Origin of the sequence: Pseudomonas putida (assembly GCF_001976065.1) — a bacterium.
Classification (GTDB): Bacteria; Pseudomonadota; Gammaproteobacteria; order Pseudomonadales; family Pseudomonadaceae; genus Aquipseudomonas; species Aquipseudomonas serbica.
In genome coordinates this window covers 1-56360 of the sequence record NZ_MNAH01000006.1, presented here as the reverse complement: position 1 = coordinate 56360, position 56360 = coordinate 1, and the positions used below count along the sequence as shown (strand labels likewise).

Annotated in this window: 52 protein-coding genes, 1 rRNA gene and 1 pseudogene (1 of these 54 running past the window's edge); 22 read left to right on the top strand and 32 right to left on the bottom strand. The window is 61.5% G+C overall.

From position 1 onward, the window contains the following. Together BKX96_RS20575 and BKX96_RS20570 are read left to right on the top strand one after the other, a co-directional pair. Nucleotides 1-1185, top strand: partial view of a type VI secretion system Vgr family protein gene (locus tag BKX96_RS20575; RefSeq protein WP_077185336.1) — the 3' portion only. 150 nt of this gene lie to the left of the window's left edge; only the last 1185 of its 1335 coding nucleotides appear in the window; its start codon lies beyond the left edge, outside the window; the stop codon is at nucleotides 1183-1185. Beyond that, nucleotides 1182-1979, top strand: a complete 798-nt coding sequence (locus tag BKX96_RS20570) for a DUF4123 domain-containing protein (protein ID WP_077185335.1) — start codon at nucleotides 1182-1184, stop codon at nucleotides 1977-1979. The genes BKX96_RS20575 and BKX96_RS20570 overlap by 4 nt, the downstream gene beginning before the upstream one ends. Nucleotides 1980-2005: 26 nt before the next feature. Here BKX96_RS20570 and BKX96_RS20565 read toward each other — a convergent pair whose 3' ends face one another. After that, nucleotides 2006-3352 (bottom strand): MATE family efflux transporter, encoded by a 1347-nt coding sequence (locus BKX96_RS20565; protein WP_077185334.1) that lies wholly within the window; start codon nucleotides 3350-3352, stop codon nucleotides 2006-2008. A gap of 69 nt (nucleotides 3353-3421) precedes the next feature. Further along, the gene (locus BKX96_RS20560; protein WP_046819947.1) at nucleotides 3422-3715 is read right to left on the bottom strand and encodes a hypothetical protein; all 294 of its coding nucleotides are present in this window, start codon (nucleotides 3713-3715) and stop codon (nucleotides 3422-3424) included. Between the two features lie 175 nt (nucleotides 3716-3890). Here BKX96_RS20560 and BKX96_RS20555 point away from each other — a divergent pair, with 175 nt between their 5' ends. From BKX96_RS20555 to BKX96_RS20535, 5 genes are all read left to right on the top strand, one after another. After that, a complete protein-coding gene (locus BKX96_RS20555; RefSeq protein ID WP_077185333.1) occupies nucleotides 3891-4193 on the top strand; it encodes a MazG-like family protein in 303 nt (100 codons plus the stop codon). Further along, nucleotides 4193-4942: a methyltransferase domain-containing protein gene (locus BKX96_RS20550; RefSeq protein WP_046819686.1), complete on the top strand. Its 750-nt coding sequence runs from the start codon at nucleotides 4193-4195 to the stop codon at nucleotides 4940-4942. Before BKX96_RS20555 ends, BKX96_RS20550 begins: the two co-directional genes overlap by 1 nt. A gap of 12 nt (nucleotides 4943-4954) precedes the next feature. Next, nucleotides 4955-5572 (top strand): DUF4136 domain-containing protein, encoded by a 618-nt coding sequence (locus BKX96_RS20545; RefSeq protein WP_077185332.1) that lies wholly within the window; start codon nucleotides 4955-4957, stop codon nucleotides 5570-5572. A 55-nt stretch (nucleotides 5573-5627) separates the two neighbouring features. Continuing rightward, a complete protein-coding gene (locus tag BKX96_RS20540) occupies nucleotides 5628-6188 on the top strand; it encodes a DUF4136 domain-containing protein (protein ID WP_046819684.1) in 561 nt (186 codons plus the stop codon). A gap of 217 nt (nucleotides 6189-6405) precedes the next feature. Next, a complete protein-coding gene (locus BKX96_RS20535) occupies nucleotides 6406-8373 on the top strand; it encodes a pilus assembly protein TadG-related protein (protein WP_077185330.1) in 1968 nt (655 codons plus the stop codon). On the opposite strand, the gene BKX96_RS20530 is transcribed toward BKX96_RS20535, so the two are convergent. Beyond that, complete coding sequence (locus tag BKX96_RS20530) at nucleotides 8343-11111, bottom strand: ATP-binding protein (protein ID WP_077185329.1); 2769 nt, start codon at nucleotides 11109-11111, stop codon at nucleotides 8343-8345. The two genes, BKX96_RS20535 and BKX96_RS20530, sit on opposite strands and share 31 nt — an antisense overlap. After that, nucleotides 11108-11548: a TadE/TadG family type IV pilus assembly protein gene (locus tag BKX96_RS20525; RefSeq protein ID WP_046819681.1), complete on the bottom strand. Its 441-nt coding sequence runs from the start codon at nucleotides 11546-11548 to the stop codon at nucleotides 11108-11110. Before BKX96_RS20525 ends, BKX96_RS20530 begins: the two co-directional genes overlap by 4 nt. 74 nt (nucleotides 11549-11622) lie before the next feature. On the opposite strand from BKX96_RS20525, the gene BKX96_RS20520 reads away from it, so the two are divergent. Together BKX96_RS20520 and BKX96_RS20515 are read left to right on the top strand one after the other, a co-directional pair. Beyond that, nucleotides 11623-12093 (top strand): prepilin peptidase, encoded by a 471-nt coding sequence (locus BKX96_RS20520; protein ID WP_077185327.1) that lies wholly within the window; start codon nucleotides 11623-11625, stop codon nucleotides 12091-12093. A 112-nt stretch (nucleotides 12094-12205) separates the two neighbouring features. Beyond that, nucleotides 12206-12988 carry a response regulator transcription factor gene (locus tag BKX96_RS20515; RefSeq protein WP_046819679.1) on the top strand — a complete coding sequence of 261 codons (783 nt, stop codon included), beginning with the start codon at nucleotides 12206-12208 and terminating at the stop codon, nucleotides 12986-12988. A 252-nt stretch (nucleotides 12989-13240) separates the two neighbouring features. On the opposite strand, the gene BKX96_RS20510 is transcribed toward BKX96_RS20515, so the two are convergent. The 8 genes from BKX96_RS20510 to cpaB are packed head-to-tail and all read right to left on the bottom strand — an operon-like array spanning nucleotide 13241 to nucleotide 20711. Next, the gene (locus BKX96_RS20510) at nucleotides 13241-13516 is read right to left on the bottom strand and encodes a DUF3613 domain-containing protein (protein ID WP_077185326.1); all 276 of its coding nucleotides are present in this window, start codon (nucleotides 13514-13516) and stop codon (nucleotides 13241-13243) included. An 11-nt stretch (nucleotides 13517-13527) separates the two neighbouring features. Continuing rightward, a complete protein-coding gene (locus BKX96_RS20505; protein ID WP_077185324.1) occupies nucleotides 13528-14226 on the bottom strand; it encodes a tetratricopeptide repeat protein in 699 nt (232 codons plus the stop codon). Nucleotides 14227-14236: 10 nt separating this feature from the next. Next, on the bottom strand, nucleotides 14237-15115 hold the full coding sequence (locus tag BKX96_RS20500; protein WP_410454540.1) for a type II secretion system F family protein: 879 nt from the start codon (nucleotides 15113-15115) through the stop codon (nucleotides 14237-14239). 8 nt (nucleotides 15116-15123) lie between these two features. Beyond that, nucleotides 15124-16008: a type II secretion system F family protein gene (locus BKX96_RS20495; protein WP_077185322.1), complete on the bottom strand. Its 885-nt coding sequence runs from the start codon at nucleotides 16006-16008 to the stop codon at nucleotides 15124-15126. Nucleotides 16009-16018: 10 nt separating this feature from the next. Then, nucleotides 16019-17299 carry a TadA family conjugal transfer-associated ATPase gene (locus BKX96_RS20490; RefSeq protein ID WP_046819674.1) on the bottom strand — a complete coding sequence of 427 codons (1281 nt, stop codon included), beginning with the start codon at nucleotides 17297-17299 and terminating at the stop codon, nucleotides 16019-16021. Beyond that, on the bottom strand, nucleotides 17296-18483 hold the full coding sequence (locus BKX96_RS20485; protein ID WP_046819673.1) for a CpaE/TadZ family protein: 1188 nt from the start codon (nucleotides 18481-18483) through the stop codon (nucleotides 17296-17298). The genes BKX96_RS20490 and BKX96_RS20485 overlap by 4 nt, the downstream gene beginning before the upstream one ends. Then, complete coding sequence (locus tag BKX96_RS20480; protein WP_046819672.1) at nucleotides 18480-19742, bottom strand: type II and III secretion system protein family protein; 1263 nt, start codon at nucleotides 19740-19742, stop codon at nucleotides 18480-18482. Before BKX96_RS20480 ends, BKX96_RS20485 begins: the two co-directional genes overlap by 4 nt. Nucleotides 19743-19763: 21 nt before the next feature. Next, nucleotides 19764-20711: a Flp pilus assembly protein CpaB gene (gene cpaB, locus BKX96_RS20475; protein ID WP_077185321.1), complete on the bottom strand. Its 948-nt coding sequence runs from the start codon at nucleotides 20709-20711 to the stop codon at nucleotides 19764-19766. Between the two features lie 336 nt (nucleotides 20712-21047). On the opposite strand from cpaB, the gene BKX96_RS20470 reads away from it, so the two are divergent. Then, nucleotides 21048-21245 (top strand): Flp family type IVb pilin, encoded by a 198-nt coding sequence (locus tag BKX96_RS20470; RefSeq protein WP_046819670.1) that lies wholly within the window; start codon nucleotides 21048-21050, stop codon nucleotides 21243-21245. An 85-nt stretch (nucleotides 21246-21330) separates the two neighbouring features. Further along, entirely contained in the window at nucleotides 21331-21744 is a 414-nt protein-coding gene (locus BKX96_RS20465; protein WP_077185320.1) for a response regulator, read from the top strand. A gap of 129 nt (nucleotides 21745-21873) precedes the next feature. On the opposite strand, the gene BKX96_RS20460 is transcribed toward BKX96_RS20465, so the two are convergent. Beyond that, nucleotides 21874-22728: a MaoC family dehydratase gene (locus tag BKX96_RS20460; RefSeq protein WP_077185319.1), complete on the bottom strand. Its 855-nt coding sequence runs from the start codon at nucleotides 22726-22728 to the stop codon at nucleotides 21874-21876. A 2-nt stretch (nucleotides 22729-22730) separates the two neighbouring features. Beyond that, nucleotides 22731-24083 (bottom strand): 3-oxoacyl-ACP reductase, encoded by a 1353-nt coding sequence (locus tag BKX96_RS20455; protein WP_046819667.1) that lies wholly within the window; start codon nucleotides 24081-24083, stop codon nucleotides 22731-22733. Between the two features lie 119 nt (nucleotides 24084-24202). Between BKX96_RS20455 and BKX96_RS20450 the strand changes: the two genes are divergently transcribed. Then, complete coding sequence (locus BKX96_RS20450; RefSeq protein WP_077185318.1) at nucleotides 24203-25480, top strand: acetyl-CoA C-acetyltransferase; 1278 nt, start codon at nucleotides 24203-24205, stop codon at nucleotides 25478-25480. Nucleotides 25481-25654: 174 nt separating this feature from the next. Next, the gene (locus tag BKX96_RS20445; protein ID WP_046819665.1) at nucleotides 25655-26446 is read left to right on the top strand and encodes an AraC family transcriptional regulator; all 792 of its coding nucleotides are present in this window, start codon (nucleotides 25655-25657) and stop codon (nucleotides 26444-26446) included. Nucleotides 26447-26575: 129 nt separating this feature from the next. Here the strand turns inward: BKX96_RS20445 and BKX96_RS33580 are convergent, their stop codons facing one another. After that, nucleotides 26576-27304: a methyl-accepting chemotaxis protein gene (locus BKX96_RS33580; protein WP_370628334.1), complete on the bottom strand. Its 729-nt coding sequence runs from the start codon at nucleotides 27302-27304 to the stop codon at nucleotides 26576-26578. A 129-nt stretch (nucleotides 27305-27433) separates the two neighbouring features. Further along, nucleotides 27434-28366: pseudogene (locus tag BKX96_RS33575) on the bottom strand (cache domain-containing protein); the annotation flags it as partial. Between the two features lie 599 nt (nucleotides 28367-28965). Here BKX96_RS33575 and BKX96_RS20435 point away from each other — a divergent pair. Next, nucleotides 28966-29859: a PA4780 family RIO1-like protein kinase gene (locus BKX96_RS20435; RefSeq protein ID WP_046819663.1), complete on the top strand. Its 894-nt coding sequence runs from the start codon at nucleotides 28966-28968 to the stop codon at nucleotides 29857-29859. Nucleotides 29860-29919: 60 nt separating this feature from the next. On the opposite strand, the gene cueR is transcribed toward BKX96_RS20435, so the two are convergent. The 3 genes from cueR to BKX96_RS20420 all read right to left on the bottom strand — a co-directional run bounded on the left by cueR (nucleotide 29920) and on the right by BKX96_RS20420 (nucleotide 33258). Then, nucleotides 29920-30333, bottom strand: coding sequence for a Cu(I)-responsive transcriptional regulator (gene cueR, locus BKX96_RS20430; protein ID WP_077185317.1), 414 nt, complete (start codon nucleotides 30331-30333; stop codon nucleotides 29920-29922). Further along, on the bottom strand, nucleotides 30330-32723 hold the full coding sequence (locus tag BKX96_RS20425; RefSeq protein WP_077185316.1) for a heavy metal translocating P-type ATPase: 2394 nt from the start codon (nucleotides 32721-32723) through the stop codon (nucleotides 30330-30332). Before BKX96_RS20425 ends, cueR begins: the two co-directional genes overlap by 4 nt. Before the next feature lie 151 nt (nucleotides 32724-32874). Further along, nucleotides 32875-33258 (bottom strand): hypothetical protein, encoded by a 384-nt coding sequence (locus tag BKX96_RS20420; RefSeq protein ID WP_046819660.1) that lies wholly within the window; start codon nucleotides 33256-33258, stop codon nucleotides 32875-32877. A gap of 159 nt (nucleotides 33259-33417) precedes the next feature. Between BKX96_RS20420 and BKX96_RS20415 the strand changes: the two genes are divergently transcribed. Both BKX96_RS20415 and BKX96_RS20410 read left to right on the top strand, forming a co-directional pair. After that, nucleotides 33418-33615 carry a cation transporter gene (locus tag BKX96_RS20415; protein WP_046819659.1) on the top strand — a complete coding sequence of 66 codons (198 nt, stop codon included), beginning with the start codon at nucleotides 33418-33420 and terminating at the stop codon, nucleotides 33613-33615. Between the two features lie 91 nt (nucleotides 33616-33706). Further along, nucleotides 33707-34909: a multidrug effflux MFS transporter gene (locus BKX96_RS20410; protein ID WP_077185315.1), complete on the top strand. Its 1203-nt coding sequence runs from the start codon at nucleotides 33707-33709 to the stop codon at nucleotides 34907-34909. A 1-nt stretch (nucleotide 34910) separates the two neighbouring features. Here the strand turns inward: BKX96_RS20410 and BKX96_RS32900 are convergent, their stop codons facing one another. Both BKX96_RS32900 and BKX96_RS20405 read right to left on the bottom strand, forming a co-directional pair. After that, the gene (locus BKX96_RS32900) at nucleotides 34911-35081 is read right to left on the bottom strand and encodes a hypothetical protein (RefSeq protein ID WP_162837847.1); all 171 of its coding nucleotides are present in this window, start codon (nucleotides 35079-35081) and stop codon (nucleotides 34911-34913) included. A gap of 145 nt (nucleotides 35082-35226) precedes the next feature. After that, nucleotides 35227-36240 (bottom strand): zinc-binding alcohol dehydrogenase family protein, encoded by a 1014-nt coding sequence (locus BKX96_RS20405; protein WP_077185314.1) that lies wholly within the window; start codon nucleotides 36238-36240, stop codon nucleotides 35227-35229. 127 nt (nucleotides 36241-36367) lie between these two features. Between BKX96_RS20405 and vimR the strand changes: the two genes are divergently transcribed. Both vimR and BKX96_RS20395 read left to right on the top strand, forming a co-directional pair. Beyond that, nucleotides 36368-37297 (top strand): transcription regulator VimR, encoded by a 930-nt coding sequence (gene vimR / locus BKX96_RS20400; protein ID WP_046819656.1) that lies wholly within the window; start codon nucleotides 36368-36370, stop codon nucleotides 37295-37297. A gap of 225 nt (nucleotides 37298-37522) precedes the next feature. Next, complete coding sequence (locus tag BKX96_RS20395; RefSeq protein ID WP_046819655.1) at nucleotides 37523-38257, top strand: ArsR/SmtB family transcription factor; 735 nt, start codon at nucleotides 37523-37525, stop codon at nucleotides 38255-38257. A 102-nt stretch (nucleotides 38258-38359) separates the two neighbouring features. Here BKX96_RS20395 and BKX96_RS20390 read toward each other — a convergent pair whose 3' ends face one another. From BKX96_RS20390 to BKX96_RS20380, 3 genes are all read right to left on the bottom strand, one after another. Next, complete coding sequence (locus BKX96_RS20390; protein ID WP_077185313.1) at nucleotides 38360-39313, bottom strand: adenosine deaminase; 954 nt, start codon at nucleotides 39311-39313, stop codon at nucleotides 38360-38362. A 78-nt stretch (nucleotides 39314-39391) separates the two neighbouring features. Further along, nucleotides 39392-40360: a 2-oxoglutarate and iron-dependent oxygenase domain-containing protein gene (locus BKX96_RS20385; RefSeq protein ID WP_077185312.1), complete on the bottom strand. Its 969-nt coding sequence runs from the start codon at nucleotides 40358-40360 to the stop codon at nucleotides 39392-39394. A gap of 136 nt (nucleotides 40361-40496) precedes the next feature. Next, on the bottom strand, nucleotides 40497-41570 hold the full coding sequence (locus BKX96_RS20380) for a BMP family ABC transporter substrate-binding protein (protein ID WP_077185467.1): 1074 nt from the start codon (nucleotides 41568-41570) through the stop codon (nucleotides 40497-40499). A gap of 284 nt (nucleotides 41571-41854) precedes the next feature. Here BKX96_RS20380 and BKX96_RS20375 point away from each other — a divergent pair, with 284 nt between their 5' ends. After that, nucleotides 41855-42946, top strand: a complete 1092-nt coding sequence (locus BKX96_RS20375) for a calcium:cation antiporter (protein ID WP_077185311.1) — start codon at nucleotides 41855-41857, stop codon at nucleotides 42944-42946. 125 nt (nucleotides 42947-43071) lie between these two features. On the opposite strand, the gene BKX96_RS20370 is transcribed toward BKX96_RS20375, so the two are convergent. The 8 genes from BKX96_RS20370 to BKX96_RS20335 form a co-directional block, all read right to left on the bottom strand. Continuing rightward, nucleotides 43072-44430, bottom strand: a complete 1359-nt coding sequence (locus BKX96_RS20370) for an 8-oxoguanine deaminase (RefSeq protein ID WP_046816449.1) — start codon at nucleotides 44428-44430, stop codon at nucleotides 43072-43074. Nucleotides 44431-44622: 192 nt separating this feature from the next. Further along, on the bottom strand, nucleotides 44623-45306 hold the full coding sequence (locus BKX96_RS20365; RefSeq protein ID WP_077185310.1) for an SDR family oxidoreductase: 684 nt from the start codon (nucleotides 45304-45306) through the stop codon (nucleotides 44623-44625). Nucleotides 45307-45518: 212 nt separating this feature from the next. Continuing rightward, nucleotides 45519-46445 (bottom strand): ABC transporter permease, encoded by a 927-nt coding sequence (locus tag BKX96_RS20360; RefSeq protein WP_046816447.1) that lies wholly within the window; start codon nucleotides 46443-46445, stop codon nucleotides 45519-45521. Then, on the bottom strand, nucleotides 46445-47551 hold the full coding sequence (locus BKX96_RS20355; RefSeq protein ID WP_046816446.1) for an ABC transporter permease: 1107 nt from the start codon (nucleotides 47549-47551) through the stop codon (nucleotides 46445-46447). The genes BKX96_RS20360 and BKX96_RS20355 overlap by 1 nt, the downstream gene beginning before the upstream one ends. An 11-nt stretch (nucleotides 47552-47562) precedes the next feature. After that, nucleotides 47563-49116 carry an ABC transporter ATP-binding protein gene (locus tag BKX96_RS20350; protein ID WP_046816445.1) on the bottom strand — a complete coding sequence of 518 codons (1554 nt, stop codon included), beginning with the start codon at nucleotides 49114-49116 and terminating at the stop codon, nucleotides 47563-47565. Nucleotides 49117-49657: 541 nt separating this feature from the next. After that, on the bottom strand, nucleotides 49658-50239 hold the full coding sequence (locus tag BKX96_RS20345) for an IMPACT family protein (RefSeq protein ID WP_077185309.1): 582 nt from the start codon (nucleotides 50237-50239) through the stop codon (nucleotides 49658-49660). 7 nt (nucleotides 50240-50246) lie between these two features. Then, nucleotides 50247-50897, bottom strand: a complete 651-nt coding sequence (locus BKX96_RS20340) for a TetR/AcrR family transcriptional regulator (protein WP_077185307.1) — start codon at nucleotides 50895-50897, stop codon at nucleotides 50247-50249. Nucleotides 50898-50988: 91 nt separating this feature from the next. Further along, nucleotides 50989-51909: a LysR family transcriptional regulator gene (locus BKX96_RS20335; RefSeq protein WP_046816443.1), complete on the bottom strand. Its 921-nt coding sequence runs from the start codon at nucleotides 51907-51909 to the stop codon at nucleotides 50989-50991. Nucleotides 51910-52048: 139 nt separating this feature from the next. Here BKX96_RS20335 and aptA point away from each other — a divergent pair, with 139 nt between their 5' ends. The 3 genes from aptA to BKX96_RS20315 form a co-directional block, all read left to right on the top strand. Continuing rightward, nucleotides 52049-53398, top strand: a complete 1350-nt coding sequence (gene aptA, locus BKX96_RS20330; RefSeq protein WP_046816442.1) for an omega-aminotransferase AptA — start codon at nucleotides 52049-52051, stop codon at nucleotides 53396-53398. 73 nt (nucleotides 53399-53471) lie between these two features. Further along, nucleotides 53472-54965: a CoA-acylating methylmalonate-semialdehyde dehydrogenase gene (locus tag BKX96_RS20325; RefSeq protein WP_046816441.1), complete on the top strand. Its 1494-nt coding sequence runs from the start codon at nucleotides 53472-53474 to the stop codon at nucleotides 54963-54965. 569 nt (nucleotides 54966-55534) lie between these two features. Further along, a 16S ribosomal RNA gene (locus BKX96_RS20315) occupies nucleotides 55535-56360 on the top strand; the annotation flags it as partial.

Below are 56360 nucleotides of genomic sequence, written 5' to 3'. Positions count from 1 at the left end.
CTCGCCAGCTTATTGTACCGTTCGGCATCCTTGCTTTTCGGGCCGGCGGGAAACGCCATTCATGGACAGTTGCATGAACTGGTCCAGCGCGATCACGGCCTGGGAATCAGGCTTTGCCAGGTGCGGCTGGGGCCGAAGTTCGCCTGCCTTGCCCAACGCTTCAGCCAGCGCATTTTCAGCGGCCGCTCAGTGCCGCAAATGCTTGAGCAGGTACTCAGGGAGCATGGCATCGTCGATCAGGATCGGCGTTTTGAACTGGCTGGCGATTACCCGCCCCGTGATTTCTGTACGCAATACCAGGAATCGGACCTGCAGTTTGTTCAGCGCTTGTGTGCCCAGGAGCGGCTGCACTATTACTTTGAACACCAGGCTGGCAGGCATTGCGTGGTGTTCGGCGAGGGCCTGGGGAATTTTCAGATCGCTGAAGCGGCGTTCTTCCGTGCGGCGGGAGGGCAACCGGCCGTGCGTCGATTCGAGTTCAAGCGCAGCACCGACGGCGCGGCGCAACGCGTGGAGTGTGGCACTGACCTGACAACGCTGCGCAGCGGCCAGTGCATGCCGCTGTGCGGACATCCGGTTGCCGAATGGAATCAGCTGTGGCTGTTGACCCATATCGAGCATCAAGGCGCCCAAGGTGCAAGCCAGGTCTACAGCAACAAGGTGCGGGCCGAGCACTGGGTAATGCCCTTTGAAACACCGATCATGGCGGTGAAGCCAAGGATGCACGGCCTGCAGCGGGCGTGGGTGGTAGAGGTTGATGAGCCGCAACCTGATCCATCGAGGCCGGTGGCGGTGCAGTTTGACTGGCTTTATCAGGGGGAAGGCGCAGCGCCCAGCCATTGCTGGTTACCCTTGGCTGCGCCATTGAAGGTTGCAAGCAGCGCGCAGTTGGTTGAAGGCACGGAGGTGGTGGTGAGCTTTACCGAAGGTGATCCGGACCAACCGCTGATCACCGGTGTTCTGCATGGCCTCGCAGCTGTCGAAGCCGTCGAGGCGCCGGATGCGGTGTCCGCCACTTCGGATTTCGAAGATTGCCCGCTTGAAGGCGTGCAACAGTGGCTGGGGTCGGGCGAGCCCCTGATGTTGTTGTGTCTGCTGCCCGGTGGCGGCAGTTTTAATCATTGCGTGCAGACGCCCTGCATCTGCCGCACGGCGACACGCCTTGGCCAGAGCGGTGCGGCATGACTGTGGTACAGGCGTCCGAGGCGAGCCCGCAATGGTTGTTACTGGACATGCCAGGCGCGCCGCAGGCGGGTGTGACCCTGCACGACACGTTTGCCCACGCCCGTCGGTTCCGACTGTTCGAAGACACGGAATGGCAGGCATTGCAGGCGCTGGGGCCGATACTCATTGATCTGCGGACCTGCCCCGCCCTGGTCGATCTGTACCGCGTCGACGGGCAATACTGGCACGGCTTGCTGGTGTTCAGCGAAGCGTCGGCGTCGACCTTGCTGGCGCATCTGCGGCGCATGCTCAGCGTCTCCTTCAACCTGCATCACCGCGCCTTGTTGAGTTACTACAACCCGAACACCGCCAGTTATTTTTTTGATGCCTGCGATGCCGAGGAACTCAGTCGCTGGTTGGGGCCGATCAGCCAGTTGCGCTGGTTCGGTGGGACCTGGGCGGACCGTGCGCTCGGCTGTCAGGGCTGGCAGCAGTTGCTCAACCCGGGGCTTGCCGTGCGCCCTCTGGCAGTCGAGGAAGATCTCAGCCCCCGGCAACGGGAAAAACTGCAGACCTGCCTGCTCGAGCAGCATGCCTGGCGCTGGAGTCAATCCACGGGGACGGATTTCATGCGTGTGTGGGGCCATCTGGAAGAGGGCCTGGGGTTGGGTTTCAGCGAGCGCCCGGTGCTTGATGGCTGGATGTGGCTGCGCTTGCAATACCCCGATGCCTGGCTGGTGCAGCCACTATCGGGGGATACCCAACAGGAACGCCTCGAAAGCCTGCGCCATCTGTGGCAGAACGACGCCCCCTGAGCCGGCGCTTTATACCACCAGGGCTTTCAGTGAGCGCGGGCGAACCAGCCATCATTCTGGCGCAGGCGCCAGGCAATCAGGCCGAGCGTCAGGCTGCGCAGCAACATGAACAGCAGGAAGGTGATCCACAGGCCATGATTGCCATATCCCTGCAACACCCAGGCGAATGGCACCAGCAAGGCCACCGTCAACAGCATGCCGTTACGCATTTCCCTGGCGCGGGTGGCGCCGATGAACAGCCCGTCGAGCAGGTAGCTCCAGACCGCGATCAGCGGCAACACGGCAAGGTAAGGCAGGTACAGGAACGCGGTGTCGCGCACGCTGCTGATGTCGGTCTGCATCTCGATGAACAGGTGCCCGGCAAACAGGAACAAGCCGGCGAAACCCAGGCTCGCCAACAACGACCAGCCGCAGGCCACGACCAGGGAGCGGCGCAGGGCATCCCGGTCGCGCGCGCCGATGGCGTGGCCGCACAGGGCTTCCACGGCATGGGCCAGGCCGTCGAGCGCGTGGGCGGTCAGCAGCAGGCCGTTGAGCAGCAGGGCATTGGCAGCAACGGTCGCATCACCCAGGCGGGCGCCTTGCACGGTGATCAGGAAAAACACCGATTGCAGCGCCAGGCTGCGGATGAAAATGTCGCGGTTGACCGCCAGCAGCGGTCGCCAACTCTGCCAGAGCGCCAGGGCGGCCCAGGCGATATGCCCGGGATAGGCGCGCAGGGCATGACGGGTCAGCAACAGGCCGATCAGCGCACCGGTCCATTCGGCGATCACCGAGGCCCGGGCCGCACCCACCACCCCCCATTCCAGGCCAAGGACAAACCACAGGTTAAGGGCGATGTTGACCAGGTTGGTGCTCAGCAGGATCACCAGCGGCGCCCGAGCGTTCTGCGTGCCCAGGAACCAGCCGACCAGCGCGTAGCTGGCCAGCGCCGCCGGCAGGCCGAACAACCGCGTGTGGAAAAACTCGCGGGTCATCTGGTCCAGTTCCGCCGACGGTTGCATGAAGTGCAGCGTCGCCCCGCTCAGCGGCACGCCCAGCGCACCCAGCACCAGCGCCAGCCCCATGGCGAGCAGCAGGCCCTGCAACAGGATCTGCCGCAGTGCCGCGCCATCTCCGCGCCCCGCGGCCTGGGCGGCAAAACCGGTGGAGCCCATGCGCAGAAAGCCCATGGCCCAGGCGAGGAAGGTATAGAGACTGGCCCCGACCGCCACGGCTCCCAACTGATGGGCGTGGGGCAAGTGTCCAATGACGGTGCTGTCGACCAGCGCCACCAGCGGTACGGAAATGTTCGAGAGAATCATTGGCGCGGCCAGCGCCCAGACCCGACGATGGGTTGGACGGTCGCGCCAATCGGCGATCAGGTTGGACATGCAGGCTCCTTGGGGAGCAGGCATTGTAGCGAGCCCTGCAGAATCTGCAGCGCTCCATTGCAGGGGGTGTCAGTGCATGATCCAGCTGAGCAGCCACAACCCCAGCATCAACCAGATGATCCCCATGATGATCGAGGCGTTCATGAACGCGCGGATCGCCGACCACAACAGCATCAACCCGAGGATCAGGGTGATGATGCTGATGATCGATGTGTCCATGCCCAGCGCCTCGGACAAGCCTTCGACAAAATGGCTGCTGGCACGACTCACCAGCTGGAACAGACCGCTGAGGGCATCAACGATGAAACGGATGGCTGTCCCCAGGATCTGGCCAAGCCATTCGAAAAAACCTTCTACCTGCATGGAATGAACGTCCTGTCTGTTGGAGCTGCGGTGCGGCGACCCGACTTGCCGCGCATTTTTTTCAGGCGCCATGAAGCACGCCATCGAATGATTATGGAGCAAAGACCGACAACGCTGCCAGGCACTTGCCTTCCCCCGTCATCCCCCCGAAGCTATACGCCTTCAGGAGAGCCCGATGAACCTTGTTGAACTGACCGAACGCCTGCACGCCATCCGTGATCGCAATGACTGGCAGCAATTTCACAGCCCGAAAAACCTGGCCATGGCCGCGAGTGTCGAAATGGCCGAGCTGGTGGAGATTTTCCAGTGGCTGACCGAGGACCAGTCGCGGCAGCTGCCGGCCGAAAAGCTGGCCCATGCCGGGCAGGAAGTTGGCGATATCGTGCTCTATCTGCTGTTGCTGTGCAGCGAATTGGGCCTGGACATGAATGAGGTTGTGCGCAGCAAGCTGGCGGACAGCGAGCGGAGGTTCGGCTGATGAGTGACCGTCATTTCGATCAACTGGCGACACGCTTCGCCGAAAAAATCTACGGCGGTGCCAAAGGCGCGATTCGCCTGGCGGTGCTGCAGGCCGATCTGGCCGAAGCCCTGCCGGATCGCCCGTTGCGGGTCCTGGATATCGGCGCCGGCCTTGGCCACATGTCGTTGTGGCTGGCCCAGCGTGGACACCAGGTGACCCTGGCCGAGCCCGCCGAACCCATGCTCGAAGGCGCCCGCCAGCGCTTTGCCGACGCGGGACAGAGTGCGACCTTTATCCAGGCGCCCTGGCAGGAACTGCTCGGCCAACTCACCGAGCCCTACGACCTGGTGCTGTGTCATGCCGTGCTGGAATGGCTGGCCGAACCGCACGCGATCCTGCCGGTGCTGCATCAGCTGACCAAGGCCGACGGCTGGCTATCCCTGGCCTTCTACAACCGCGATGCGCTGATTTACCGCAACTTGCTCAAGGGCCATTTCCGCAAGATGCGCAAGAACGACATGGCCGGCGAGAAGCAGAGCCTGACCCCGCAACAGCCGCTGGACCCACGGGAACTGGCGGCGCAACTTGAGGGGCTGTGGCAGGTCGAAAGCCAGAGTGGCGTGCGAGTTTTTCACGATTACATGCCGGTGGAGTTCCAGGCCCGCGCCGAACTGTCGGACCTGCTCGAGATGGAGCTGGCCCACCGTCGCCATCCAGCCTTTGCCGGGCTTGGACGTTATTTGCACTGGATGTGTCGGCCGGTCTGATCGGAGTTCGAAATGAAAAGTCGTTCAGGGTTGCTGGTGATCTGCCTGGGCCTGGCTGCCTGCGAGGGCAGCAATCCGTACGTGGCAAGTTCCAGGCCCTTGCCGCCAGCGCCGCCTCAGGCGGCCCACACCTTTGACCGCAGCGCCTACCCGGCGCCACCGCGAGACTACGGGCGTTATCGCAGCTGGGCCTGGCTCAACAGGCAACTCCCGCCGGGCACCACGTGGGCGGATTCGGCGCAGGTCGCCGAAGCGGTCAGCAGTGCGCTGGATCAGCGCGGCCTGCGGCCCCTGCATGACAATCGGCCGGCGGACCTGTTCGTGAGCGCAGACCTGCGTCTGGAAACCCGCTTGCGTCAGGTCCAGGACGATTACGGGTACTACGGCGGTTACGGCGGCTACAACCGCTACGGCTATGGGCCGGGTTACGGCATGTACGGCAGCGCGCCGATCGTGCGCACTTATCAGGAACAGGTGGTGGTGGTTCACGTCGAACTGTACGACGCGCAAAACGGTGAACCAGTCTGGAGTTCCAGCGCCGAAACCAGCAACCGGGGGAGCGGGGGCGAGCAAGTCGATGCCATACGGGAGGCTGTAGAAAAGGCAATGTCGGCGTATCCTCCCAGTTAGCTTCCTGTGGTCAAGAAGCATTTCGCAGGTTCATGTCTTCTACCGGAGAATCATCATGTTCCGCCGTCTCGCTTTACTGGCAGTGGCCGTATTGCTCAGTGCCTGCGCCGCCAACCAGGTCAATCATGACTTCGATGCCAGCCGTGATTTCGCCGCGTATCACAGCTGGAGCTGGAAAGAACCTGCGCTGCAATACCGTCCCGATGACCCCAGGATCAAGAGCGACCTGACCGAACAGCGCGTGCGCGAATCGATGGTCGAACAGCTCGAACAGCGTGGCCTGCGCCAGGCCGGCCCTGGCGCCAAGGGCGACTTGAGTGTGCAGACCTACCTGATTGTCGAGGATCGCCAGCAACAGGTGACAACCAACTACGGCGGCGGTTGGGGTAACCCCTGGTACGGCTACTACGGCGCGCCGATGTACAACGAAACCCGCCTGATCTCCTACAAGGTCGCGACGATCCAGATCGATCTGCTCGACGGCAAGGACGGCAAGCTGGTGTGGCGCGGCAGTGACGAGCAGATACTCAGCCGCACACCCAACCCGGCGGACCGCAGCAATGCGATACACGAGACGGTCACGCGGATTTTGGCCAACTATCCCCCTCTCCGATAAAAATCTGTAACCCCTCCCTGTAGGAGCTGGCTTGCCAGCGAAGACGGCCTCCAGAACACCGTAAATCCTGAGGGCCTCTTCGCTGGCAAGCCAGCTCCTACAGGGGATTTGTTGTTGCGGGGAGTGGCGAGTTGCCAGCAATCGCGCCATCCCTTGTCTACACTGCCTTACACCCACGGAGGCCACGTTCGGCAGTGTGCCGGCAAAGGAGTGCGTGATGTCGCCCCGCATGCAGTTTCGCGGCCCGGCCCGGCAAAGGGGGGCGATTGGCTTGATGGCGGCGGTGACGCTGGCACTGGCGCTGGCGTTCACGCTGCTGGTCATCGACAGCGGTCGTCTGTACCTGGAAAAACGCAACCTGCAGCGCATCGCCGACATGGCCGCACTGGAAGCCGCCACCCGGGGCGGTGATTGTGCCAGCGGTGCCACCGCCACCAGCTATGCCACCGCCAGCGCCCAGCGCAACGGCTTCACCCTGCCTGGCGACGGGCGCGCACTGGCGGTGAGCTGCGGCGGGTTGAGCCTGGATGGCAACAACCTGCGGGTGTTTGCCGTCGACCCTGCGAAAAGCGAAGCCATCCAGGTCATCGCCAGCCATGTCGTGACGCAAAGTCTTGTCGGCGGCATTGGCGCCCTGTTTGGCGGTGCACCGGCGGGCGCGACCCTGACCCTCAAGGCAACGGCGGTCGCCGCGCTGCCGCCGCCGCTGGCCGCACTGACCATCCGCAGCACTGTGCTGACCTTCGATACCAGCAAGGCCGCCATCACCAGCTTGCTGTTCGGCGGCTTGCTGGGCGGCGACGTGATGATCAATGCCGCCGGCTGGAATGGCCTGGTCAACAGCAACATCAGCCTGCTCGCCTACCTCAATCGCCTGAAAGTCGACCTCGGTCTGACCGCCGCGGGTTATGACCAAGTGCTGGGCAACAGCGTCAACGTCAGCCAGTTGATCCAGGGCGCCATCAATGTCCTGGATCCCAATGGCACCCTGAGCGCGAGTGCCACGATCATCGGCCTGCAGGCGCTGAAAGTGGCGGCCGGCACCACCCGCGTGGTGCTGGGCGATTTGTTGCACGTCGAAAGTGGCAGCGACATCTCGGCCCTGGCGGTGAACCTGAAAGTCTTCGACCTGATTGAAGGCGTGGTGCAGTTGGCCAACAAACAAAACGGCCTGGTGGCGACCCTGCCGATCAACCTCGCGGGCCTGGCGCAGATCACCGCGCGGGTGCAGGTCATGCAGCCGCCGCAACTGTCGGCCGTGGGCAATCCGAAAAACGCCGCACTGGCGCCCCTGGGGCCTAACCGCATCTATGTTCGAACGGCCCAGGTCAAGACGTTATTGTCGATCAACCTGCCGGTGCTGGACGCCATCACCCCCCTGGCCAATGCCGTACTGGACCTTGCGACGTCGCTGACCAGCTTCCTCCAGGACCTGTTGGGACTGCGTGTGGACAAGTTGCTGACCTGCGGCTTGGGCGCCCCCTGTGACACGCCGGAAACCAAGCTCTTGCCACCGCCGATACGGCTCGATGTCGCTTTGGAGGCGGGCGGTGCCTGGAGTTATGTCACGGCCTACAGTTGCATCAGCGCGACCAGCAAAAGCCTGACGACCAACACCACGACCACGCTGATCGGATTGAAAATCGGGCAGATCGACCCCGCCGATGTATTTGGCTCCGCCACCGTCCCGCCGACCAATGTCGTGAACCCGCTACAGCTCATCTATGTCGGGGTGCAGACCTGCCAACGTCTGCTGTTTTTACCGGCGGTCTGCTACAACCATCGGCCCACCGGCGGCATCGCCATCCGGGTCAACACCTCGGTGGCGCAAAACCCCAACATGCCCCACGTGTATTCCGCGCCAGCCGCCGCCAACCTGCCGGAAATCAACCAGCCGCCGTTTTTCTATGCCTATACCACCACCAACATCGTCAACAGCCTGAGCACCACCGTCAGCAACCTCGGGGTGAACATGTATGGGACGTCGGGCAGCATCATCGGAGGACTGGGCAGCCTCTTGAACGACGTTACCACCGCGTTGGTGAATGCGATCAACAGCGTGCTCAGCCCGCTGCTGGACACGCTGATCAACACTTTGCTGGCGAGCCTGGGCATCGACTTGAACAAGGTCGAAGTCGGCGCCAACCTCAGCTGTCACGCCGGTCGAGCGTCGCTGGTGATCTGATCGTCGGGCACGATCGGCAGCTCGATGCAAAACCGCGCGCCCTCGGTGGAGTTGCGGGCGCTGAGCTTGCCGCCCATGTTCTGCACGATGCCGTAGCTCACGGACAACCCCAGCCCGGTGCCGACGCCCACCGGCTTGGTGGTGAAGAAGGGTTCGAAGATCCGCTCCAGCAGACGCGGATCGATGCCGCCGCCGTTGTCCTCAACCCACAGGCGCACCGCGTGTTCATCGCGCTCGGCATACAGTGCTATCCACGGCTGGAATTGCCCGTCGGCCTCACGCCTGCCGAGCAGTGCGTCGCGGGCGTTGACCATCAGGTTGATCAGCACCTGTTCCAGCTGATCGACATGCCCGCGCACCTGCACCGTAAACCCGCTTTCGCTGACCCGCAGGTCTACCCCTTTGCCGCGCATGCCCTCGGCCAACAGCGACAACGTGCCTTCGATGGCCAGCGCCGGATTGAACGGCTGCTGTTCGATCTCCGAGCGCCGGCCGAACACACGCATATGGTCCACCACCCGCGCGGCGCGCTGGACCTGGGCGTCGATGCGGTTGAGCTTGTCGGTCAGGTAATCGATCTGCAGGCTGCCATTTTCCAGGCGCTTGAGCACATTGACGATCGCCATGCGCATCACGTTCAGCGGCTGGTTGATTTCATGGGCCAGGCCGGTGGCCATCTCGCCCAGCGTGGCCATTTTCGCGCTTTGGGTCAGTTGTTGCTGGGCGCGTCGAACTTCGGTGTTGTCGCGGCCCACGGCCTGGATTTCCAGCAGGCGGCCTTGGGCATCGAACACCCCGCGATCCGACCAGACCCACCAGGCATGCTCCCGGCCGGGCAACTGCAGGTTGATTTCCGCTGTGCTCACGGGGAACTCCGGGCTCAACTGGCTCAGGCGCTGGAGGAAGGCCTCGCGCTGCTGCGCCGACATCCAGCTGCCCAGGTTCACCCCCGGCAAGCCCTCGGGCGAACATTCCAGGTACGTTGCCAACGGCCGGTTGCCGAAGGTCAGGGTCAGGTCCGGACGGTAGCGGCAGATCATCGCCGGCGAGTCCTCCACCAGCATCCGGTAACGCTCCTCGCTCTGCTTGACGTGCTCGGCCGCCAGCGTCGCTTCGGTCACATCCAGCCACAGGCCCACGGCTTCCACCGGCATTCCCAGGTCATCGCGCAGCAACCTGGCTTCGTCGAGCAACCAGTGGTAATCGCCACGACTGTCGCGCAGCCGATACCGTGCGCGCACCGAACCTTCGCGCAGCAGCAGGCGGGTGCGTTCGAAGTAGCGGTCGCGATCCTCTGGGTGAACACGCTCGACCAGCGCCGCCCCGCCGCAATCGGCGAGCGTCCAGCCCAGCAACGGTTGCAGGCTGTCGCTGAAAAAGGTCGGTTGCAGCGCACCTTCCACATAACGCTGTACGTAAATCACCGCGGGCGAACTGGCGATCAGATTGTCCAGTCGCGCATGGGCGGCAGCGGCCAGTTGCTCCTGGTTCTTGATGTCACTGATGTCGAGCATGAATCCGACTAGACGCTGCTGATTACCCACGCCCAGGGCTTGGCCCTGCACGCGATACCAGACCTCCGGGGCGTTGCTGTCGGCGCGGTGCAGGCGCACGCACAACAGCAAAGGTGTGCCTTCGTGCTGCAAATCCTGCAGGCGGCTGCGCAATTCGTCGCGATCAGCGGGGTGCACTTGCTCGAGCCATTCACTCAGCGGCAATCGCTCTTGCTCAAGATTCAGGGCGCGGGTCAACGAGGGGGCCAATTGCACCTCGGCGCTGTTGCTGAACACCTCCCACCAGCCGGTGCCGAGCAACGCCTGCAAGGAGTCCAGGCGCTCCAACTGCAGATGGTGTCGGTGTTCGCGCAAGCGTTCCAGCAAGGGGCCGGCCAAGGCGGCGGCGAACTGCAACCAGTCGCGCTTGCTGACGTCCGGGGCCTGTTGATGGGCCGGGTAACAGCCACAGAGCAACCAGGCCACCACGCCCTGGGCATCGTGGTAGGGCACGGCGAAACCCTCGGTGCTGGCAAAGGTGTCTTGCAGGCGTGGGTGCTCGGCCAGGTTCAGGTGACACGGCGTGGAGCCGTTCAAGCTGTCCAGGCCGGTGCCCAGGCGCTGTCCGTTGTGCCACAGGCTGGGTGCGTCGAAGCCGCAATAGTGCTGGTGAATCTGCCAGCCCTGCTCCTGCTCATCGAGCAAGGCCAGGGCGATGCAGGGAATGTGCAAGCGTTGGGCCAGCGCTTGCAGTTGGTCGATCAATACGTCGGGCAAGCGCGTCAGGCTGCACAGTCGCAACTGCTCGCCGATCTGTGCCGCAAGCAACTGGCACTGCTCACGCAGGCGCGCTTGCCGGCGTTCAAGCAGCAAATCGCCAATGTCCAGCAATTGCAGCAGCCAGGCGTCAGCCATCGGCTGAACCCAGCCACGCAGGTGCAGGGGCTGGCCGCTGAGGCTGTAGAAATCCAGGTCGAGGAGCTGGCCCTGCCAATCGGCGGGAGCCCCCTCAAGGATGAGGCTGCAGTGGGGCAAGAGAAAATCCAGCAGGTGCGGCAGCTTTGCCGAAGGGACCTGCTGGGCCAACTGATGGCGCAACGGCCCGGTCAGGTGTAACACGCGTCCTTCGACATTCAGTTGCATCTGTAAGCCGACGCCGAGCACGCTCAAAGGCTCCAGGATTTCCTGCTGCGCGGGCGGGTGGCGATTGAGTAAACGCCCGAAGAGTTTATCCCCGGCACTCAAAATTGCAGACTCGAACTGGCGGTGAGCGTCGCCGGTAAACTCGGTACCTGGCCAATCCCTGGCAGGCTCAGAAATGGAATCACCGCGTTCAACTTTTGCGTGGGATAGTGGATGGCGACCTGCAACACGCCGCCCGTGTAGGTGGTGGTCGTGTCGGTGGTGACATCGAAATTCAGCCCGGCGGGAATCCAGGCCAACTGACGGGTCAGCTCCAGTTTCACGACGTTTTTCAGCGCGGCCTCGTAACCGGGTGTGTTCGGGTCCAGGGCCACGCTACGACGCACGGCTTCGGCCGTCGACTGGTTGAACGACTGCATCAACAGCAGCGGCAGGCTGTAAGCGACGATTGCGTAGAACACGGCAAAAAAGATCACGAACACCAAGGCAAATTCGATCGCGACGGCACCTTTTTGCTTGCGTGGGAGGTTGCTTTTCATGAGTGCGTCTACCCTGACATCACGAGGTAATATCAGCATAGAATCATTCAGCCAAAACGGACGTTTTTTACCGGATGCAGAGCTTTGTCCTACTGATCTGGCTGGCGCTGTGCGCAGCGCAGGATGCCCGGGAACGGCACATCGCCAATCACCTGACCCTGGGCGTCGGGGCGCTGGCCCTGGCGTATCTGCTATACAGCGGCACCACCTGGATCGGCGCGTCAGCCGAGCAGGGCGGCTGGGCTGCGTTACTGGCATTGGCTTTTACCTTGCCCGGCTATGCGATGCGTCGCCTGGGCGCCGGGGACGTCAAACTCATGACCGCCTTGGGGCTGGCGACCGATGGTCGGCATGTGCTCGGCGTATTTATTGGCGCCGGCTTGGCCAGTGTGTGTTGGCTGCTGCTGGCGCCAAGAGTCTGGCTTCATATCGGACAAGGGCTTAGAAGTCATCTGGTTTGCCTGGAGCCCGGTCTGTCAAAGAAACAACCCTTTGCGCCCTTCCTGTTGGTGGGGCTGGTGCTGACATTTGCCTGGCTCGGCTAGCCATTCGTTTTTGTACAGCAGCCAAAAGAGCGACTACTTTCATTCAGAGGTTGTACAGCCTCAGGCTGTCGATAAAGGGACGGTCAGTCCTTGGCCTTGCAGGGAGTTGCACGTGAACAAGCGTACTTCGGCAGTAAAAGTCCTTGTGGTCGACGATCAGCCCATGGTCGTTGCAGAACTTTGCGAATTTCTTGAGAACAGCGGCTACCGTTGCGTTCCCTGCGAATCCGGCCAGCAGGCGATCGAACGTTTTCAACAAGACACGGACATCGGCCTGGTGCTCTGCGATTTGCACATGCCTGGCCTGGACGGCATTCAGATGGTCCAGGAGCTGCAGCGCCTGTCCGGCAAACATCGGGCGTTCGAAGCGATCATGCTCACCGGGCAGGCGGACAAGCAGGATGTGATCAAGGCGCTGCGCGCCGGTGTTGCCGATTACTACCAGAAGCCGATCGACCTGACTGAATTGCTCGAAGGCGTGCAACGCCAGGAAGTGGTACTGCAGGAGCGGCACAAGGCGTTGCAGTTGGGGCATCTGAATCAGAAGCTGCAGTACCTGTCCGAATCGCTTGATGATCTGTACGAGGATCTCGACAGGGTGCGACGCACACCGTCTGCACCGGGTGCGGATGACAGCACTGCAAGCGATAAAGAACGGGTCGAGATCCCGGCCATTTTCAGTCAGCTGTCGCCACGTCAGCTCGATGTGGCTCGCTTGGTGGGCAAGGGCCAGACCAATTATCAGATTGCCTGCGAGTTGGGCATTACCGAGAACACGGTGAAGTTGTACGTGTCGCAGGTGCTGCGCTTGACCCATATGCACAACCGCACGCAACTGGCGTTGGCGTTGACGCCGAGTAACTCGGGCGGGCGGCATCGGTTAACTGCGAACTGATCACCGCCAGCCAGCCGACATGAATCTGGCGGATGTACTGGATCCCCTGTAGGAGCGGGCTTGCCCGCGAACGCGGCCTGACAGCCGACCAATCTTGTGCAGGATCCCTCAAGTCTTTGGGAAACATCCGACACGCTTTTCAGGTTGCCTGTCGGAAGCCGGCTTGCTGGCGATGGCGTCGGTGAAATCGGCGCAGGGCTAGAGGGCCAATCGCTGGCAAGCCAGCGCCTACGGGGGCGATGGTGGCGCCACTTATTCCTGCGATCCGCTACTCACCTTCCCCCCCACATCCTGGTCAAAGAACTGCGGAATCTCATGCTGGTAACTTTTCAGCCAGCGCTGCATCGCCAGTTCGCGCTCGGTTGCGCTGGCGGTTTGCTGTTTGGTGGAGGCGGCTGCATTGCTGCTTTGCAGTTGCAGCCAGCCTTCGGTTTCCTGTTGTTGTGGCGAGGCGGGGCCTGCGTCGATGGCGTGGGCGGCAAGGGGCAGGGCCAGCAGGCCGAGGCAGTACAGGGTGGTCGGTTTCATCGGGGTGCTCCCTACTGGACGGCGACGACTTGTGCGGCGACGGTCGGGCCGGATTTACCGGGTGACTTGAGTTTCTCGGCGCGGGCCTGGGCCTGGGTGACTTGTGCCGGGTTCAGGCCAAGACGGCTGACCAGCTCGGCGGCGCGGTTCCAGTCGTCCTGGTAGATCAACAGGGTCACCAGGTTCACGGCGGCCAGTTTGTCGCTTTGCTTGAGCTCGATGGCCGTGAGGAATTCGAACTTGGCGTCCTCAATGCGCAACTGATTGAGGTACACAACGCCCAGGTCGTTGCGGATTTTTTCATCGGTAGGGGCCAGTCGGGCGGCCCGTTGCAGGTGCGCCTGAGCCAGGCCATTGTCGCCCTGGGCGGCGGCGAGTTGGCCCAGGCCGTGTTCGGCTTCGGCGGCCATGCAGCCGCCTAGCAGGCTACGGTACAGCGGCTCGGCTTCACGGCGGTCCAGCAGTCGATAAACCTTGGCCTTGCGCAGGCGCACGTCGGCCTGGTTGTCGGGCAGGCTCTGCAGGTTGGCGAGGCTGGCGTGCAGCTTGCCGTCATTGGCCATGTCATCGGCCAGGTTCAGCGACAGCTGTTGTTCGGCGTTCAACTTGGCGCAACTGGCGGTGTTGGTCAGGGCACTCCAGGGTGCCTGCCCGTTGCTCGCGCAACCCCCCAGCAACAGCAGGCTCAAACCGGCAATCATTGCTTTCATCACGAATCCCCTAAGAAGCAAAAGCCCGGGCGAGGGCGGTGAAACCCGGGCCGGCCAGTACGATCAATAACGCCGGGAAGAGGAACAGCATCATCACGACGGACATTTTTGCGGACATCTTGGAGATGTATTCCTGCAGCCTCGCCAGGCGCTTGTCATCGAGTAACAGTTTGAGCGCCAGCAGGGATTTCATCGCACCGCCGCCCTGATGGAGCAGCTGTTGCAGGATCACGCAGGTGTCAGTGAATTCGTCGACCGCCAGCAAGCGAGTGGCCTTGTTCAGTTCATCGCCCAGTTCCAGGCCTGAATCGACGCGGGCCAGCACCAGGCGCAGCTCGTGGGTCAGCGTGGGCATCAACAACTTGCCTTCATTACTCAATACGCGCAGCGATTGCTCCACGGCCATGCCCGATTCGAACAGGATGCGCAGCAATGGAATGAAGGTAGAGATCTCGACCGCCAGTTTCTTTTGCCGATGGTGCGCTGCGGCGGCCAGCAGGCGCTTGGGCAGCAGATAGCCGATTCCTAAGGCGAAGGCCGGGACCAGCCACGCACGAGTGACCTCGGGGAAAAACAGGCCCTGCACCAGCGCACTCAACGCCAGCGCCAGTACCGGGGTGCCAACCTGGAAGGCGGCGAACAAAGCCCGCTGCCGCGCGGTACGCCAGCCCAGGCAGTTGAGCAGCGTCTGGGTTTCGTTATCGAGCTTGACCGACTGCTGGCCGACTCGGCTGGTACCCAGCGCATGCAGCCATTGGCTGAAGCGGTTTTCGCTTGGCGCTTTGCCGTCCAGGCGCTGCACCACCTGGCGGGCACGCCGACGCATTTGCACGATGACGCCGACAAACAATCCAGATGCCAGCAGGAACAGCAGCGAGCTCAGCAGCATGGACAGGTTCATAGGCTGCGCAACATCCGCCACAGCGCCACGCAGCCGAACACCTGGAGGGCGAGCGCTCCCACCAGCATCGATTGCCCCGAACTGTCGTTCCACATGCCCATCAGGTACTTGGGATTGGACACCAGGATGTAGCCGGCGAGTACCACCGGCATCAACGCCAGGACCACCGCCGTGACCCGGGTTTCGCCGGTCATGGCGCTCAACTGGCGAGCGGCCTGTTCACGTTCGCGGATGATCTTGATCAGGTTCTCCAGCAGTTCACTGGCGTTACCACCGTAGCGATGGTTGACCTTCAAGCCGAGGGCAAACAAGCGCAGTTCGTCCTTGTCATAGAGTTCGGCGAAGTCCGAGGCGGCGTCCGGCAGGCTGATGCCCATGTGCACCTGGCGTTGCACGCGGCCCAAGGCATTTTTCAGCGGGTCTTCAGCGGCGTCGATGGCGCCCAGTACTGCATCGGCCAGGGTGCGTCCGGATTTCAGGCTGCGCACGCTGTGATCCAGCAGCGCTGGCAATTGTTCGATCATGCGCTTGAGCCGGCGCTGGTAACGCCAGTCGACATACAGGCGCAGCAGCAGGGGCGGCAACAGCAACAGAGCGATCAAACCCGGCCAGCCGCCACCGATGAAGCCGAGCAGACTACCCAGGCCCCACAGCGTCAGCCACGCACCCAGGCGTTCCGTGGGGCGGCCGAGACCGGCGCGTAAAAAGGCCCGGTCGAGCCCTGTCCAGGAGGATTTTTGCACCAGCCGTTCCGGTTGCCCCTGACTCAGGCGCTCCAGCACGCGGCGGGTGCCGGGCTCGCGCAAGCCGCGGCTGAGCAAGCGGGCCGACAGCCACAGCAACGCCAGGCAAACGAGGATGAGCAGCAGCGGTTTGAGCATACCGTGGCCTTCAATACACCGAGGGAGAGAGCACCGACTCGCGGCGCAGTTTGTCACCGGCGGGGTTGAGCGCCTCGCGCATGAAACCGAAGCCGCTGCGGCGGTCGAGGCGAAACAGCGTATTGGTGACGTACACGTCTTCGCGGATGCCGATCACCTCCACCACTTCACTCACGCAGCGCCGGCCATCGGGCATGCGCGTCAACTGGATCACCACGTCCAGCGCCGCACAGATCATCTGGCGCAGGGTGCGTTCGGCAATGCTGCGCCCGGTCAGGCCGACCAGGGTTTCCAGGCGCAACAAGGCATCCTGGGCGTTGTTGGCGTGCACGGTGCTCATGGAACCGTCGTGACCGGTGTTCATGGCGGTCAATACGTCGACCACTTCGACGCCCCGGATCTCGCCGAGGATGATCCGGTCCGGGCGCATCCGCAGCGCGTTGCGAATCAGGTCGCTGGCTTTCACCTCGCCATGGCCTTCGGCATTTGGCGGCCGGGTTTCCAGGCGCACCACGTGGGGGTGGCCCAGTTGCAGTTCGGCGACGTCTTCGATGGTCACCAGGCGTTGGTGGGGGTCGATCAACTGGCTGAGGATGTTCAGCAGCGTGGTCTTGCCGGTGCCGGTGCCGCCGCTGATCAGGATATTGCAGCGCTTGCCCACGGCCTCTTGCAGGAACTCGTAGATCGACTGGTCGATGGTTTGCATGGCCATCAGGTCAGTGCTGTTGAGCATGTCCTGGCGGAATTTTCGGATCGACAGGCACGGCCCGTCGAGTGCAATCGGCGGAATGATCGCGTTGACCCGGCTGCCGTCCGGCAGGCGCGCATCGACCATCGGCGAAGACTCATCGAGCCGCCGGCCGAGGGGCGCGAGGATGCGCTGGATGACGCGCTCGACATGGTGCGCATCGATGAACCGCAGGTCGCTCAGGTGCAATACACCATCGCGCTCGATGAACACGCGGTGCGGGCCGTTGACCAGGATTTCGGTGACTGCCGAATCACGCAGCAGCACTTCCAGCGGGCCGAAACCTGTGAGCTCGTCGACGATCTCTTCGGCCAGGCGCTCCATCTCGTAGCGCGAGATCGCCAGGTGCAGGCGCGCGATGTATTCGGCCACTTTATCGATGACGAACTGCGCCAGCACCTGGCGCGAGCCTTCGAGCAGGTTTTTCCCGGACTCTTCGATGGCATCGATGATGTAGCGGTGCAACACCAGTTTCAGGCCTTCGTGGTCGGTATTGCCGGCCACTCCACGGTGTGTCGCGCCGAACAGTTTTTCGCCGCTCATGGCGTACCTCTCAGACGGCTGAACCAGGACTTGGGTTTGGCCAGGCTCTCGGAACGCTTGGCCAGGCATTCGCCGAGATTGCGCAGGCTTTGGGTAAGCACTTCCCGGGGCGCCAGTTCGAACAGGGTCACGCCCTGGTTCTTGGCGTTCAAGCGCACTTCGGGGCTATAGGCGAGGGTGGCGATGACCTCCATGCCGAAGCTTTTGCCCAAGGCCACGGCGTCCGGCGCGACGCTGCGCAGGTAGCGGTCCACCAGCAGCTTGGCGTGATCGAGCTTCATGCCTTTTTCGCGCCACAGATTCAGTACCGCCAGGTTGCGGCGGCAGTCGAGCACATTCTGGTCGGTGTACCACAGCAGCTTGTCGCAATGGCTGACGAAGGTGCGCAGCGCTTCGCTGTCTGGCTGGCCGGTGAGGTTCACCACGATGTGCTGGAAGTGCTGGCGCAGGGCGCTGAGCAGCATGTACAACTCGGCGGCGCTGGTGTGTTCCAGCGGTTCATCCTGAGTGGCGTAGGCGAGAATCCGTAGCCCGGCTTCGCAACGGGTGAAGGCGCTGTCGATCAGCGTGGCGTCGAGGCGGCGCAGGTTGCGCAGTGCATCGCCGAAATGAAACGAACTTTCCAGGCCCAGCAGGGCCAGGCTGTCACCGTGCGGCAGGCCGAGGTCGAGCAGCAGTGTTTGCTGACCGCTCTTTTGCACCACCTGCGCCATGTGGTTGGCCAGCAGCGCGCCGTCGGCATTGCTCTGCACGCCGTACAGCACCGTCAGGCCGCCCAGGTGCGTGTTCGGCACCACAGGGGGCAGGCGTTTGCTTTGGCGCCGCACCAGCCCGGCGACCTCGCTGGAGCGCGAACCGTAGGCGACGAAGTCCCGGGCCCCGGCGCGCATGGCGTTGAGCACGAGTTGATTGTCCATGCCGTCGCCCAGCGCGACGATGGCCAGCCGCGGCTTGGCTTCCAGGGCGCCTTCAATCAGGGCGCACTGGGCCACCACGTGTTCACGGTCCAGACCCACGAACACCAGGCTGGCCAGGGTCACGTCCACCAGCGCCAAGAGTTCGTCGAGGCTGCCGCCGCCGGCGCTGACCACCTGGCCCAAGGGGGCGAGCGCGCCTTGCAGCCATTCCAGGTCCGTGCTGTTGCGGGTGATCGCCAGGAAGGTCTGGCTCAGGTTCTGGCTCATTGCGATAACCCGCTGCGTTTATCGAAGTCGCCGTTTTCGAGGAAGTACAGGCGATACCAATTGGGGTCGTAATTGCGCAGTTTTTCCCCCGGCAGCGACGGCAGTTGTGCATTGGCGGCCAACGGCTGCACCAGGTGCGGCGTGACGATCATCAGCAGTTCGCGCTCTTCGCGATTGATCGAAGAGCTGCGAAAGAACGCGCCGAGGATCGGGATGTCTCCCAGCCCCGGAAACTTGTCCACCTGCGAGGTGTTTTGCGTGCTGATCAGGCCACTGATGACGAAGCTTTCGCCATCGGCCAGGGAGATGCTGGTGTCTGTGCGGCGAATGGTGAACGCCGGCACGGTGGTGCCGCCGATGGTCACGGCGTTGTTGTAATCCAGTTCGCTGACCTCCGGCGCGACCTTGAGGGCGATCTGGTCATTGCTGACCACCGTAGGCGTGAGCGTCAGGCGGATGCCGAATTCCTTGTATTCGATGGAGTAGCTGTTGCTGTTGGCGCTGGGGATCGGGATCGGGATTTCTCCGCCCGCCAGGAAGCTTGCGCTCTGTCCGCTGATTGCCACCAGGCTCGGTCGCGCCAGGGTGTAGGCAAAGCCACTGCTCTCCATGGCATTGATGATGGCCAGGAAGTTGCCGCCGCCGGCGACGATGTTGAACATGTCGTTGGCCAACGGAATGCTCGGCACGGCGATCCGTGGATCAAGGTTGCGCAATGGAAACACCCTGGGCGTCACCGCCGTGTTCGGGACGGTACCGGGGGAACCAAAGAGGAAGTTCGAGTTTTTGCCATAGATCGAGGTACTGGCTTCCTTGAGCTTGGTGCGACTGACTTCGACGAAGCGAATGTCGGTCTGCACTTGTGATGGCAGCAGTTGATCATCGGACGGTGACTGCCTGGCGCTGGTCATGGCCGCCGTCGCGCGGCCCTGGACGAACACCATGCTATGGCGCGGTGCGCTGGAACAGGCGGTCCAGACCATCAGGCTGGTGGCGCCGGCGCCCATTCCGGTGAGCAGGAACGCCTGGTTGCCATTGACGCGCACGTCGGCGATCTTCGGGTCGCCCACCGCGATCCGGGTGATCGCCACCGGCGATTGCACTTCCTGTTGCAGGCCTTCGCCCACTTCCAATACCGCTGGCAAGGGGGCCAGCGTGGCACAACTACCGCTAGCTGCCAGTGCTGCCGCTACCGGCATGCCGTTCAGCAAGGTGGCCCAGATCAAGCCGTTGAACAACGGCGTAATACGTCTGCGCATTCAAGCGTTTCCTTGCACGATTCAGGGGGTCTTTTGCGATTCGTTGCCGCGGATGACTTCCACGCCGGAGCGGCGCGGTGCGCCTGCGCCACTGGCGAGCAGCGGTTTGGGCGGTGGGGTCATGGCCAACTGGTTGAACTGGATCAATTCGCGATTGGCGTTGGCGATGTTCGCCGCAGCATCTTTTTCACCGGCCCAGTAACGCGCCAGGCGCTTTTCCTCGGCGCTGCGCACGGCCAGGCGCAACACGCCGGCCTGGGCGGCGAGCATCAGGCGACTCAATAGTTGTTCGGGGACGGCGAGCAGCACGGTGCGGGCGCTGGCGCGGGTTTGCTCCTGACGGAGTTTTTCATCGTTGCCATGGGGCGGGCTGGAAGGCTGGCCATCGTTGGTCAGGCCCAATTGCTCGCCCACCCCCAGTACGCGCAAGGCCGGGACTACAAGTTGAGCCGAAGGCTGAAGATTGTGGGTGTCCATGCGCAGGAACAGCAGCACATCGACATAGTCGCCCGGGGTCAATTGCCCGCCGGCATTGATCACTTCATCCACGGCCACGGCCAGCGCGCGCTCATCGGGACGAATCATCCGCGCCAGCTTGCCCCCGCCTTCAAAACTCTCGTCGTTGAGCCAGCTGCCAGCGGCCAGGGCGCGCCAGGGTGTGCGGCCAATGGCTTGATCAAGTCGGGTCAGGCTGCCAGCCGGAACGGTGCGCAACTTTTCCAGGGTCACATCGGCGGCGGTGATCTGCACAAACGGTGGGATGTCATGCAACAACACCACGATCGGTTGGCGGGTGTCTTCTTCTGGCTGGGGAACAGGTGCAGGAGTTGTGGATGTCGCCGGTGTTATCTCGGTTTGTGCAACAGGGGCGGCGGCCGGCTGACGGGTCAAGGTGAAGCCCCAGTAACCGGCGATGACAGCGCCCGCGAGGGACAGGCCGGCTAGGCCAAGGATGACACGACTGTTCATGACGGCGCTTCCTTTCCTGATGCATCTTTCCTGCTGCACAAAGAACCCGTTTCCGCAACGAGACAACTTCGCAATCAGGTAGCTATGAACATGGAACTATTTGGCTATTTGAAGGTAGCGCAGCTAGAGCAAAACGCCATTACCACGGGGTAAAAATCCACTAAAAGATAATGGCTCAGGGCAAATGCAAGGTTTTTTGACGTCAAGCAAACGATTAATACTTTCGGGTTAATGCGTTCTTACAGTTGTTTGCCGGTGAAATGCCGACAATGCTGATGCTGGCACAGGGAAATCATGTTGCGTTGGTGCAACACCTGGAGCGCTCAGGAGAACAACATGTCTTTCGCCAAGTTGGTTCAGAAGGTCAAATCCGAAATCGCTTTTTACAAGGGACTGGCCAGGGATACGGAGGGGGCGTCGGGTATCGAGTACGCCATCGTCGCTGCGATGGTCGCGGTGGTGATTGCCGGGCTCAGCGGCGGCATCGGGACAGATCTGACTACGATGTTCACCAGCATCAAAAACGCCTTGTGAGTGACTGTCAGAGGTCGCACCGGCCATTTGCCAATGCAACGAGTGGGCTCTAATGTCAGCGCTTAGTCTATTCCAGGTGTTGCCTATGAACGCTCCAGCACTGCCGCGACAACAACTGCTCCTGGTCGATGACGAGGAAGATGCGTTGCTTGAGTTGGCGGAGTTGCTGGAGGGTGAGGGCTTTAATTGTTTCACCGCGACCTCGGTCAAGCTGGCGCTGCAGCATCTGACACGCCATCCGGATATCGCGCTGGTCATCACCGACCTGCGCATGCCGGAGGAGAGTGGCATGTCGTTGATCAAGCGCTTGCGCGAACACACCGCGCGCCAGCATTTGCCGGTGATCGTGATGTCCGGGCATGCGGAAATGGAGGATGTCAGTGACATGTTGCGGTTGCAGGTGCTGGACCTGTTTCGCAAGCCGATCTATCACGTGCGCTTGCTGGAGACGTTGAACAACCTGTTCCCGCAGCCGTTGGCGGCGTTGGCCAAACGCTGAACCCTGTTCTGCGGCGGACCTTGTAGGAGCCCGGCGTGCCGGCGAAGGCGCCCGAAAGACCGACGCAAGGTTCCAGGACGCCTTCGCCGGCAAGCCGGCTCCTACAAGGTGTATCTCATCCGATTCGCCTCAGGCGATGGGCCGCCAATGGCCCACCATGTGCTCCAGGTCGCCAGCCCCGATCAGTTGCAGATCCCCGCTGGAACCGGCGGCGCTGGCCAGCAATGTCACCTCGCTGGGCAGTCGCACCGGTTTCTTGAATTGCACCGCGATCTCGATGTTCGCCGCCGGCAGGTGCTCGGCCAGTGCCGCCAGTGTGCGTGCCTTGTTCCACAGCCCATGGGCAATCGCCGAGGGAAAACCGAACATTTTCGCGCTGAGCGCACTCAGGTGAATCGGGTTGTAGTCGCCGGAGACCTTGGCGTATCGGCGGCCGATGTCGGCGGGCGCTTTCCACTGGGCGACTTGCGTCAGCGGCAGCGTCGGCGCCAACACTTCCTCAACGGGCTCGCCCTCAAGTTTCATCCCGCGGCACAGCATCTGGCTTTGCGCCTCCCAGAGCGGTCCCAGTTGATCATCCAGAATCGTCACCAGATCGAACGTTGCCCCCTTCGCATGGGGTTGCAGGTTCTCCACGCACACGCTGGCCCGCACCCGATGGACCCCGCCCATGGGGCGCAGCACGCGGATGCGATTGCTCAGGTGAATCAGCCCCAGCAGCGGGAACGGAAAGTCCCGGGCAGTGAGCAGTTGCATCTGTAAGGCGAAGGCGAGGATGTGCGGGTAGGTGGGTGGCAGCAGGCCGTTGTCGGCGAAGCCGCAGACCTGGCGATAGGCCGCCAGGCGCTGTGGGTCGACATCCAGCCAGCAACGCAAACCCGAATGGGGCAGGGTGCTGCCGGTGATTTTGCGCCGCATCGCGGCATGCGTGTATAGCCCCGGCAGGCTGGGTTCGCGATTGAGTGTGTGCCAGTCGATGATCATGACTAAGCCCCCAGAACGCTTTGCCCGCAGACACGCAAGGCCTGGCCGGTGAACGCACCCGTGCCCGGTTGCGCGAGCCAGGCCACCGCTTCGGCGACGTCCTGCGGCAGGCCGCCCTGGCCCAACGAGCTCATGCGGCGCCCGGCTTCGCGCAGGCCGAATGGAATGTGCGCGGTCATCTGGGTTTCGATAAACCCCGGTGCAACGGCATTGATGCTGATGCCGCGCTCATGCAGCAGCGGCGCCCAGGCTTGTGCCAGACCGATCAGGCCAGCCTTGCTCGCCGCGTAGTTGGTTTGCCCGCGATTGCCTGCGATGCCGCTGATCGATGCCAGCAGGATCACCCGGCCATTGTCGCTCAGGGTACCGCTGTCGAGCAGTGCCTTGGTCAGCACTTGTGGGGCGTTGAGGTTGACGGCGAGTACCGCGTCCCAGAATTCCGGGGTCATGTTGGCTAGGGTCTTGTCCCGGGTGATGCCGGCGTTGTGCACCACGATGTCGATGCCGTCGGGCAACTGTTCGACCAGCTCCGTGGCAGCGTTCTCGGCGCAGATGTCGAGGGTGATGCCACGTCCGCCGAGGCGTGCGGCGAGGGCGTCAAGGTCGGTCCTGGCTGGCGGAACGTCGAGCAGGATGACCTCGGCGCCGTCACGGGCCAAGGTCTCGGCGATGGCGGCGCCAATACCGCGCGCAGCGCCGGTGACCAGCGCCTTGCGTCCGGCCAGGGGGCGCGTCCAGTCCGTCACCTGGGTGTCGCAGGCATCCAGGCCAATTACTTGCCCGGACACGAAAGCGCTTTTCGGTGAGAGGAAAAACCGCAGCGGTCCTTCCAGTTGATCCTCGGCACCTTCGCCAACATGGATCAGCTGCAAGGTGCCACCGCTGCGCAGTTCCTTGGCCAGCGAGCGGCTGAAGCCTTCGAGGGCGCGCTGGGTACTGGCGGCAAACGGATCGCTCAAGGTCCGCGGGTCACGGCCCAGAATCACCAGGTGAGCACTGTGGTCGAGATTTTTCATCAATGGCTGGAAGAACTCGCGCAGCTGCTTGAGCTGATCGACCTGCACCAGGTCACTGGCATCGAACACCACGGCCTTGAGTTTCGGCCCGTGCCCGGGTATCCACGCGGTCGCCATCGAGGGCTCGGTGCCGTAGGTGTAGATCGCGTCCGTCAGGCGGTTGGCGAAGGCGTTGACCTTTTCCGCCAGCGGTCCGCCGCCAATCAGCAAAGCGCCTTCCACGGGGCGCAGTCGGCCCGCTTGCCAGCGTTCCAGGCGTACCGGTGAAGGCAGGCCCAAGGCCCCGACCAGACGATGGCCGATGGACGAGTTGGCGAAGTCGATATAGCGGTCGGACATGGAACGCGCTCCAGCAGATGAGGTTCAAAGTGTGGACCATGAATGGCAATCAGTCGTTCGATTTGCCAGATACGGCCTACGCTTGCGGGTAATGGCCTTCACAGAATAGGAAGTTTTTCATGACTCAGCTGCGTCGCGTCGCGATCATCGGTGGTAACCGGATACCCTTCGCCCGCTCCAACGGACCGTATTCCACCGCCAGTAACCAGGCCATGCTCACGGCTGCGCTCGAAGGCCTGATCGAACGCTACAACCTGCATGGACTGCGCCTTGGCGAAGTGGTGACCGGGGCCGTGCTCAAGTTGCCAAGGGACATGGCCCTGACACGCGAGTGTGTGCTCGGCTCCAGACTGGCGCCCGCTACCCCGGCCTACGACATCCAGCAAGCTTGCGGCACCGGGCTGGAAGCGGCGCTGCTGGTAGCAAACAAGATTGCCCTGGGCCAGATCGACTGCGGCATTGCCGGTGGCGTCGATACCACCTCGGATGCGCCGATCAGTGTCAACGAAGGCTTGCGCAAGATTCTGCTGCAGGCTTATCGCGCCAGCACCACCGCAGAAAAACTCAAACCCTTCTTGCAGTTGCGCCCCCGGCACCTGATCCCCGAGTTCCCGCGCAATGGCGAGCCGCGAACCGGTATGTCCATGGGCGAGCATTGCGAATTGATGGCGCAGGCCTGGAACATTCCCCGTGAAGAGCAGGATCAGCTGACGCTGTTGAGCCATCAGAACCTGAACGCGTCCTACGCCGAAGGTTGGCAAAACGATTTGATGACGCCGTTTCTGGGCCTCACCCGCGACAACAATTTGCGCCCGGACCTGACCCTGGAAAAGCTCGCCTCGCTCAAGACCGTTTTCGAAAAAAGCGCGAAAGGCACCCTGACCGCCGGCAACTCCACGCCGCTGACCGATGGCGCATCCTTGGTGCTGCTGGGCACGGAGGCATGGGCGAAGGAACGTGGTCTACCGATTCTCGCCTACTTGCGCGACGGCGAAACCGCCGCGGTGGATTTTGTCCATGGCGCCGAGGGCCTGTTGATGGCTCCGGTGTATGCCGTGCCGCGCCTGCTGGCGCGCAATGGCCTGACCCTGCAGGACTTCGATTACTACGAGATCCATGAAGCCTTCGCCGCTCAGGTGCTCTGTACCCTGAAGGCCTGGGAAGACCCTGAATATTGCAAAAGTCGCCTGGGCCTCGAAGCACCGCTGGGGTCCATCGACCGCAGCAAGCTCAATGTCAAAGGCAGCTCGCTGGCGGCCGGCCACCCGTTTGCGGCCACGGGCGGGCGTATCCTCGCCAATATGGCGAAGTTGCTCGATGCCGCGGGGAAGGGGCGGGGGCTTATCTCGATCTGCGCCGCAGGTGGCCAAGGCGTTACCGCAATCATCGAACGTTAATGATTACTGTAGGAGCTGGCTCGCCAGCGAAAGCGGTGTGTCAGCCAAAGAGATGTTGAATGTGCTGGCCCCTTCGCTGGCAAGCCAGCGCCTACAGATATGTTCGGTGTTGAATAGATCCGAGGCATGGCCTAACGTCGCCTGATCAGCCGTCTCGCAACACAAGGCCAGGTTATGCCGACTAACGGACAGGTTTCCCTCGAGCGCAGCATTCCGCCCCTCATCACGCTGCCGCGTCCGCTGTATGCCCGGGTGGAAAGCCTCAATGCCGGGTCGTGGACGCCGTCCCATCGTCACGACTGGGTGCAATTTTCCTATGCCATCAGCGGTGTACTCGGTGTGCATACCGCCGAGGGCAGTTTTTTCGCGCCACCGCAGTGGGGGATCTGGATTCCGGCGGACCTTGATCACCAGGTCGTGACCTCGATGCGCGCCGAGATGCGCAGCCTGTACGTGCGTCGTGAGGATTGCCAGTGGGCGGACGGGCGTTGCCGGGTGCTGGAAGTGACGCCGCTGGCCAGGGAGCTGATCAAGAGTTTCTGCCTGCTGCCAGTGGAGTATCCCCTGGGCGACAGCCCGCAAGCGCGGCTGGTGAGTGTGTTGCTCGATCAGTTGGCGATCTTGCCGGAAGTCGGGTTTTCCCTGCCGCTGCCCCGTCATGAGCGGTTGCTGGGGTTGTGCAACGAGTTGATCGAAAACCCCGAGTGTAACGTGACCCTGCACGAATGGGCCGAACGCTTGGGCACGTCGGAGAAAACCCTGATGCGTTTGTTCCAGCGTGAAACCGGGTTGAGTTTTCGCGGCTGGCGCCAGCGTATGCGCTTGTTGTCGTCGCTGAGTCTGCTGGAGGAGGGGGACAGCGTGACCAATGCCGCGCTGGCCTGTGGGTATGACTCGACGTCGGCGTTTATTGCGGCGTTCAAGAGCCTGTTCGGGTTTACCCCGGGAGAATTGTTCCGGCAGTGACGGCCTCTTCGCGAGCAGGCTCGTTCCCACATTTGATCTTCAGTGGCCGCAGATTTAGTGCATGCCGAGATCCCTGTGGGAGTGAGCCCGCTCGCGAATGGCCGCGAAGCGGCCACCGGGGATTTTGGATCAGGTACGGAATCGGCGCACCAACCCATCCAGCTCATTCGACAACCCGGCCAGGCTCTGGGAATCCAGGCGCGCCGAGTTCGCCAGTTCGGCCACCAATTGCGCATCGCCATGGATCTGGCTGATGTGCCGGTTGATGTCTTCGGCCACCTGATGCTGTTGTTCCGCTGCCGTGGCAATCTGGGTGTTCATGTCGCGGATCACGTCGACCGACTCGCGGATCTGCCCGAAGCTGTTGCGCGCTTCGCCGATGCGCGTCACCGATTGTTGGGACACCTCCAGGCTCGCATGCATCTGCTGGGTCACCTGGCTGGTGCGCTTGGCCAGGTTGCCCAGCAGCCCGTCGATTTCCGCCGTGGAGTCGGCCGTGCGCTTGGCCAGCGCCCGCACTTCATCGGCCACCACCGCAAAACCACGACCTTGCTCGCCGGCCCGCGCCGCTTCGATGGCGGCGTTCAGCGCCAGCAGGTTGGTCTGTTCGGCGATCGAACGAATGGTCCCCAGGATCGACTGGATATCATTGCTGTCGCGTTCCAGCTGTTGCATCGACTGGGCCGACTGTTCGATCTCCTGGCTCAGGCGATCGACGCTGCTGACCGCCGCGTCAATCTGTTGCTGCCCTTCGCGGGCCTGGCGCTGGCCGCTGTCGGCGGACTCGGCGGCCTGGCTGCAAGAGCGCGCCACTTCGTTGGCGGTAGCAACCATTTCGTGGAATGCCGTGGACACCATGTCCACCGCTTCGCGCTGGCGTCCAGCAGCTTCGGCCATGTCGCTGGAGACCTGGGTCGAGCTCCTGGAGGTGGCCAGGATCTTGGTCGCGGCGCCACCAATGCTCTGGATCAGGTTGCGAATCGCGGTCAGAAACTGGTTGAACCAGTTGGCCAGTTGCGCGGTTTCGTCGCTGCCGCGGATTTGCAGGCTCTTGGTCAGGTCGCCTTCACCCTGGGCGATGCCTTCCAGGCCGTCGGCCACGCTACGAATCGGGCGCACGATGACACTGGCGAAACTGGCGCCGACGATGGCGAAGATCAGCGCCAGTACCGCAGCGATGATCGCGATCAACCAGGTCAGTTGGGTCGCGGTGCTCATCACGTCGCTCTGCTTGATCAGGCCGATGAAGGTCCAGCCCAGTTGCTCGGACGGCCAGACGTTGGCCATGTAGCGTTCGCCGTTCAGTTCGACTTCAACCACGCCTTTGCCGGCCTTGGCCAGTTGCGCATAGCCATCGCCGAGGCTGCTCAGGGCCTTGAAATTGTGCTCGGGCTGCTTTGGGTCGACCAGTACGGTGCCGGTTTTTTCCAGCAGCATCAGGTAGCCGGTTTCGCCAAGCTTGATCTGTTTGACCAGCTCGGTGAGCTGCTTGAGCGACACGTCGATGCTGACCACGCCACCGTTGCTGCCCAGCTTGTTGTCGATGGTGCGTACGGTGCTGACGTAGGACGTATCGTTTTCCGCCCAGTAATAGGCTTCGGTACGGAACGGCTTGCCCGGTTTGGCCTGGGCGGCCTTATACCAGGGGCGCTGGCGTGGGTCGTAGTTGCTCAGCTTGGCGTCATCCGGCCACGACACATAACCACCGGCGGCGGTGCCGAGGATGGCGTACGCATAGGACGGATGGGTGTTGCCCAGGTCCTGCAGGAGGCCAAAGACTTTTTTGTCCATCTCGCCCTGTGGAATGCTGGCGGCGTTGGCGTCCATGTAGGTCTTGAGGCTGTCGTCGGAGTTCTTGATCAGCGGTTGATTGGCCAGGTACTCGACGTTCTGGCTGATGCCGTCGAAGAACAGCTGCATGGCGTTGCTGACCTGACGGATTTCGCGACCACTGCTGTCGACGAATCCCTCCCTGGCTTCACTGCGCAGGTTCAGCACGACGAGGGTGGCGACCAGTACCACCGGCAAGCAGGCGATGATTGCAAACGCCCAGGTCAGTTTCTGTTTGATGTTCATCCGCGCTCCAGATTTTCTTGTAGGCCCACGCAGTGCAGATGACTCGCGGTTTATTGGCAGCCGTAAACGTTGTCGATCAACCCGGGTCCGTGAGTGCGGTATCGTTGTTGTCAGGGAAACGATTGTCGGACAAATCACTTTGTCACTAAGGACTTCGGCTGTTGCCCCCGGAAATTGAGGATTGTTTGGAAAAATCCTGCGAACGGTCGTGCGGGGTGTCGGTTTCTGTCACAAATGCCCATGCAGCCGCAGACAACAAGCGCTTCAGGCTCGACTATGATCCAGAATGGCCGGTGATGGACTGCCGGTTTCCGTGATGAAACCGGCACATTGTGTGCTTCTTCAAGGTTCATAGGTCGGCACCCCCTCCCCCGAATGGGTGGATTGCCGTATAACGAATGACTTTCGCGTGTTTGGTAATAAAGGACCCACAATAAAAGCTGATGAAGACTCCAAAACGCATTGAACCCCTGATCGAGGACGGTCTGGTCGACGAAGTGCTGCGCCCACTCATGAGTGGTAAAGAAGCAGCTGTTTATGTGGTGCGCTGCGGCAACCAGCTACGTTGCGCGAAAGTCTACAAGGAGGCGAATAAACGCAGTTTTCGGCAGGCGGCCGAGTATCAGGAAGGCCGTAAGGTGCGCAACAGCCGACAGGCCCGGGCCATGGCCAAGGGCTCCAAGTTTGGCCGCAAGGAAACCGAAGACGCTTGGCAGAACGCCGAGGTAGCGGCACTGTTCCGCCTGGCCAATGCCGGTGTACGGGTGCCCAAGCCGTTCGACTTCCTCGAAGGCGTACTGCTCATGGAGCTGGTGGCCGACGAGTACGGTGATGCAGCACCGCGTCTGAACGATGTGGTACTGGAACCGGACCAGGCGCGCGAATATCACGCGTTCCTGATTTCGCAGATCGTGCTGATGTTGTGTACCGGCCTGGTGCACGGTGACCTGTCCGAGTTCAACGTGCTGTTGACCCCGACCGGTCCGGTGATCATCGACTTGCCGCAAGCGGTTGACGCGGCGGGCAACAATCACGCGTTCAGCATGCTGGAGCGGGACGTGGGCAACATGGCGTCCTATTTCGGACGCTTTGCCCCAGAGTTGAAAAAGACCCGGTACGCCAAGGAAATGTGGGCCTTGTACGAGGCCGGCACTTTGCACCCGGCCAGCGTCCTGACCGGCGAATTCGACGAGCCGGAAGAGCTGGCCGATGTCGGCGGCATCATGCGCGAGATCGAGGCCGCGCGCCTGGATGAAGAGCGCAAGCAAGCCGCGCGTGCGGCTGACGATGCGCCGGCCAAGCCAGCCGAAGAGCCGCCTCCACCGTGGATGCAGTGATCGGCTAAAGAAAAAACCCGGCTTCGGCCGGGTTTTTTGTGGGTGCCGCCATCAAATGCTTCAGGCAGAAACGGGTTTGGCGCAGCACCCCGATTCAAGATTTTTCAGAATCGGACAATCCGGCCGATCATCCCCCTGACAGTGCTCGACCAGATCCTGCAAGGTATCGCGCAACTGCCCCAGCTCACGGATCTTCTGGTTCAACTCATCGATATGCTGGCGGGCCAACGCTTTCACATCGGCACTGGCGCGCTGGCGATCCTGCCAGAGGGTCAACAGCTTGCCGACTTCCTCCAGGGAAAACCCCAGGTCCCGTGAGCGTTTGATGAACGCCAGCGTGTGCAGGTCGTCATCGCCGTACACCCGATAGCCGCTGTCGGTGCGATGAGCCGCCTTGAGCAAGCCGATGGACTCATAGTAACGGATCATCTTTGCGCTCAGGCCGCTGTGGCGGGCCGCTTGGCCGATGTTCATCGCTTGTCCTCCAGATCCTCGGGTTTCCAGGTTTTCAACAGTAGCGCATTGCTCACCACGCTGACGCTCGACAACGCCATGGCCGCGCCGGCCAGTACCGGATTGAGGAAGCCGAAGGCGGCCAATGGAATGCCGATCAGGTTATAGACAAAGGCCCAGAACAGGTTCTGCCGGATCTTCGCGTAGGTTTTGCGGCAAATCTCCAGCGCCGCCGGCACCCGCCGTGGGTCGCCCTGCATCAACGTGATGCCGGCCGCATGCATGGCCACATCGGTGCCGCCACCCATGGCGATGCCGATGTCGGCCGCGGCCAGTGCAGGCGCATCGTTGATGCCGTCGCCGACCATCGCCACCACGCCGTTTTGCTTCAGCGCGGCGACAGTGGCGGCCTTGTCCGCCGGCAGGACTTCGGCGTGCACATCCTGGATACCCAGCGCCTTGGCGACCACGTTGGCGCTGCCTTGGTTGTCACCGGTCAGCAGGTGACTGCTGATGTTGCGCGCGCTCAGTTGCTGCACCGCTTGCAGCGCTCCAGGCTTGAGCGTGTCACCGAAGGCGAACAGGCCCAGCACCTTCGGCTCGGGGCTTTGCTCGATCAACCAGGACAAGGTCCGGCCTTCGGTTTCCCACGCGCTTGCCGAACTCGCCAGGTCGCCAGCGGCCAGGCCGCTTTCTTCCAGCAGGCGCCGATTGCCCAGCGCCAGGCGCCGCCCCTCAAGAGTTCCGGCAATGCCTCGACCGGTCAGGGATTGACTGTCGGTGACGTCGGCCACGGTTAGGCCGCGCTCGGCGCAGGCATCCAGCACGGCCTTGGCCAGTGGATGCTCGCTGCCCCGTTGCAGGGCGCCGGCCCATTGCAGCAGGCTGGCTTCGTCGCCATCGAGGGCGCTCAGGTGGGCTATACGTGGCGTGCCAGAGGTCAGCGTGCCGGTCTTGTCGAACACCACGGCGTTGACGTCATGGGCTCGCTCCAGCACCTGGGCATCCTTGATCAGAATGCCGTAGCGCGCTGCGACCCCGGTGCCAGCCATGATCGCCGTTGGCGTGGCCAGGCCCAGGGCGCAAGGGCAGGCGATCACCAGCACCGCCACGGCGTTGATCAATGCGGTCTCCAGTGGAGCGCCATACAGCCACCAGCCGATCAAGGTCGCCAACGCCAGCAGCAAGACCACCGGGACGAACACCTGACTGACCCTGTCCACCAGTTTCTGGATCGGCGCTTTCGCCGCCTGGGCGTCCTCCACCAGGCGAATGATCCGCGCCAGCACGGTTTCCGCGCCAAGGGCCTGGGTGCGCACCAGCAACCGGCCTTCGCCATTGATCGCGCCGCCCGTGACCTTGTCCCCGGGCTGCTTGGGCACCGGCAGGCTTTCACCGCTGATCAGGGCTTCGTCGGCATGGCTCTGGCCCTCAACCACTTCACCGTCCACCGGAAAGCGTTCGCCGGGCTTGATCATGACCAGGTCATCGAGACGCAGAGCGCTGATCGCCACTTCCTGCTCGCGACCATCGATCACCTGGATCGCCCGCTCCGGGCGTAGCGCTTCCAGGGCGCGAATGGCGCTGGCGGTCTGGCGTTTGGCGCGGCTTTCCAGGTATTTGCCCAACAGCACCAAAGCAATCACCACGGCCGAGGCTTCGAAGTACAGATGCGGCATGCCCCCGGCGGCGGTCGCCCATTCGTAGAGGCTCAAGCCATAACCGGCGCTGGTGCCCAGCGCGACCAGCAAGTCCATATTGCCGGCGCCGGCACGCACGGCTTTCCAGGCGGCCACATAAAAGCGCGCGCCGAAGATGAACTGCACCGGTGTGGCCAGGGCGAACTGCACCCAGGCCGGGAGCATCCAGTGCACCCCGAACGGTTGCAGCAACATCGGCAAGACCAGCGGCAAGGCGAGGGCAATGGCGGCGATCAAGGCCCAGCGCTCGCGTTGCAATCGGCTTTGTTGAGTGTCGATATGCGGCTGATCGTCTTGCCAGACGCTGGCGGCGTAACCGGCTTTGCTCACGGCCGCGATCAATGTTTGTGGGTCGACCTGCCCGAGCAGCTCCAGATGAGCGCGTTCGTTGGCCAGGTTGACGCTGACGCTCTTGACCCCCGGCACTTTGCTCAGCGCCCGTTCGACCCGGCCCACGCAGGAGGCGCAGGTCATGCCGTCGATGCTCAATTCCAGGCGCTGCTGCGGCACGCTGTAGCCAGCCTTTTCCACCGCATCCATCAAGGCCGGCAGGCTGTCGACCGGTGCCTGGACCCGTGCCTGCTCGGTGGCCAGGTTGACGCTGACGGCACTGGCGCCGATGACTTTGCTCAAGGCGCGCTCGACACGCCCGGCGCAGCTGGCGCAGGTCATGCCGGTAATCGGCAGATCGAAAGTAGTGGATTCGGACATCGGTCACGCTCCCTGTAGAAGATACCTACAGGATCAACCTTGCCATGCTGGCAAGGTCAAGCGCAAAGATCGATGGGTGACCCGGCTCCTACAGAAGGCGATCTTGAGTACGCCTTCGCCGGCAAGCCGGCTCCTACAGGATCGGTGGTAATCAGTAGCCAAGCCCCGCACGCTTGAGATACATCCCATCCTGCGTCATCGCAATCCGGTACTTCACGACGTCCCCGGCCCTCAACTGAATGTCTTGCGAACCCGGCGCCAGCATCCCCGGGTTACACCCAGGCGCCTGGCCCGGCAGCAGCTTGAGGCGCAGGGAGACATTGCCCGGCGGCAGGTTGAACGAGGTGCTTTGCTCCTGGAACAGCCGTGCCGCCAACTGGTCCTGGATGTACACGCCAATCTCGCAGCTGGTCGCGACTTCCAGGCGCTCACGGGAAATGATCAGCACGCCATAATCCTCCCCCGCGGCATTGACCGAGGAGGTGGCGGCGAAAAGGCCAAGCAGGCCAAACAGGCTGAAAGCTGACCAGCGCATGGCTGAATCTCCTGAAGTCAAATCGTAGATGAACGCAGCTTGGCCGAGCGCGCAGCCGATTGCCAGCCCGGCCGTTCACGGCAGAACTTGACCTTGCCATGGTGGCAAGCTCGAGACTGCAGGTCAGCCCATTCAAACGCCACATTAAAGGAGTCATCCATGCAAGTGTTCAACGTTGAAGGCATGTCCTGCGGTCACTGCGTCAAGGCGATCACCCAGGCGGTACAGGCCAGGGATCCGGCGGCGAGTGTGCGCGTCGATCTGGCAGCCCGGGAGGTCGGGGTCGAGAGCACATTGACCACCGATCAAGTGATCGAGCTCATCAGTGAAGAAGGCTACAGCGTCAAGCTGGCCTGAATTTTTAATAGTTAGCGAGCTAACTTAATGTTCAAGGCGTCCATGCCCGGCTAGACTGTCGGGCTGCCGACTTCTGCCCCATGGATGCCTGATGAATTTTCGCACAATCCTGATTCTTGGCGCCTTGAGCGCTTTTGGTCCGCTGGCGATCGATTTCTACCTGCCGGCGTTCCCGGCGATGGCGCTCGCCTTCGGCACGGACGAAAAACACGTCCAGCTGACGTTGGCCGCTTATTTCCTTGGCCTGTCCATCGGCCAGCTGGCCTACGGCCCGGTGGCGGATCGTTTCGGTCGACGCATTCCCCTGTTGATCGGCGTCGGGCTGTTTACCGCCGCTTCATTGGCGTGCGCCTATGCGCCGAACCTGGAGTGGCTGATCGGCGCACGGTTCGTCCAGGCACTGGGCGGTTGCGCGGGAATGGTGATCTCGCGGGCGGTGGTCAGCGATAAATGCGATGCGGTGGGTTCGGCGAAAGTCTTTTCGCAGCTGATGCTGGTGATGGGCCTGGCGCCGATCCTTGCGCCGATGCTTGGCGGATTGCTGGTCAACACGACGGGCTGGCAGTCGATCTTCCTGGCGCTGACCGGTTTCAGCGCGATGGCAGGCTTGGCTGTGGCCCTGGGTTTGCCGGAAAGCATGCCCGCCCATTTGCCACGCCAGCCCCTGGCTGGAGCGTTGCGTCAGTACACACGCCTGCTGAAGGATCCGGTGTACCTCGGCCATGCCATGACCGGCGGTATCGCCATCGCCGGCATGTTCTCCTACATCGCCGGGTCGCCATTCATCTTCATCAAACTCTATGGCGTCCCGGCCGAACACTTTGGCTGGTTCTTCGGTGCCAACGCGGCGGGGTTCATTCTGGTGGCCCAGGTCAACGCGCGGCTGTTGGCCAAGCGTGGCCCGGCATTCCTGCTGACACGCACAGTGTGGATTTACCTCGGTGCCGGCCTGGCGTTGCTCGCCGTCAGTGCACTGCACACCGCACAGCTCTGGCCGTTGCTGATTCCGTTGTTTTTCTGCATCGCCAGCCTGGGCTGCATCCTGCCCAATGCCTCGGCCTGCGCGATGAACGGCCAGGGCGCCCGCGCCGGCAGCGCTTCGGCAATGCTCGGATGCCTGCAATTCAGTGTCGCGGCAGGCGCCGCGGCGCTGGTGGGTGTTTTGCACGACGGCAGCGCCATGCCGATGGCCATGGTCATCAGCCTGTGCGGGATTCTGGTGGTGAGCGCGGCGATGCTCACCCGGCGTCTGCAAAATGCCCGGGCACTGGTGCAGGCCCAGGTCGAGGGCTGACTCAGCCAGCAGTGCGCTGTTGGCGGTCGGGTATCTGGTGAGGGGCGTGCAATCGCGCTTCAAGGGTGTTGGTGAAGGCGCGCGCTTCGGCTTCGCTGCGGAAGGTAACGGCGTGTTGATCCAGGCGGACCTGCCACTGGGACTTTGCCAATTCTTTTATCAGGATCTTCATTACTGACCTCCTCAAGTAAAAGATTGTCTCGCAGAGGCTTCGATTGTAGTCCTGAATAGCATCGCAATTGTGACAACCGCCAACCTTCAGACTGACGGTTTGAAGATCGAAAGATCGCAGATTGCGATCTTTCGATTTCGCTCCCTTAGAACCCTTCCAGCACGATCTTGCCCTTGGACTTGCCGCTCTCCAGCAGTGCATGGGCACGCCGCAGGTTGGTTGCATTGATGCTGCCGAAGTGCTCGCCCACCGTGGTTTTCAGGGTCCCGGCATCGATCAGTTGGGCGACCCGGTTGAGCAGTTTGTGCTGTTCGATCATGTCCGCGGTCTCGAACAGTGAGCGGGTGTACATGAACTCCCAGTGCAGCGACAGGCTCTTGCGCTTGAGCTTGGTCACGTCGAGGCTTTTCGGGTCGTCGATCAGCGCCAGTTTGCCTTGCGGTGCCAACGCCTCGACCAGTTGATCGAGGTGATGGTCGGTCTGGGTCAGGCTGGCGACATGGGTCACCTGATCGATGCCGGCTCGCTTGAGTGCTTCGCTCAACGGCTGGCTGTGGTCGATCACCTGGTCGGCGCCCAGTGCAGTCACCCAGCTTTGGGTTTGCGGGCGCGAAGCGGTACCGATCACGTTCAACCCCGTAAGCTGTTTGGCCAGTTGCGTAAGGATCGAGCCGACGCCACCGGCCGCACCGACGATCAGCAGGCTCTGTCCTTCATCGGTCTTGCCTTCGCGCACTTGCAAGCGCTCGAAGAGCAACTCCCACGCGGTAATGGCCGTCAACGGCAGGGCAGCGGCTTCGGCGAATCCGAGGGTTTTCGGCATATGGCCGACGATTCGCTCATCCACCACGTGCAGCTCGCTATTCCCACCGGCGCGGGCGATGGAGCCCGCATAGAAGACCTTGTCGCCCGCCTTGAACAAGGTCACTTCATTGCCAACCGACTTGACCACGCCGGCCACGTCCCAGCCCAGCACTTTGGCCGCGCCCGCTTCAGGCTGGACGTTTTGGCGGACTTTGGTATCGACCGGATTGACCGAGATGGCTTTGACTTCCACCAGCAAGTCACGGGGGCCAGCGACCGGCTCCGGCAGTTCGATGTCTTGCAGGGCATTTTCATCGCTGATCGGCAACGAGGCGTAATAGGCAACGGCTTTCATGGAAGACTCCCAGGTAGCTATATGAGAAATGGAGTTGATGGGGCGGATGATTGGCTATTTCTCTGGAAGATAAAACCCGCTAAAACAGCAGTCTCTTTCAATATTTTTTTGATAATAAAGGCTTCATATGCTGCGATTCGATGATTTGCAGTTGTTCGTACGGGCGGCGGACCTGGGCAGCCTGTCCGCGGCAGCACGCGGCATGGACATGTCGCCGGCAGTGGCGAGCGCAGCGTTGAAACGCATCGAACAGCAGTTGGGCGCCCGACTGCTCGCACGTTCGACTCGCAGCCTGCGCCTGACCGCCGAAGGCGAAGGTTTTCTCGAGTACGCCCGGGCGGCCTTGAGCCATCTCGACGAAGGCCGGCGGTTGTTGGCCAGCGGCCAGGATCAGGTCAGCGGAGTCTTGCAGCTGTCGGCACCGTCGGACTTCGGTCGCAACCTGTTGCTGCCCTGGCTGGACGAGTTCCAGCGCGAACACCCGAAGCTGACCGTGCGACTACTACTGGGCGATCGCATCGCCGATCTGTTTCGCCAGCCGGTGGACATCGCCCTGCGCTACGGCGAGCCCGAAGATTCCAGCCTGGTGGCGCTGCCCATCGCTCCACACAATCGTCGTGTGTTGTGTGCCGCGCCCGAATACCTCGCCCGGCATGGCGAACCGCGCCAACTGGAACAACTGGCCCAGCACAATTGCCTGCTGTTCATGCTGGGCGGCCGGGTCCACGATCACTGGCGTTTTCATGACGGCAAGCGCGAGGTCGGCTTGACCGTCAGTGGCGATCGCTTCACTGACGATGCCGATGTCGTTCGCCTGTGGGCGGTGGCCGGAGCAGGGATCGCGTACAAATCGTGGCTCGATGTGGCAGCCGATGTGCTCGCCGGGCGCTTGAGAGTGCTGATGCCGGAGCTGCTCTGTGAGCGCGCTCCGCTGAATCTGCTGTGCGCCCATCGCGCACAATTGAGTAAGCCGGTGAACCTTTTGCGGGAAATGCTTGCCAGCCGATGCACCCGTTTGAGCAGTCATTTTCCAGGGGTATCGGGCATCGATCATTAGTCGCAGGCAAAAAGCGAAATTTCCCTCAGGAACTATCACCATCAACGGTTGGCCTGGAGCAGGATCTGGCGCTCAACCCGCCTATACTGACGCTCACCGCGTGTACGCACCGTCGATCGCAATGGCGAACCCGGTTAAGGCAGTTTCCACGTTTGGCCGACGGCCCATGACTGGTCAAGATAGCTCTTTGCAGCAGGACGAAACGATTCAACAGGGAGTGAATACATGGAACATGCACCTTGCATCAGCCAGATAGCCACATTGCTGGCTGACCCCAAGCGCAGCGCAATGATGTGGGCCTTGATGGATGGCTCGGCACGACATACCGAAGAACTGGCATTGATGACCGGCCTGTCACCTTCTTCGGCCAGTGCGCACCTGGGGCGGTTGTCCGCCGGCGGTCTGCTGAAAGTGGAGGCCCGTGGGCGAAAGCGCTTCTTCCGTCTCACGGCTCCCGAAGTCGGTGCCGCGATCGAAGCACTGGCCAGCGCCACGCTGGCCAGCGCACCGCAAGATATCCCGGATATTTTCAAACGCACCGCCCCCATGGCCAAACCTCGGCCAAGCGGTTCGTCGCTGTTGCGCGCGCGTCTGTGCGAGGATCATTTGGGCGGCACGCTGGCCGCCGATCTGTACCAGCGCCTGCTGGACGCAGACTGGATCGAACAGTTCGATCAGCGGGTCACGATCACGCTCAAGGGTGCGACGCAGTTGGCGGCGCGCGGTGTCTTCATTCAGGCGTTGGCCCACCGTCACGGCAAGGTCGCCTGTGCGTGCCCCGATTGGAGCGAAAGACGCCCGCACCTGGGCGGCGCCCTGGGTGCGGCGTTGTTGCAGCTGTTCATGCAGTCCGGATGGTTGAGCCTGCCGATGGATTCACGTGCCTTGCAGCTCACCGCCGCCGGACAGCGAGAATTTCACCGGTTCGCCAAACAGACCGAGCTGGAAGTGGCCCTGTAGGTGCAAGCTTGCTCGCGATGACGCAGTGTCAGTCAACATCAATGTTGAATGCCAAACCGCTATCGCGAGCAAGCTTGCTCCTACAGAAGAATCCGGTAGATCTCAGGGTTTTACCAACCGGGCATCCAGGCTGTTCTGTGCCAGGCGCTTGGCCTGGTCCTGGGTCATGCCCAGATCGGTATACAGGGCATGGAAGTTTTCGGTGACGTAACCGCCGAAGTACGCCGGGTCATCCGAGTTCACGGTCACTTTCACGCCACGCTCGAGCATCTCGAGAATATTGTGCTGCGACATGTGATCGAACACGCAGAGCTTGGTGTTGGACAGGGGGCACACGGTCAGCGGGATCTGCTCGTCGATGATGCGCTGCATCAGGCGCTCGTCTTCGATGGCGCGTACGCCATGGTCGATACGCTGGATCTTCAGCAGATCGAGGGCTTCCCAGATGTACTCGGGCGGGCCTTCTTCACCGGCGTGAGCGACGGTCAGGAAACCTTCGCCGCGGGCGCGGTCGAACACCCGCTGGAATTTGCTCGGTGGGTGCCCCATTTCGGAGCTGTCCAGGCCCACGGCGACAAACGCATCGCGGAACGGCAGCGCCTGGTCGAGGGTTTTCTGCGCCTGCTCTTCGCTCAAGTGGCGCAGGAAGCTCAGGATCAAGCCGCTGGTGATGCCCAGTTGCTGCTCACCGTCTTTCAACGCGGCGGCGATACCGTTGAGCACCACTTCGAATGGAATGCCGCGGTCAGTGTGGGTCTGCGGGTCGAAGAACGGTTCGGTGTGAATCACGTTCTGCGCCTTGCAGCGCAACAGATAGGCCCAAGTCAGGTCGTAGAAATCCTGGGAGGTACGCAGTACGTCGGCGCCCTGGTAGTACAGGTCGAGGAACTCCTGCAAGTTATTGAAGGCGTAGGCCTTGCGCAGGCTTTCGACATCGCTCCATGGCAGGGCGATCTTGTTGCGTTCGGCCAGGGCAAACAGCAGCTCGGGCTCCAGCGAGCCTTCCAGGTGCAGGTGCAGTTCTGCCTTGGGCAGGGCATTCAGCCAGTCGTACATAATTCTTTTCTCATCAGGTGCAATGGCGCCATTCTACAGATGCCCGCTGCATTAATTGGTAAAACCTGACCAGCCGGTTCATTCCAGCGCCTCCTGTTCCCGTCGATAAGCGTAGGTATCGGCGAAGCGTGAGAGCAGGAATTGGGCGCACGTGGTGGCCGGGTATTTCGCCGCCTGCTGCTCGTCCTGGCACCCGGGCAGGCATTCGATGCGGGTGTCGGGGTGCGGTTCGGCAAAGAATGGCATCGAATAACGATCCACGCCCGACGGGCTGATCACCCGGTGTGGCGTCGACAAGTAACGGTCGTTGCTCCAGCGCGCCATCATGTCCCCGAGGTTGACCACGAACGTCCCTTCGATCGGCGGGGCATCGATCCATTCGCCTTGTACGTTCCTGACTTGCAGGCCACCGGCGGCATCCTGGTAGAGCAGGGTGATGCAGCCGTAATCGGTGTGGGCGCCTGCGCCTTGCTGCTCGACGGAGCTGGCGGTGTGGCGCGGCGGGTAGTGAATCATCCGCAATACGCTGACCGGCTCGACAAAGCGTGTGTCGAAAAAGTCCCGCTCGATGCCGAGCGCCAACGTCATGGCCCGCAAAAGGGTTTGCGCGAGCGCCTGCATGTCGACGTAATGCTGCTCCATCAGCGCTTCCCAGCCCGGCACCGCTGGATGGCGGTTGGGGCCGCGCAACGGTTTCTCCGCCAGGACGTCGGGATGGTCGAGCGGCAGGTGCAGGCCCATGTCGAAGGTTTCTTTCAGGTCGCTGGGTTTGCCCGGGTCCAGTTGCTCGGTGGCGATGGCGCCGTAACCGCGATGGTGGCGGGTCTGGGTGATGTCGATCTTGAGCTTTTCGGCGGTGGGCAGGGCGAAAAATTGCTTGGCGCTGTCGAGCACGGCATCGATGCGTGCCGCGCTGATTGGGTGACCCTTGATGTAGAAGAAGCCCCATTCGCGGCAGGCGAGGTCGATTTGAGTGGCGATGGATTGCCAGGCGAATGAGTCATCACGGTAGAGCGGGGCGATGTCTATGATCGGAAGCTGGTTCATGTCTCTGACCTGTTGAGGACGAAATGCCCTTGTAGGATCTGGCTTGCCAGCGAAGGCGGATTTCCATTCAACAGAGATGTTGGATGTGATTGCCTCTTCGCTGGCAGCCAGCTCCTACAGGGGGGGGGGCGGTGTATTATTTCGGCATGTCGGCCTTCATGCCTTCCACGTAATAATTCATCGACGCCAGCTCCGTATTCGTCGCGCTGACCCCCGCAGGTATTTTCTCGACCCCGGCCTGGTCCTTGATCGGCCCGGTAAACGGCTGCAGCGCGCCGCTCTTGATGTCGGCGATGATCTGCTCGGCTTCGATCTTCACCGGCGCCGGCACCAGGTCGCTGATCGGCAGTTCAACGGTGCCTTCCTTCAGGCCACCCCAGTAATCCTGGGTATTCCAGGTGTGGTCGATCACGCTCTGGGTCGCTTGCAGGTAATGCGGCGCCCAGTCGTTGACGATGGAGGTCAGCACCGCCTTGGGGCCGAAGTGCGCCATGTCCGAAGCGTAGCCCACGGCATACACGCCGCGACGTTCAGCAGCCTGGATCGGCGCCGGGCTGTCGGTGTGCTGGAACACCACATCCACACCCTGGTCGATCAGCGCGTTGGCGGCATCGGCTTCCTTGCCCGGATCGAACCAGGAGTTGACCCACACCACCTTGATCTCGGTGCCAGGGTTGTACTTGTTCAGGGCCAGTTGAATGGCGTTGATGTCGCGGATCACCTCCGGGATGGGGAACGAGGCGACGTAGCCGATCTTTTTGCTCTTGGTCATCTTCGCCGCGAGGAAACCGCCGACGTAGCGACCTTCATAGGTGCGTGCCAGGTAGGTGCCCAGGTTCTTGTCCTGCTTGTAGCCAGTGGCGTGTTCGAAGGTCACGTTGGGAAACTGCTTGGCGACCTTGAGTGTCGGGTTCATGTAGCCGAACGAGGTGGTGAAGATCAGGTCGTACTTGTCCTTGGCCATGTTGCGGATCACTCGCTCGGCGTCGGCGCCTTCGGCAACGTTTTCCACATAGTTGGTGGTGATCCGGTCGCCGAGTTTTTCCGCCAGTGCCTTGCGCCCCTGTTCATGCTGATACGTCCAGCCGTGGTCACCGATCGGGCCGATATAGACGAAGCCGACTTTCAACGGGTCGGCGGCACTGGCGGTCAGGCTGATTCCCAGGCCGATGGCGGCGCACAGCAGCTTATGCAGCGGACGTATTTGCATGAATTCGAACCCCATTTTGTTGTGTGTGGGCAGGGCCAATGCAAATTGCTGACCAACAAGACAACATCGGCGTTAGACCGAAGGGAGGCCTTCGCGGGCAAGCCCGCTCCTACAAGGCTTGCGTAAATCCTGCAGGAGCGGGCTTGCCCGCGCAGAGGCTGGGAAGACCGATAAAAGTGCAGCGCCTGGCACAGCTGCCATCCACTGGTGCGCTAAGGTGAAACGAACGTTAGCGCCGCACCGCAGTCAGTCGCATATTGCTACTCCACGGCAAAAGGCCCGCCATGCTCACGATTCTCAAGCAAGAAACCTTTCTGCTGCTGGCCCTGATCGCCGCCATTGTTGCGTTCTCGCTGGAGCACTGGTTGCTGCACAGCGGCCAGGCGGTGGCGCTATCTGCAGGACTGGTGCTGATCGTGTTTATCGTCGCCGCCTCCATGCGCGTCGCCCATCAGGCCGAACTGCTCGCGGAAAAGGTCGGCGACCCCTACGGCACGATGATCCTGACCCTGGCCGCCGTGCTGGTGGAAGTGGTGATCCTGGCGATCATGATGAGCAACGAAGCCTCGGCCACGCTGGTGCGCGATACGATTTACTCAGCCGTCATGCTCGACATCAACGGCATTCTCGGCCTGGCGGCGTTGATGGGCGGGCTCAAGCATGGCGAACAGTCCTACAACGATGATTCGGCGCGCAGCTACAGCGTGATGATCCTGACTGCCATGGGCGTGTCGATGGTGGTGCCCGAGTTCATTCCCGAAGCCGACTGGAAGCTCTATTCGGCGTTCACCATTGGCGCGATGGTGGTGCTCTACACCCTGTTCTTGCGGATGCAGGTCGGGCCGCACAGTTACTTTTTCAGCTACAGCTACCCGGATAAACGTCGCAAGAAGGAACCGCAGGAACAGGAGCCCGCACCGATCCGCCTGACGTTATCGATCGGCATCCTGGTGTTCGGAGTGGTGGTGATCGGCGCCTTGGCCGAAGTGATGTCCAAGACCCTCGATCTCGGGCTGGAAGGGACGGGCGCACCGCCAGTGATCACGGCGATCCTGGTGGCGGCCATCTCGGCCGCGCCGGAGATTCTGACGGCCTTGCGCGCGGCCTTGGCCAACCGCATGCAGTCGGTGGTCAACATCGCCCTGGGGGCCTCACTGTCGACGGTGATCCTGACGGTGCCCGTGATGGAGGCAATGGCGCTCTACACCGGCCAGCCGTTCCAGATGGCCATGACGCCGGTGCAGACCGTGATGATTTTCATCACCCTGATCGTCAGCGCGATCAACCTCAACGATGGTGAAACCAACGCCATCGAAGGGATGACCCACTTCGTGCTGTTTGCGACGTTTATCATGTTGTCGCTGCTGGGCCTCTAACAACACCACAAAACCATTGTGGGAGCGAGCTTGCTCGCGATGAGGTCGTATCAGTCAACATAGATGTTGAATGTTGGTCCGCCATCGCGAGCAGGCTCGCTCCCACAGTTTTTATCGGTGTTGAATCAGGTGCCCGCGATCAACTGCCGCGCCGCCTGGCTGTGATCGGCAATCAGTCCCTTCAGGTCCAGCCCTTCGACCTGCCCGTCGATCACTCGCCATTTGCCGCCGATCATCACTCGGTCCGCGCGGTCTGCGCCGCACAGCAACAAGGCGGAAACCGGATCATGGCTGCCGGAGAAACGCAGTTCATCAAGCTTGAACAACGCCAGGTCCGCCTGCTTGCCCACCGCGATTTCACCAATGTCGCTGCGACCAAGCAATTGTGCAGAGCCCTTGGTGGCCCAGCCCAATACGCGTTCCGGGGTGATCTTCTCGGCACCGTAGCGCAGGCGCTGGATGTACAACGCCTGGCGTGCTTCGAGGATCATGTTCGAGGCGTCGTTGGAAGCTGAACCGTCCACGCCCAGGCCCAGCGGAGCACCGGCTTCGGTCAACTCGATGCTCGGGCAGATGCCGGACGCCAGCCGCATGTTCGAGCTCGGGCAATGGCAGATGCCGGTGCCGGCCGCGCCGAGGCGGGCAATCTCGTCCGGGTTGAAGTGGATGCCATGGGCCAGCCAGGTACGCGGGCCGAGCCAGCCGACACTGTCCAGGTAATCCACGGTGCGCAGGCCGAAACGCTGCAGGCAGAAATCTTCTTCGTCGAGAGTTTCGGCCAGGTGCGTGTGCAGGCGCACGTCGAGTTTGTTTGCCAGTTCGGCGCTGGCGGACATGATTTGCGGGGTCACGGAGAAGGGCGAGCAGGGCGCCAGGGCAATCTGGATTTGCGCGCCGTCACCGCGTTCGTGGTACTCGGCGATCAAGCGCTGGCTATCAGCCAGGATCACTTCACCTTCCTGTACGGTTTGCTGCGGCGGCAGGCCTCCGTCCTTTTCACCCAGGCTCATGGAGCCACGCGTGAGCATGGCGCGCATGCCCAGTTCGCGAACGCTCTCGACCTGTACGTCGATCGCATTTTCCAGGCCTTCGGGGAACAGGTAATGGTGGTCGGCGGCTGTGGTGCAACCGGACAACAGTAGTTCTGCCAACGCGACTTTGCTCGCCAGGGCGAGTTTTTCCGGCGTCAGGCGTGCCCAGACCGGATACAGCGTTTTCAGCCACGGAAACAACGGTTGGTTGACCACGGGCGCCCAGGCGCGGGTCAGGGTTTGATAGAAGTGATGATGGGTGTTGATCAGTCCCGGCAGGATTACATGCTCGCGTGCGTCGAACACTTCATTGCATGGCGTCGCCGGCTGTTGGCCGAGGCCAAGCACTTCGACGATCACGCCGTCTTGCAGCACCAGGCCGCCACGGGCATCGAGACCGTTGGCCGTGAAAATGGCGAGGGGATTTTTTAACCAGGTACGGGTCGCAGGCATGTTGGCCGGCTCCTCTGAAAGTTGGGTTCAGGGTTGCCAGCTCAGTGTTGCCCTGTCTGCTGATCCAGGGGCGCCGGGGAGGCGCGGTGCGAAGTGTCGAGCAAAATGCCGTTATCGGCAAGCCCGGCCCGACCAGACAACGCAAATCCCCCCTGTAGAGCTGGCAAGCCAGCTCTACAGGGGACGGTGGTTTTACCAGGGAATGGTTTCCCCCCGGTAATTGATGAAGTAATGCCCGCCCTTGCCCACATACGCATTCACCTGATCCACCAGCCCGCGCGTGCTGGTGTCCACATCGATGTCCGCGCCTTCACCGCCCATGTCGGTTTTCACCCAGCCCGGATGCAACGACAGCACGGTCAGTTTCTGTTCGCCCAGTTGAGTGACGAAGCTGTTGGTCATTGAATTGAGTGCCGCCTTGCTGGCCTTGTACAGCGCCAATTCCGGCGCGTCGGGCATGGTCACGCTGCCCAGTACCGAGCTCATGAAGGCCAGCACGCCGCTGTCCGGGCGGATTTGTCCGGCGAAGCGTTGGGCCAGGTTGATCGGCGCCACCGCGTTGGTGAAGAACAGTTGGCCGACTTCGGCCAGGGTCGCGCCACCGTTTGGCGTCTGCACCTCGGGACCTTTGACGCCGGCGTTGACGAACAGCAGGTCGAAGACTTCGTCCTTGAGTTGCTGGCTCAGCTGGATCACCGCTTGCTGATCGTCCATGTCGAGTTTCTCGATCCGCACATTGCCCAACGCCTTGAGGGCCTCGGCGTTTTGCGGATTGCGCACGGTGGCGGTGACTTGCCAGCCGTCGGCAAGCAAGGTTCTCACCAGGCCGAGGCCAAGGCCCCGGGAGGCGCCGATGATCAGTGCAGTTCTGGACATGTGTGGCTTCCTTGAAAGTTCAGGGGCGTGGATTCAATGGACAAGCTTGTCCGAGCCGTTGGTGCAACTCATCACACAGGAGTTTAAGGCTGCAGGGTTCCGATGCACCATGGAATCTCCCAAAAAATCCTGCTGTGTGAAATCGATTGATGCCGCGCCAGGAACCCCTGTGGGAGCGAGCCTGCACGCGATGAGGCCCACCCAAACAACCACTAATGCCCAGCCCGCCACGGCTGCCCCAATGAAACCGGCGCATACAATCGCGTGCGTATCCTGTCCCGGGACAGCAGCACCAGCACCACGATGGTCGCGACATACGGCAGCATCGCCAGCAAACTCGATGGAATCGCCAGCCCCAGCCCCTGGGCCACCAGGTGCAGGATGCTGGCGAGCCCGAACAGATACGCACCGAGCAGCAAACGCCATACCCGCCAACTGGCGAACACCACCAGGGCCAGGGCGATCCAGCCGCGGCCGGCGCTCATGTTTTCCGCCCACATGGGTGTGTAGGCCAGCGACAGGTACGCGCCGGCCAACCCGGCCATCGCGCCGCCGAACAACACCGCCAATGCCCGCACCGCCAATACCGGCAAGCCCATGGCACTGGCAGCATCCGGGTTCTCGCCGACCGCCTGGATGATCAGCCCTACGCGGCTTTTCAGCGTTACCCAGGTCACCAGCGCAAACAGCGTGAATGACAGGTACACCAGCAAGTCCTGGGCAAACAGCATCCGCCCGATCAGCGGAATCTGGCTCAAGTAAGGGATCGCCAGCGGCTCGAAGCCTGCCAACGGTTTGCCGACCCACGCCGCGCCGACGAAGCTCGACAGCCCCACGCCGAAAATCGTCAGGGCCAGCCCGGTGGCCACCTGGTTGGCGTTGAAGACCAGCGCCACCAGGGCAAACAATGAGGACAACAGCATCCCGGCGAGCATCGCCAGCAAGACGCCAAGCCACAGGTTGCCGGTACTGAACGCGATGATGAAACCAATCACCGCGCCAAACAGCATCATGCCTTCCTGGCCCAGATTGAGTACGCCACTCTTCTCGCACACCAGTTCGCCCAGCGCCACCAGCAGCAACGGCGTACCGCAGCGAACCATGGCGTAGAAAATGTTGCTCAGCAGATCGATATCCATCACAGCGCTCCAGCCTGTACGGCGGTGGCGGGCGCACGGCGTGCCCAGTTCAGGTTCAAGCGGGGTCGGTAAAGAATCAGCACATCACTGGCCAGCAGGAAAAACAGCATCATTCCCTGAAACAATTGGGTGATCGCTTGCGGCAGGTTCAAGCTCATCTGCGCGTTCTCTCCACCGATGTACAGCAGTGCCATCAACAGGCTGGAGAACAGAATGCCGAGGGGGTTCAGCCGACCGAGAAACGCCACGGTGATCGCCGCGTAGCCGTAGCCCGGTGAAACTTGAGGTACCAATTGCCCGATTGGCCCGGTCACTTCACACGCACCCGCCAGGCCCGCGAGGCCACCGCTGATCAACAGCGCCAGCCAGATCAGGCGCTTTTCGCGAAAGCCGACAAAACCGGCCGCGCGCTTGTCCAGTCCCAGCACTTTGATCTGGAATCCGACAAAGCTTTTTTGCAGCAGCACCCACACCGCTACCAGCGCGAGCAGGGCGAAATACACGCCGGCGTGAACCCGACCGTCCTCCATCAACAGCGGTAAGCGGCTGGCGTCACCGAACATCGCCGATTGCGGAAAATTGAACCCTTGCGGATCTTTCAGCGGGCCGTGAACGCAGAAAAGCAGCAGGTTCAGGGCGATGTAATTGAGCATGATGCTGGTGAGGATTTCATTGGCGTTGAAGTGCGTGCGCAACCATGCCGTCAACCCTGCCCACGCGGCACCGGCCAGGGTCCCGGTCAGCAGGATCAAGGCCAGCGCCCAGCGGCTTTGCAGCTCGATGATGTTCACCGCCAACGCACTGCCGGCCAAGGCGCCGAGCAGCAGCTGGCCTTCGGCGCCGATGTTCCAGATTCGCGCCTGGTAGGCAACGGCCAGGCCCAGTGCGCAGAGCAGAATCGGCAGTGTTTTTACCAGCCATTCGGAGAGACCATAAAGGTCGCTGATGGGCGCGATCAACAGCGTATGCAACGTCAGCAACGGATCGTGGCCCAATGCGATAAACAGCAACGAGCCACAGCCCAGGGTCAGGATCGCCGCCAACAGCGGCGAGCACCACAGCATCAGGCTCGATTGCTCGCCACGGGGTTCAAGAGAAAGCAGCATGTGAGACTCCGTTAACGTGTTGCGCACGCGGATAATTGAGGGGCGTCGAACTGGCCGGCCATCCAGCCACCGACATCGGTCAGACGGGTGTCGACGGTGGCCTTGAGCGGCGATAGCTGTCCGCCGCACAAGGCCCCAAGGCGGTCGCTGATCTGGAACAATTCGTCGAGGTCTTCGGAGATCACCAGGATCGCCGCGCCGGCATCACGCAGAACAATCAACGCACGGTGAATGGTCGCGGCCGCGCCGACATCCACGCCCCAGGTCGGGTGCGCGGCCACCAGCAACTTCGGCTGTTGAAGAATTTCCCGACCCAGGATGAATTTCTGCAAGTTACCGCCGGAAAGGCTGCGGGCCAGTGCCTGCGTACCGGCTGTCTTGACCCCGAAGCGGCGGATGATGTCTTGCGCCAGCGCCTGGACCTTGCCGCGCTGGATCAGGCCCTTGCTCACCAGCCCTTGCTGGAAGGCGGTCAGCAAGGCGTTGTCCGCCAGACTCAGGTCCGGTACGGCGCCATGCCCCAGGCGTTCGGCGGGGACGAAGGCCAGTCCGCGCTGGCGTCGGGCATCGGGACGTAAATGCGCGACCGGTTCGCCGCCGAAACGGATGGTTGCACCGTTATTGCGCCCCAGCCGTTCTTCACCGCTGAGCAGTGCCAGCAGCTCATCCTGACCATTGCCGGCGACACCGGCGATACCGACTATTTCACCACTGTGCACGGCAAGGTTGATGGCTGTGAGCGAACAGCCGAACGGGTCCGGGTTGTGCCAGGACAAGCCTTGTATGTGCAAAAAGACATCGGATCCCGCCACTTTCGGGTAATCGGTGATCAGCTCCGCCGCATCGCCAACCATCAGGCGCGCCAATTGCCGGTCCGAGTATTCGGCCGGCGTGCAATGCCCGGCCACTCGCCCGCCGCGCAACACGGTGGCGCTGTGGCACAACGCGCGTACTTCGGCGAGTTTGTGACTGATAAACAGAATGCTGCAACCCTCGGCGGCCAGTCGGCGCAAGGTCACGAACAAGTCGTCGGCCTCCTGAGGCGTCAACACCGAGGTCGGTTCGTCGAGAATCAACAGGCGAATGTCCTGCATCAGGCAACGAATGATTTCCACCCGTTGCCGCTCGCCAATGGACAGGCTGTGGACAAGTCGCTGCGGCTCCAACGCCATGCCGTAGCGTTGCGACACTTCACGAATTCTGCGTTCAAGCTGATGGGGCGTGCCTGCCGTCGGGCCCATGGCCAGTGCGATGTTTTGCGTCACGCTCAAGGTTTCGAACAGCGAGAAGTGCTGGAACACCATGCCGATGCCCAAGTCGCGAGCCTGGGCCGGGTTACGCAGGGTTACCGGCTGTCCATGCCAGAACATCTCGCCCGCGTCGGCGTGCACGACGCCGTAGATGATCTTCATCAGGGTACTTTTGCCCGCGCCGTTTTCGCCGAGCAGGGCGTGGATTTCACCCGGTGCGATGGTCAGGTCGATGGCATCGTTGGCCAGGCAGCCGGGGTAGCGTTTAGTGATCCTGCTCAGTTGCAGGCGGGGCGTCGGATCGGCAATGGGCATGACAGGCTCGGTTCGATTGAGTGCATGCCTGTGGATAAAGCAATTTTCTGGCCATCAGGTCAGGAAATTTGCCTGGCCCCCATGCGCCAGGCCGCTGTGCGAGCTACGAGGCTGAAAGCCCTTGTTAACCGGGCACCACATAAGTGCAGGGCGGTTGAGCCGGCTCCGATTTTGCGCGCGGGCTCTTGATCAAAAAATGAGCACTGGACGGCAAGCCATGCCGGATAGGCTGCCGCGCCAGCCATGAACGGGTTATCCACAGATTGCTCCACAGTATTTGTGCGCAAGCTCAAGGGACTGGCATAAGGGCAGGGCGGCTATCTCCTAATAGTGCTAAACCGCTCTAACTGATTGTTTTTAATTGGATTTAACGGATTGAAGGGCGAAATGGACGAAAAATGAGCAAACCCCGCAAAGCCGCATGACAGAAGGGTTACAGCGTTATGTGCTCAGGTTATCCACAGCCGGGTGCACAGCGGATGTGGGCAACTATGGAATATGCAAAAAAAGCGCATGCCCCAAATGATCGCAGCCTGCTTTTTCAACGCTGCAACAAAATCCGCCCGCGACTCAAATCGGCCAAATGCTTTTGCAATGTGTCGATCTGCCCGGCACCCACCGCCAATTGCAAGTCAACGCCATTGGCCGTGAAATCCTCTTGCACCACCAGGCCACCGAGTTCCGCGACCCGAAGCTTGACCAGCGCCAACTCACCGAACGCACAGGCGCACCGCACCGGCACCCGGCTGATCAACTCAACCTTCGGCGCCGCTTGCAGGCATTTGTTGGCCCCGCCGCCATAGGCCCGGGCCAGTCCGCCGGTGCCCAGTTGAATGCCGCCATACCAGCGAATCACCAGCACGGCGACCTGGTCACAGTCCTGTGCATCGATGGCCGCCAGGATCGGCCGGCCGGCCGTGCCGCCTGGCTCACCGTCGTCGGTACTGCGGTATTGATCGCCAAGCTTCCACGCCCAGCAATTGTGCGTAGCGTTCGGATCGCTGTGTTGGGCGATGAAGGCCTGGGCTTCGGCGGCACTGCCGATCGGCGCGGCCAAGGTGATGAAGCGGCTTTTGCGAATCTCTTCGCGGTATTCGCAAAAGTCGCTGAGGGTAAAAGGCATAGTGGTCTTAGAGAGAGGGTGTCAGGCCGCAGCCTTTGAGAATGATACGGATCAGGTTGTTGCCGGCGTCTTCCATGTCCTGCTTGGTCAGTTTGCTGCGTCCGCTGACCCGGCAGATCTGCGTGGCGAAGTCGGCGTAATGCTGGGTGCTGCCCCACAACAGGAAAATCAGGTGCACCGGGTCGACCGGGTCCATTTTGCCAGCGTCAATCCACGCCTGAAACACCGCGGCACGGCCCTGGAACCAGGTGCGGTAGTCCTGGTTGAAATATTCGGTCAGGCATTCGCCGCCGCTGATGACTTCCATGGCGAAGATTCGGGAGGCTTGCGGCTGGCGCCGGGAAAACTCCATCTTGGCGCGGATGTAGCGGGTCAGGGCTTCGGCTGGGTCGTCTTCAGCGGTGAGGGTATTGAAGGTGCTGTCCCACAACTCGATGATGTTGCTCAGCACTGCCACGTACAAACCCAGTTTGTTGGTGAAGTAATAGTGCAGGTTCGCTTTCGGCAAGCCGGCATTCAAGGCGATGGTGTTCATGCTGGTGCCCTTGAACCCGTGACGGGCGAACTCGTCCTCGGCGGCTTTGATGATGGTCTCTTCGTTCTTCTGACGAATGCGGCTGGCGGGTTTGCCGCTGTGAGCTGGGACTTCAAAGGTCATGGGCACTTCCGATCAAGTGAGGGATTGCAGGGCATGACGTTGATAGCGCACCCACTGGCTCCAGACAAGTCCCGATGGGATAAAACAACGGTCAACGCGTCGCGGCCAGGCTCTCCAGGAAGCTTTCCAGTACCAGATGAGGACGACGTCCCTTGCGGGTCACCGATGCCAGGCTGAGATCATAGAAGCGGGTTTTAGATTTCAGCGCGCGCAACCGGCCTTGCTGCACCCAAAGACTGGCGTAATGGTCCGGCAGGTAACCGATGTAGCGCCCGGTCAGGATCAGGAACGCCATGCCTTCGCGGTCCGATGCACTGGCGGTGCAGTTGAGCGCCTGATAATGCGCCTGGATGTCTGCCGGTAATCGGAAGGTCGGGGCGATGGCGTCCTGGCTGTTCAGGCGCTCGTCGTCCAGTTGCTTGTCATCGACATAAAACAGCGGGTGGCCCACTGCGCAATACAGCAGCGAGCGCTCGCTATACAGCGGTTGATACTCCAGCCCCGACAGCGCACTGGCCTGCGGCACCACGCCGACATGCAGGCGACCGTCGAGCACGCCCTGTTCCACTTCGTTGGGCGCGATCATGCGGATCTGGATCTGCACGTCCGGACCTCGTTCCTTCAATTGCGCCAGGGCGTGAGTGATGCGCATGTGCGGCAGGGTGACCAGGTTGTCCGTCAGGCCGATGGTCAGCTCACCGCGCAAGTGCTGGTGCAGGCCGTTGACCTCGGTGCGGAAACTCTCCAGTGCACTCAACAGCTGCAACGCCGATTGATAAACCTCACGACCTTCTTCGGTCAGGGAAAAACCGGCCCGGCCACGTTGGCACAGACGCAAGCCCAGGCGCTGTTCGAGATCGCTCATTTGCTGACTGATGGCTGAGCGACCGATACCAAGGACAGTTTCTGCCGCGGAGAAGCCGCCGCATTCGACCACGCTGCGGAAGATCCGCAGCAGGCGAATATCAAAGTCGCTGACTTGCGCCAGTGGATCGGGGCGACGGCTGGACATGCGCTTACTCTATAGTTTAGTCAGGGGCTGACTGAAGGTTAGAAAAGTTGGATTTCACCGACTTTATCCCCGTGGCAATTTAGCTGCAACAACGGTTTTCAATCCCTAAGCCGCTTATCGCCTTGCGAGGTTTGCCCCCATGAACTTGCCTGAAAACGCCCCGACATCCCTGGCCAGCCAGCTCAAGCTCGATGCCCACTGGATGCCGTACACCGCCAACCGCAACTTTCAGCGCGATCCGCGCCTGATCGTCGGGGCTGAGGGCAGTTGGCTGATCGACGACAAGGGCCGCAGGGTCTATGACTCGCTGTCCGGTCTGTGGACTTGCGGCGCAGGGCACACGCGCAAGGAAATCCAGGAAGCGGTCGCCAAGCAATTGGGCACCCTCGATTACTCGCCAGGCTTCCAGTACGGTCACCCGCTGTCATTCCAGCTGGCCGAGAAAATCACCGACCTGACCCCGGGTAACCTGAACCACGTGTTCTTCACCGACTCGGGTTCCGAATGCGCCGACACCGCGGTAAAAATGGTGCGTGCCTACTGGCGACTGAAAGGCCAGTCGACCAAGACCAAAATGATCGGCCGTGCCCGTGGCTACCATGGTGTGAACATCGCCGGTACCAGCCTCGGTGGCGTGAACGGTAACCGCAAGCTGTTCGGCCAGGCGATGATGGACGTCGATCACCTGCCACACACCTTGCTGGCGAGCAACGCGTTCTCCCGTGGCATGCCGGAGCAGGGCGGTATCGCCTTGGCTGACGAACTGCTCAAGCTGATCGAACTGCACGATGCTTCGAACATCGCTGCGGTGTTCGTTGAACCTATGGCCGGCTCCGCTGGTGTACTGGTTCCGCCGCAGGGTTACCTCAAGCGCCTGCGCGAGATCTGCGATCAGCACAGCATCCTGCTGGTATTCGACGAAGTGATTACCGGTTTCGGCCGTACTGGCAACATGTTCGGGGCGGACACCTTCGGCGTGACACCAGACCTGATGTGCATCGCCAAGCAAGTCACCAACGGCGCGATCCCGATGGGCGCGGTGATTGCCAGCTCCGAGATCTACCAGACGTTCATGAATCAGCCGACTCCTGAATACGCGGTGGAATTCCCCCACGGCTACACCTATTCCGCACACCCGGTGGCGTGCGCCGCCGGCCTGGCAGCACTCGACCTGCTGCAGAAGGAAAACCTGGTACAGAGCGTCGCCGAAGTCGCACCGCATTTCGAAAACGCGCTGCATGGCCTGAAGGGCACCAAGAACATCATCGATATTCGTAACTTTGGCCTGGCGGGTGCGATCCAGATCGCGCCACGTGACGGCGACGCCATCGTGCGTCCGTTCGAAGCGGGCATGGCCTTGTGGAAAGCAGGTTTCTACGTGCGTTTCGGCGGCGACACCCTGCAGTTCGGCCCAACGTTCAACAGCAAGCCGCAGGACCTGGATCGTCTGTTCGATGCGGTCGGCGAAGTGCTGGGCAAGATCGACTGATTCTCCCTCTATACATATGAACAACGGGCGCGCCAATCAGAGCGCGCCTGTGGACAACTTTCCAGGAGCTTCCATGAGCGTTATTCCGCATTTGATCAATGGCGAACTGGTGACCGAAAACGGTCGCGCGGTCGATGTGTTCAACCCGTCCACCGGCCAGGCTATTCACAAATTGCCGCTGGCGACCCGCGAAACCATCCAGAGCGCCATCGACGCCGCCAAGGCTGCATTCCCGGCCTGGCGCAATACGCCACCGGCCAAACGTGCCCAGGTCATGTTCCGCTTCAAGCAATTGCTGGAGCAGAACGAAGCGCGCATCTCGCAATTGATCAGCGAAGAACACGGCAAGACCCTTGAAGATGCTGCCGGTGAACTGAAGCGCGGTATCGAGAACGTCGAGTTCGCTTGCGCGGCGCCGGAAATCCTCAAGGGCGAATACAGCCGTAACGTCGGCCCGAACATCGATGCATGGTCCGACTTCCAACCCTTGGGCGTAGTGGCCGGCATCACGCCGTTCAACTTCCCGGCCATGGTGCCGCTGTGGATGTACCCGCTGGCCATCGTTTGCGGCAACTGCTTCATCCTCAAGCCCTCCGAGCGTGACCCGAGCTCGACTTTGCTGATCGCCCAATTATTGCTCGAAGCCGGCTTGCCGAAGGGCGTACTCAGCGTGGTGCACGGTGACAAGACGGCGGTGGACGCACTGATCGAAGCGCCGGAAGTCAAGGCACTGAGCTTCGTGGGTTCGACGCCGATCGCCGAGTACATCTATAGCGAAGGCACCAAGCGCGGCAAGCGCGTCCAGGCCCTGGGTGGTGCGAAGAACCACGCGGTGCTGATGCCGGATGCGGATCTGGACAACGCTGTTAGTGCACTGATGGGCGCGGCTTACGGTTCTTGCGGTGAGCGCTGCATGGCCATTTCGGTAGCCGTGTGTGTCGGTGACCAGGTCGCAGATGCGCTGGTAGCCAAATTGGTTCCACAGATCCAGGCGCTGAAAATCGGTGCTGGCACGTCCTGCGGTCTGGACATGGGCCCGCTGGTCACCGGTCAAGCGCGAGACAAGGTCAGCGGTTATGTGGAAGACGGCGTAGCAGCCGGTGCGACCCTGGTAGTGGACGGTCGTGGTCTGACCGTGGCCGGTCATGAGGAAGGATTCTTCCTGGGTGGCTGCCTGTTCGACAATGTCACCCCAGAAATGCGCATCTATAAAGAAGAGATCTTCGGGCCGGTGTTGTGCGTTGTTCGGGTCAATAGCCTGGAAGAGGCGATGCAACTGATCAACGATCACGAGTATGGCAACGGTACCTGCATCTTTACTCGTGACGGTGAAGCGGCGCGCTTGTTCTGCGACGAGATCGAAGTCGGCATGGTCGGCGTCAACGTACCGCTGCCGGTGCCGGTGGCTTACCACAGCTTTGGTGGCTGGAAGCGTTCGCTGTTCGGCGACCTGCATGCCTACGGTCCGGATGGTGTGCGTTTCTACACCCGCCGCAAGGCGATCACCCAGCGCTGGCCGCAGCGTGCGAGCCACGAAGCTTCGCAGTTCGCTTTCCCTAGCTTGTAAGTAGAAGGGAAAAGAAGGCCGACCCAACGGGTCGGCCTTTTGTTTTTTGGGGCTTTGATAGCTCTATGACAGTTTTGTGAAAAATAGGTGTTGACGGCAGATTCTGGAAGCCTATAATTCGCCCCACTTCCGGCGCAGTCGAAACGGAAAACTCCTTGGTAAACAACGAGTTACGCAGTTTTCGACAGTGGCTTGCTTCAGTTCATCGAAGCCGGCAGGGAGTTGAAAAAGAGGTGTTGACAGCAGCGTGTAACGCTGTAGAATTCGCCTCCCGCTGATGAGAGATCTGAGGCGCAAGTGGTTGAAGTTATTAAGGATTCCTTGAAAACTTCTGAAAAATATCACTTGACAGCAAATGAGGCTGCTGTAGAATGCGCGCCTCGGTTGAGACGAAAGATCTTAACCAACCGCTCTTTAACAACTGAATCAAGCAATTCGTGTGGGTGCTTGTGGAGTCAGACTGCTAGTCAACAGATTATCAGCATCACAAGTTACTCCGCGAGAAATCAAAGATGTAACCAACGATTGCTGAGCCAAGTTTAGGGTTTTCTCAAAACCCAAAGATGTTTGAACTGAAGAGTTTGATCATGGCTCAGATTGAACGCTGGCGGCAGGCCTAACACATGCAAGTCGAGCGGATGAAGAGAGCTTGCTCTCTGATTCAGCGGCGGACGGGTGAGTAATGCCTAGGAATCTGCCTGGTAGTGGGGGACAACGTCTCGAAAGGGACGCTAATACCGCATACGTCCTACGGGAGAAAGCAGGGGACCTTCGGGCCTTGCGCTATCAGATGAGCCTAGGTCGGATTAGCTAGTTGGTGAGGTAATGGCTCACCAAGGCGACGATCCGTAACTGGTCTGAGAGGATGATCAGTCACACTGGAACTGAGACACGGTCCAGACTCCTACGGGAGGCAGCAGTGGGGAATATTGGACAATGGGCGAAAGCCTGATCCAGCCATGCCGCGTGTGTGAAGAAGGTCTTCGGATTGTAAAGCACTTTAAGTTGGGAGGAAGGGCAGTAACTTAATACGTTGCTGTTTTGACGTTACCGACAGAATAAGCACCGGCTAACTCTGTGCCAGCAGCCGCGGTAATACAGAGGGTGCAAGCGTTAATCGGAATTACTGGGCGTAAAGCGCGCGTAGGTGGTTTGTTAAGTTGGATGTGAAAGCCCCGGGCTCAACCTGGGAACTGCATTCAAAACTGACAAGCTAGAGTATGGTAGAGGGTGGTGGAATTTCCTGTGTAGCGGTGAAATGCGTAGATATAGGAAGGAACACCAGTGGCGAAGGCGACCACCTGGACTGATACTGACACTGAGGTGCGAAAGCGTGGGGAGCAAACAGGATTAGATACCCTGGTAGTCCACGCCGTAAACGATGTCAACTAGCCG

Coding starts and splice junctions, on each gene's coding strand:
- BKX96_RS20335 (WP_046816443.1), bottom strand. CDS start 51,909: ATGTCCAGCCGTCGCCCCGATCCACTGGCGCAAGTCAGCGACTTTGAT.
- BKX96_RS32900 (WP_162837847.1), bottom strand. CDS start 35,081: ATGAAGATCCTGATAAAAGAATTGGCAAAGTCCCAGTGGCAGGTCCGC.
- BKX96_RS20420 (WP_046819660.1), bottom strand. CDS start 33,258: ATGCGCTGGTCAGCTTTCAGCCTGTTTGGCCTGCTTGGCCTTTTCGCC.
- BKX96_RS20550 (WP_046819686.1), top strand. CDS start 4,193: ATGAGTGACCGTCATTTCGATCAACTGGCGACACGCTTCGCCGAAAAA.
- BKX96_RS20360 (WP_046816447.1), bottom strand. CDS start 46,445: ATGGATATCGATCTGCTGAGCAACATTTTCTACGCCATGGTTCGCTGC.
- BKX96_RS20340 (WP_077185307.1), bottom strand. CDS start 50,897: ATGACCTTTGAAGTCCCAGCTCACAGCGGCAAACCCGCCAGCCGCATT.
- BKX96_RS20460 (WP_077185319.1), bottom strand. CDS start 22,728: ATGATCATCGACTGGCACACACTCAATCGCGAACCCAGCCTGCCGGGG.
- BKX96_RS20535 (WP_077185330.1), top strand. CDS start 6,406: ATGTCGCCCCGCATGCAGTTTCGCGGCCCGGCCCGGCAAAGGGGGGCG.
- BKX96_RS20525 (WP_046819681.1), bottom strand. CDS start 11,548: ATGAAAAGCAACCTCCCACGCAAGCAAAAAGGTGCCGTCGCGATCGAA.
- BKX96_RS20480 (WP_046819672.1), bottom strand. CDS start 19,742: ATGCGCAGACGTATTACGCCGTTGTTCAACGGCTTGATCTGGGCCACC.
- BKX96_RS20540 (WP_046819684.1), top strand. CDS start 5,628: ATGTTCCGCCGTCTCGCTTTACTGGCAGTGGCCGTATTGCTCAGTGCC.
- BKX96_RS20565 (WP_077185334.1), bottom strand. CDS start 3,352: ATGTCCAACCTGATCGCCGATTGGCGCGACCGTCCAACCCATCGTCGG.
- BKX96_RS20410 (WP_077185315.1), top strand. CDS start 33,707: ATGAATTTTCGCACAATCCTGATTCTTGGCGCCTTGAGCGCTTTTGGT.
- aptA (WP_046816442.1), top strand. CDS start 52,049: ATGAACTTGCCTGAAAACGCCCCGACATCCCTGGCCAGCCAGCTCAAG.
- BKX96_RS20425 (WP_077185316.1), bottom strand. CDS start 32,723: ATGTCCGAATCCACTACTTTCGATCTGCCGATTACCGGCATGACCTGC.
- BKX96_RS20365 (WP_077185310.1), bottom strand. CDS start 45,306: ATGTCCAGAACTGCACTGATCATCGGCGCCTCCCGGGGCCTTGGCCTC.
- BKX96_RS20370 (WP_046816449.1), bottom strand. CDS start 44,430: ATGCCTGCGACCCGTACCTGGTTAAAAAATCCCCTCGCCATTTTCACG.
- BKX96_RS20415 (WP_046819659.1), top strand. CDS start 33,418: ATGCAAGTGTTCAACGTTGAAGGCATGTCCTGCGGTCACTGCGTCAAG.
- cueR (WP_077185317.1), bottom strand. CDS start 30,333: ATGAACATCGGCCAAGCGGCCCGCCACAGCGGCCTGAGCGCAAAGATG.
- BKX96_RS20455 (WP_046819667.1), bottom strand. CDS start 24,083: ATGTCCGACCGCTATATCGACTTCGCCAACTCGTCCATCGGCCATCGT.
- BKX96_RS20470 (WP_046819670.1), top strand. CDS start 21,048: ATGTCTTTCGCCAAGTTGGTTCAGAAGGTCAAATCCGAAATCGCTTTT.
- BKX96_RS20510 (WP_077185326.1), bottom strand. CDS start 13,516: ATGAAACCGACCACCCTGTACTGCCTCGGCCTGCTGGCCCTGCCCCTT.
- cpaB (WP_077185321.1), bottom strand. CDS start 20,711: ATGAACAGTCGTGTCATCCTTGGCCTAGCCGGCCTGTCCCTCGCGGGC.
- BKX96_RS20545 (WP_077185332.1), top strand. CDS start 4,955: ATGAAAAGTCGTTCAGGGTTGCTGGTGATCTGCCTGGGCCTGGCTGCC.
- BKX96_RS20355 (WP_046816446.1), bottom strand. CDS start 47,551: ATGCTGCTTTCTCTTGAACCCCGTGGCGAGCAATCGAGCCTGATGCTG.
- BKX96_RS20390 (WP_077185313.1), bottom strand. CDS start 39,313: ATGTACGACTGGCTGAATGCCCTGCCCAAGGCAGAACTGCACCTGCAC.
- BKX96_RS20325 (WP_046816441.1), top strand. CDS start 53,472: ATGAGCGTTATTCCGCATTTGATCAATGGCGAACTGGTGACCGAAAAC.
- BKX96_RS20405 (WP_077185314.1), bottom strand. CDS start 36,240: ATGAAAGCCGTTGCCTATTACGCCTCGTTGCCGATCAGCGATGAAAAT.
- BKX96_RS20395 (WP_046819655.1), top strand. CDS start 37,523: ATGGAACATGCACCTTGCATCAGCCAGATAGCCACATTGCTGGCTGAC.
- BKX96_RS20495 (WP_077185322.1), bottom strand. CDS start 16,008: ATGCTCAAACCGCTGCTGCTCATCCTCGTTTGCCTGGCGTTGCTGTGG.
- BKX96_RS20555 (WP_077185333.1), top strand. CDS start 3,891: ATGAACCTTGTTGAACTGACCGAACGCCTGCACGCCATCCGTGATCGC.
- vimR (WP_046819656.1), top strand. CDS start 36,368: ATGCTGCGATTCGATGATTTGCAGTTGTTCGTACGGGCGGCGGACCTG.
- BKX96_RS20345 (WP_077185309.1), bottom strand. CDS start 50,239: ATGCCTTTTACCCTCAGCGACTTTTGCGAATACCGCGAAGAGATTCGC.
- BKX96_RS20485 (WP_046819673.1), bottom strand. CDS start 18,483: ATGAGCCAGAACCTGAGCCAGACCTTCCTGGCGATCACCCGCAACAGC.
- BKX96_RS20380 (WP_077185467.1), bottom strand. CDS start 41,570: ATGCAAATACGTCCGCTGCATAAGCTGCTGTGCGCCGCCATCGGCCTG.
- BKX96_RS20450 (WP_077185318.1), top strand. CDS start 24,203: ATGACTCAGCTGCGTCGCGTCGCGATCATCGGTGGTAACCGGATACCC.
- BKX96_RS20570 (WP_077185335.1), top strand. CDS start 1,182: ATGACTGTGGTACAGGCGTCCGAGGCGAGCCCGCAATGGTTGTTACTG.
- BKX96_RS20505 (WP_077185324.1), bottom strand. CDS start 14,226: ATGAAAGCAATGATTGCCGGTTTGAGCCTGCTGTTGCTGGGGGGTTGC.
- BKX96_RS20490 (WP_046819674.1), bottom strand. CDS start 17,299: ATGAGCGGCGAAAAACTGTTCGGCGCGACACACCGTGGAGTGGCCGGC.
- BKX96_RS20500 (WP_410454540.1), bottom strand. CDS start 15,115: ATGCTGCTGAGCTCGCTGCTGTTCCTGCTGGCATCTGGATTGTTTGTC.
- BKX96_RS20465 (WP_077185320.1), top strand. CDS start 21,331: ATGAACGCTCCAGCACTGCCGCGACAACAACTGCTCCTGGTCGATGAC.
- BKX96_RS20385 (WP_077185312.1), bottom strand. CDS start 40,360: ATGAACCAGCTTCCGATCATAGACATCGCCCCGCTCTACCGTGATGAC.
- BKX96_RS20445 (WP_046819665.1), top strand. CDS start 25,655: ATGCCGACTAACGGACAGGTTTCCCTCGAGCGCAGCATTCCGCCCCTC.
- BKX96_RS20435 (WP_046819663.1), top strand. CDS start 28,966: ATGAAGACTCCAAAACGCATTGAACCCCTGATCGAGGACGGTCTGGTC.
- BKX96_RS20375 (WP_077185311.1), top strand. CDS start 41,855: ATGCTCACGATTCTCAAGCAAGAAACCTTTCTGCTGCTGGCCCTGATC.
- BKX96_RS20350 (WP_046816445.1), bottom strand. CDS start 49,116: ATGCCCATTGCCGATCCGACGCCCCGCCTGCAACTGAGCAGGATCACT.
- BKX96_RS33580 (WP_370628334.1), bottom strand. CDS start 27,304: ATGGTGTCCACGGCATTCCACGAAATGGTTGCTACCGCCAACGAAGTG.
- BKX96_RS20560 (WP_046819947.1), bottom strand. CDS start 3,715: ATGCAGGTAGAAGGTTTTTTCGAATGGCTTGGCCAGATCCTGGGGACA.
- BKX96_RS20520 (WP_077185327.1), top strand. CDS start 11,623: ATGCAGAGCTTTGTCCTACTGATCTGGCTGGCGCTGTGCGCAGCGCAG.